Annotated in this window: 47 protein-coding genes, 1 rRNA gene and 1 pseudogene (1 of these 49 only partly in view); 25 read left to right on the forward strand and 24 right to left on the reverse strand. The window is 67.8% G+C overall.

Annotated elements, in window-relative coordinates:
• Positions 1-80, forward strand: a 5S ribosomal RNA gene (gene rrf, locus AB4Y64_RS10165); the annotation flags it as partial.
• A 170-nt stretch (positions 81-250) separates the two neighbouring features.
• Here the strand turns inward: rrf and AB4Y64_RS10170 are convergent.
• The 4 genes from AB4Y64_RS10170 to AB4Y64_RS10185 form a co-directional block, all read right to left on the reverse strand.
• The gene (locus tag AB4Y64_RS10170) at positions 251-982 is read right to left on the reverse strand and encodes a 2OG-Fe dioxygenase family protein (RefSeq protein WP_441816344.1); all 732 of its coding nucleotides are present in this window, start codon (positions 980-982) and stop codon (positions 251-253) included.
• A gap of 92 nt (positions 983-1,074) precedes the next feature.
• Entirely contained in the window at positions 1,075-1,473 is a 399-nt protein-coding gene (locus AB4Y64_RS10175) for an MAPEG family protein (RefSeq protein ID WP_441816345.1), read from the reverse strand.
• A gap of 93 nt (positions 1,474-1,566) precedes the next feature.
• Positions 1,567-3,315 carry a M28 family metallopeptidase gene (locus AB4Y64_RS10180; RefSeq protein WP_441816346.1) on the reverse strand — a complete coding sequence of 583 codons (1,749 nt, stop codon included), beginning with the start codon at positions 3,313-3,315 and terminating at the stop codon, positions 1,567-1,569.
• A 117-nt stretch (positions 3,316-3,432) separates the two neighbouring features.
• A complete protein-coding gene (locus AB4Y64_RS10185; RefSeq protein ID WP_441816669.1) occupies positions 3,433-4,089 on the reverse strand; it encodes a hypothetical protein in 657 nt (218 codons plus the stop codon).
• Positions 4,090-4,295: 206 nt separating this feature from the next.
• Between AB4Y64_RS10185 and gpmI the strand changes: the two genes are divergently transcribed.
• The 3 genes and pseudogenes from gpmI to AB4Y64_RS10200 form a co-directional block, all read left to right on the forward strand.
• On the forward strand, positions 4,296-5,834 hold the full coding sequence (gene gpmI / locus AB4Y64_RS10190; protein WP_441816347.1) for a 2,3-bisphosphoglycerate-independent phosphoglycerate mutase: 1,539 nt from the start codon (positions 4,296-4,298) through the stop codon (positions 5,832-5,834).
• Between the two features lie 8 nt (positions 5,835-5,842).
• The gene (locus AB4Y64_RS10195; protein WP_441816348.1) at positions 5,843-7,093 is read left to right on the forward strand and encodes a murein hydrolase activator EnvC family protein; all 1,251 of its coding nucleotides are present in this window, start codon (positions 5,843-5,845) and stop codon (positions 7,091-7,093) included.
• Between the two features lie 182 nt (positions 7,094-7,275).
• Positions 7,276-8,619, forward strand: a pseudogene (locus tag AB4Y64_RS10200) (S41 family peptidase); the annotation flags it as partial.
• Positions 8,620-8,667: 48 nt separating this feature from the next.
• On the opposite strand, the gene AB4Y64_RS10205 reads toward AB4Y64_RS10200, so the two are convergent.
• Positions 8,668-8,988, reverse strand: coding sequence for a DUF1820 family protein (locus AB4Y64_RS10205; protein WP_441816349.1), 321 nt, complete (start codon positions 8,986-8,988; stop codon positions 8,668-8,670).
• Positions 8,989-9,122: 134 nt separating this feature from the next.
• Complete coding sequence (locus AB4Y64_RS10210) at positions 9,123-9,815, reverse strand: rhomboid family intramembrane serine protease (protein ID WP_441816350.1); 693 nt, start codon at positions 9,813-9,815, stop codon at positions 9,123-9,125.
• A gap of 230 nt (positions 9,816-10,045) precedes the next feature.
• Here AB4Y64_RS10210 and AB4Y64_RS10215 point away from each other — a divergent pair, with 230 nt between their 5' ends.
• Positions 10,046-11,425 (forward strand): OmpP1/FadL family transporter, encoded by a 1,380-nt coding sequence (locus AB4Y64_RS10215; protein ID WP_441816351.1) that lies wholly within the window; start codon positions 10,046-10,048, stop codon positions 11,423-11,425.
• Positions 11,426-11,602: 177 nt separating this feature from the next.
• Here AB4Y64_RS10215 and putA read toward each other — a convergent pair whose 3' ends face one another.
• Complete coding sequence (putA, locus tag AB4Y64_RS10220; protein WP_441816352.1) at positions 11,603-14,857, reverse strand: bifunctional proline dehydrogenase/L-glutamate gamma-semialdehyde dehydrogenase PutA; 3,255 nt, start codon at positions 14,855-14,857, stop codon at positions 11,603-11,605.
• Positions 14,858-15,288: 431 nt separating this feature from the next.
• Between putA and coxB the strand changes: the two genes are divergently transcribed.
• From coxB to AB4Y64_RS10245, 5 genes are read left to right on the forward strand one after another with little or no spacing between them, the layout of a single operon-like run.
• Positions 15,289-16,239 (forward strand): cytochrome c oxidase subunit II, encoded by a 951-nt coding sequence (gene coxB, locus AB4Y64_RS10225; protein ID WP_441816353.1) that lies wholly within the window; start codon positions 15,289-15,291, stop codon positions 16,237-16,239.
• 25 nt (positions 16,240-16,264) lie between these two features.
• Positions 16,265-17,878, forward strand: coding sequence for a cytochrome c oxidase subunit I (gene ctaD, locus AB4Y64_RS10230; RefSeq protein WP_441816354.1), 1,614 nt, complete (start codon positions 16,265-16,267; stop codon positions 17,876-17,878).
• A gap of 15 nt (positions 17,879-17,893) precedes the next feature.
• Positions 17,894-18,025: a hypothetical protein gene (locus tag AB4Y64_RS10235; RefSeq protein ID WP_441816355.1), complete on the forward strand. Its 132-nt coding sequence runs from the start codon at positions 17,894-17,896 to the stop codon at positions 18,023-18,025.
• Positions 18,022-18,612, forward strand: coding sequence for a cytochrome c oxidase assembly protein (locus tag AB4Y64_RS10240; RefSeq protein ID WP_441816356.1), 591 nt, complete (start codon positions 18,022-18,024; stop codon positions 18,610-18,612). Before AB4Y64_RS10235 ends, AB4Y64_RS10240 begins: the two co-directional genes overlap by 4 nt.
• 46 nt (positions 18,613-18,658) lie before the next feature.
• Complete coding sequence (locus AB4Y64_RS10245) at positions 18,659-19,540, forward strand: cytochrome c oxidase subunit 3 (RefSeq protein WP_441816357.1); 882 nt, start codon at positions 18,659-18,661, stop codon at positions 19,538-19,540.
• Positions 19,541-19,667: 127 nt separating this feature from the next.
• Here AB4Y64_RS10245 and AB4Y64_RS10250 read toward each other — a convergent pair whose 3' ends face one another.
• Positions 19,668-19,886: a twin transmembrane helix small protein gene (locus AB4Y64_RS10250; RefSeq protein WP_441816358.1), complete on the reverse strand. Its 219-nt coding sequence runs from the start codon at positions 19,884-19,886 to the stop codon at positions 19,668-19,670.
• 66 nt (positions 19,887-19,952) lie between these two features.
• Between AB4Y64_RS10250 and AB4Y64_RS10255 the strand changes: the two genes are divergently transcribed.
• Genes AB4Y64_RS10255 through AB4Y64_RS10275 form a run of 5 tightly spaced genes read left to right on the forward strand, consistent with a single transcriptional unit; the run spans position 19,953 to position 24,830 of the window.
• The gene (locus AB4Y64_RS10255) at positions 19,953-20,675 is read left to right on the forward strand and encodes an SURF1 family protein (protein ID WP_441816359.1); all 723 of its coding nucleotides are present in this window, start codon (positions 19,953-19,955) and stop codon (positions 20,673-20,675) included.
• A gap of 8 nt (positions 20,676-20,683) precedes the next feature.
• The gene (locus AB4Y64_RS10260; protein ID WP_441816360.1) at positions 20,684-21,295 is read left to right on the forward strand and encodes a hypothetical protein; all 612 of its coding nucleotides are present in this window, start codon (positions 20,684-20,686) and stop codon (positions 21,293-21,295) included.
• Between the two features lie 19 nt (positions 21,296-21,314).
• The gene (locus tag AB4Y64_RS10265) at positions 21,315-22,508 is read left to right on the forward strand and encodes a COX15/CtaA family protein (RefSeq protein WP_441816361.1); all 1,194 of its coding nucleotides are present in this window, start codon (positions 21,315-21,317) and stop codon (positions 22,506-22,508) included.
• 26 nt (positions 22,509-22,534) lie between these two features.
• Positions 22,535-23,458 (forward strand): heme o synthase, encoded by a 924-nt coding sequence (locus AB4Y64_RS10270; protein ID WP_441816362.1) that lies wholly within the window; start codon positions 22,535-22,537, stop codon positions 23,456-23,458.
• Between the two features lie 40 nt (positions 23,459-23,498).
• Positions 23,499-24,830 (forward strand): Xaa-Pro dipeptidase, encoded by a 1,332-nt coding sequence (locus AB4Y64_RS10275; protein ID WP_441816363.1) that lies wholly within the window; start codon positions 23,499-23,501, stop codon positions 24,828-24,830.
• A 54-nt stretch (positions 24,831-24,884) separates the two neighbouring features.
• On the opposite strand, the gene AB4Y64_RS10280 is transcribed toward AB4Y64_RS10275, so the two are convergent.
• The 5 genes from AB4Y64_RS10280 to rpsU all read right to left on the reverse strand — a co-directional run bounded on the left by AB4Y64_RS10280 (position 24,885) and on the right by rpsU (position 30,418).
• Positions 24,885-25,436: a hypothetical protein gene (locus AB4Y64_RS10280; RefSeq protein ID WP_441816364.1), complete on the reverse strand. Its 552-nt coding sequence runs from the start codon at positions 25,434-25,436 to the stop codon at positions 24,885-24,887.
• 111 nt (positions 25,437-25,547) lie between these two features.
• Positions 25,548-27,545 (reverse strand): prolyl oligopeptidase family serine peptidase, encoded by a 1,998-nt coding sequence (locus AB4Y64_RS10285; protein WP_441816365.1) that lies wholly within the window; start codon positions 27,543-27,545, stop codon positions 25,548-25,550.
• Positions 27,546-27,642: 97 nt separating this feature from the next.
• Positions 27,643-29,439 carry a DNA primase gene (gene dnaG / locus AB4Y64_RS10290; RefSeq protein WP_441816366.1) on the reverse strand — a complete coding sequence of 599 codons (1,797 nt, stop codon included), beginning with the start codon at positions 29,437-29,439 and terminating at the stop codon, positions 27,643-27,645.
• Between the two features lie 187 nt (positions 29,440-29,626).
• Positions 29,627-30,073: a GatB/YqeY domain-containing protein gene (locus AB4Y64_RS10295; RefSeq protein ID WP_441816367.1), complete on the reverse strand. Its 447-nt coding sequence runs from the start codon at positions 30,071-30,073 to the stop codon at positions 29,627-29,629.
• Between the two features lie 129 nt (positions 30,074-30,202).
• Entirely contained in the window at positions 30,203-30,418 is a 216-nt protein-coding gene (rpsU, locus tag AB4Y64_RS10300; RefSeq protein WP_031371286.1) for a 30S ribosomal protein S21, read from the reverse strand.
• A gap of 177 nt (positions 30,419-30,595) precedes the next feature.
• Between rpsU and tsaD the strand changes: the two genes are divergently transcribed.
• The 4 genes from tsaD (at position 30,596) to AB4Y64_RS10320 (ending at position 33,480) form a co-directional block, all read left to right on the forward strand.
• A complete protein-coding gene (gene tsaD, locus AB4Y64_RS10305) occupies positions 30,596-31,630 on the forward strand; it encodes a tRNA (adenosine(37)-N6)-threonylcarbamoyltransferase complex transferase subunit TsaD (RefSeq protein WP_441816368.1) in 1,035 nt (344 codons plus the stop codon).
• 53 nt (positions 31,631-31,683) lie between these two features.
• On the forward strand, positions 31,684-32,037 hold the full coding sequence (folB, locus tag AB4Y64_RS10310) for a dihydroneopterin aldolase (protein ID WP_441816369.1): 354 nt from the start codon (positions 31,684-31,686) through the stop codon (positions 32,035-32,037).
• Positions 32,038-32,046: 9 nt separating this feature from the next.
• A complete protein-coding gene (folK, locus tag AB4Y64_RS10315) occupies positions 32,047-32,529 on the forward strand; it encodes a 2-amino-4-hydroxy-6-hydroxymethyldihydropteridine diphosphokinase (protein ID WP_441816370.1) in 483 nt (160 codons plus the stop codon).
• 120 nt (positions 32,530-32,649) lie between these two features.
• Entirely contained in the window at positions 32,650-33,480 is an 831-nt protein-coding gene (locus AB4Y64_RS10320; protein WP_441816371.1) for a DUF6159 family protein, read from the forward strand.
• A gap of 42 nt (positions 33,481-33,522) precedes the next feature.
• On the opposite strand, the gene AB4Y64_RS10325 is transcribed toward AB4Y64_RS10320, so the two are convergent.
• A complete protein-coding gene (locus tag AB4Y64_RS10325) occupies positions 33,523-34,263 on the reverse strand; it encodes a pteridine reductase (protein ID WP_441816372.1) in 741 nt (246 codons plus the stop codon).
• A 48-nt stretch (positions 34,264-34,311) separates the two neighbouring features.
• Between AB4Y64_RS10325 and AB4Y64_RS10330 the strand changes: the two genes are divergently transcribed.
• From AB4Y64_RS10330 to AB4Y64_RS10340, 3 genes are all read left to right on the forward strand, one after another.
• Positions 34,312-35,490, forward strand: coding sequence for a class I SAM-dependent methyltransferase (locus AB4Y64_RS10330; RefSeq protein WP_441816373.1), 1,179 nt, complete (start codon positions 34,312-34,314; stop codon positions 35,488-35,490).
• Entirely contained in the window at positions 35,487-35,885 is a 399-nt protein-coding gene (locus AB4Y64_RS10335; RefSeq protein ID WP_441816374.1) for a VanZ family protein, read from the forward strand. The genes AB4Y64_RS10330 and AB4Y64_RS10335 overlap by 4 nt, the downstream gene beginning before the upstream one ends.
• Positions 35,886-36,032: 147 nt before the next feature.
• A complete protein-coding gene (locus AB4Y64_RS10340; RefSeq protein ID WP_441816375.1) occupies positions 36,033-38,543 on the forward strand; it encodes a TonB-dependent receptor plug domain-containing protein in 2,511 nt (836 codons plus the stop codon).
• 120 nt (positions 38,544-38,663) lie between these two features.
• On the opposite strand, the gene AB4Y64_RS10345 is transcribed toward AB4Y64_RS10340, so the two are convergent.
• The 3 genes from AB4Y64_RS10345 to AB4Y64_RS10355 all read right to left on the reverse strand — a co-directional run bounded on the left by AB4Y64_RS10345 (position 38,664) and on the right by AB4Y64_RS10355 (position 42,918).
• Entirely contained in the window at positions 38,664-39,887 is a 1,224-nt protein-coding gene (locus AB4Y64_RS10345; protein ID WP_441816376.1) for a multifunctional CCA addition/repair protein, read from the reverse strand.
• Positions 39,888-39,949: 62 nt separating this feature from the next.
• Complete coding sequence (locus tag AB4Y64_RS10350) at positions 39,950-40,849, reverse strand: complex I NDUFA9 subunit family protein (RefSeq protein ID WP_441816377.1); 900 nt, start codon at positions 40,847-40,849, stop codon at positions 39,950-39,952.
• Between the two features lie 26 nt (positions 40,850-40,875).
• The gene (locus AB4Y64_RS10355; protein WP_441816670.1) at positions 40,876-42,918 is read right to left on the reverse strand and encodes a transglycosylase SLT domain-containing protein; all 2,043 of its coding nucleotides are present in this window, start codon (positions 42,916-42,918) and stop codon (positions 40,876-40,878) included.
• A gap of 132 nt (positions 42,919-43,050) precedes the next feature.
• Between AB4Y64_RS10355 and AB4Y64_RS10360 the strand changes: the two genes are divergently transcribed.
• Positions 43,051-43,851, forward strand: a complete 801-nt coding sequence (locus tag AB4Y64_RS10360; RefSeq protein WP_441816378.1) for a sulfite exporter TauE/SafE family protein — start codon at positions 43,051-43,053, stop codon at positions 43,849-43,851.
• A 14-nt stretch (positions 43,852-43,865) separates the two neighbouring features.
• On the opposite strand, the gene AB4Y64_RS10365 is transcribed toward AB4Y64_RS10360, so the two are convergent.
• The 5 genes from AB4Y64_RS10365 to AB4Y64_RS10385 form a co-directional block, all read right to left on the reverse strand.
• Entirely contained in the window at positions 43,866-44,537 is a 672-nt protein-coding gene (locus AB4Y64_RS10365) for a phosphatase PAP2 family protein (protein ID WP_441816379.1), read from the reverse strand.
• An 81-nt stretch (positions 44,538-44,618) separates the two neighbouring features.
• A complete protein-coding gene (locus tag AB4Y64_RS10370) occupies positions 44,619-47,663 on the reverse strand; it encodes an efflux RND transporter permease subunit (RefSeq protein ID WP_441816380.1) in 3,045 nt (1,014 codons plus the stop codon).
• Positions 47,663-48,733: an efflux RND transporter periplasmic adaptor subunit gene (locus AB4Y64_RS10375; RefSeq protein WP_441816381.1), complete on the reverse strand. Its 1,071-nt coding sequence runs from the start codon at positions 48,731-48,733 to the stop codon at positions 47,663-47,665. Before AB4Y64_RS10375 ends, AB4Y64_RS10370 begins: the two co-directional genes overlap by 1 nt.
• On the reverse strand, positions 48,730-50,109 hold the full coding sequence (locus AB4Y64_RS10380) for a TolC family protein (RefSeq protein ID WP_441816382.1): 1,380 nt from the start codon (positions 50,107-50,109) through the stop codon (positions 48,730-48,732). The genes AB4Y64_RS10375 and AB4Y64_RS10380 overlap by 4 nt, the downstream gene beginning before the upstream one ends.
• Positions 50,109-51,071: a phosphatase PAP2 family protein gene (locus tag AB4Y64_RS10385; protein ID WP_441816383.1), complete on the reverse strand. Its 963-nt coding sequence runs from the start codon at positions 51,069-51,071 to the stop codon at positions 50,109-50,111. Before AB4Y64_RS10385 ends, AB4Y64_RS10380 begins: the two co-directional genes overlap by 1 nt.
• Before the next feature lie 38 nt (positions 51,072-51,109).
• Here AB4Y64_RS10385 and AB4Y64_RS10390 point away from each other — a divergent pair, with 38 nt between their 5' ends.
• Positions 51,110-52,642 (forward strand): ArnT family glycosyltransferase, encoded by a 1,533-nt coding sequence (locus AB4Y64_RS10390; protein ID WP_441816384.1) that lies wholly within the window; start codon positions 51,110-51,112, stop codon positions 52,640-52,642.
• Between the two features lie 413 nt (positions 52,643-53,055).
• The gene (locus AB4Y64_RS10395; RefSeq protein WP_441816385.1) at positions 53,056-55,959 is read left to right on the forward strand and encodes a TonB-dependent receptor; all 2,904 of its coding nucleotides are present in this window, start codon (positions 53,056-53,058) and stop codon (positions 55,957-55,959) included.
• A gap of 84 nt (positions 55,960-56,043) precedes the next feature.
• Here AB4Y64_RS10395 and AB4Y64_RS10400 read toward each other — a convergent pair whose 3' ends face one another.
• On the reverse strand, positions 56,044-56,817 hold the full coding sequence (locus tag AB4Y64_RS10400; RefSeq protein ID WP_441816386.1) for an endonuclease/exonuclease/phosphatase family protein: 774 nt from the start codon (positions 56,815-56,817) through the stop codon (positions 56,044-56,046).
• Between the two features lie 35 nt (positions 56,818-56,852).
• A protein-coding gene (locus AB4Y64_RS10405) for a thiol:disulfide interchange protein DsbA/DsbL (RefSeq protein WP_441816387.1) crosses the window boundary here: on the reverse strand, positions 56,853-57,081 show its end. The gene runs 626 nt beyond the window's last position; the window shows 229 of its 855 coding nt (coding positions 627-855); the start codon falls outside the window, past its right edge; the stop codon is at positions 56,853-56,855.

Here is a 57,081-nt window from a genome sequence, read left to right on the forward strand (position 1 = left end):
CTTTCCGAACTCGGAAGTGAAACGCACATGCGCCGATGGTAGTGTGGCCTAAGCCATGCAAGAGTAGGTCATCGCCAGGGGCTTTACCCCTAAAACCCCCAGCCGAAAGGTTGGGGGTTTTTCTTTGTGCGCAAGGAAAGTCGATGCCCGCGCAAAGTTAATGCCGCGCAAAGTTGATGCCGCGGCAGTTGATACCGCGGAAGTTAATATCGCGGAATTTAATATCGCCGTCACCTCGCAGGGATTACTTTCAGCCGACGGCCCGAAGCGTCACGACGAGTACGTCGCGGTGCGATGGCTCCTGCGGATCCTGCGCTTCCACCGCGGTAACGCCGTGGAACACGCGCGAATCGTCCACCAGCGCCGCGTCCATTGGATGCGTGAGCGTGAAGCTCCCCAGCTCACGGCCATCGGCGGCATGGATGGTGGTCTTGCCGCTGACGATGTTGTGTCGATCGATCAGCAGGACCAGCACGTAATTGACGCCATCGCGGTGAACGCCCTCCGGTGTCGGTTGCCCGGGTTCGCCGGGGCGTGCCTCGATGCGGAACTGGTGCAGTTCGATGTGCCAGGCCGCCACCTCCGGCGACAGTTCGCCGTAGAAATCGCGGCAGAACTCGACGATCGCGCGCAGGCTGGAACTGGCGACGACCTCCGGCAAGACCGGCTCGAACCAGCGCTCGATGCCGCCCTGGAGGTTGTTGTAGTCACGGCTCTGGTAGTGCGGCTGATGCGGCTGGGGAACGATCCTGCCGGTGCTGCCGGCCGCAAACACGGCATAACGCCGGCTGCGATGGTGGCCGACGGCCGCCAGGTAGGCGTCCGGCGCCAGATCGTCCCAGCTCGCGGCGAACTGTGCCCAGTCATCGAGCGCGTCGCGCTGTTGGAAGAAGCCGCGCATCACGCCGCCGGCGACAAAGCCGAAGCCGTCGCGCCTCAGCGTTTCCTGCAGCGCGGAGAGGGTGTTCCGGGTTGTTTGCATTCGGGGGATGGCAAGCAGGGCGCGGCATCGGGCCGCCGCGCGTGGTCGATCGATGGCGGGCCTGGCCCGTCCGGGCCGGCCTTGCCATGCGATCAGGGAGTGATGTTCAGTGCCGCCTGCACCAGCAGCCACAGCACGCAGACAAAGCCGCCAGCCCAGGCGGCGCTGCGCAGCATGTGGTGCCCGCTGACGTACAGCAGGCCGTGCAGGATGCGGAAGACGACGAAAACGATGGCCAGCGTGCCGATCTGCGTGTGCGGCACGCCAGCCAGCTGGGCCATGATCACGCCCGCGGCGAATGGCGCGAACGCTTCGTAACTGTTGAGCTGGGCGGCGTTGGCGCGCAGCGAGCGCTGGCTCTGCTGGCGCTCCTGCCAGCGGCGCGGGTCGCGGTTGTCGTAGCGCTCGCCGCTCGCCTTGGCGACGGCCACCCACAGGTAGGGCAGGAAGGCGGCAATCAGGACACAGACGTACGCAGTGGCAAGCGTCATGGCATTCCCCGGTTGAGCAGGACGCCAGCGTAGCCGAAATGACAACGGCGCCCCACTGCCGGGGCGCCGTTGTCGTTGTGCAGCAACGCGGGCCTACTTCGCCGTGGGCTTCATCAGTTTGTCGTGGGCGGCGCGGAACGCGTTGCCCTCGTACCAGTTCGGCCACTGTTCGTTGCCCGCCAGGGTCTTGCCGACGCCATACAGCGCGTCGAGGTCCTGGATCACGCCGTCGAGCTTCCACGCCGGGTCGTACTCGTCGCCGGGCTTGTGGTAGCGGTTGTCGCGGTAGTCGACCTGCGCCTTCTGCCCGGCTTCCATGCCGCCCTCGACCAGGTCGTCGCCGCCCTTGGCGTAGAGCGAGGGGACGCCGGCCTTGGCGAAGTTGAAATGATCGGAGCGGAAGTAGAAGCCGTCCTCGGGCGTCGCCTCGGCATGCAGCACACGCTTCTGTCCATCGGCGACGGTCCTGAGGATGTCCTCGAGCTCGGAGCTGCCGAATCCCACCACCGTCATGTCATGGGCCTTGCCGATCACCGGCATGGCATCGAGGTTGATCACCGCCACGGTCTTGTCCAGTGGCGCGGTCGGGTGGGCGACGTAGTACTTCGAACCGAGCAGGCCCGACTCCTCAAGCGTCACGGCCAGGAACAGCAGCGAGCGGTCCGGCGGCGGCTGCTGCTTGCTGAAGGCTTCGGCGATCTCGAGGATGCCGGCCACGCCGGTGGCGTTGTCGACGGCGCCGTTGTAGATGTTGTCGCTGCCGCTCGGGGCCGCTTCGCCGTGACCCTCGTGGCCGTGATTGCCCAGGTGATCCCAGTGCGCCATGTAGACGATGGTTTCGTCCGGCCGGGTGGCACCGGGCAGGCGCGCGATCACGTTGCGCGAGGACTTCTCGCTGATCGTGCTCTTCAGGTCGACCGACAGCTTCGCCTGTAGCGGAATCGCCTTGAAGCCGGGTTTGCCGGCGGCCTTGTAGAGCTCATCGAGATTCTGGCCGAGCGAGGACAGCAGACTGCGCGCGACATCTGCGGTGATCCATCCCTGCGCGGGCAGGCGCGGTTCCGGATCGTCCTTCGCCGGGAGGTCGAACTGCGCGCCCGACCAGGAGTTCTTGACCACGTCCCAACCGTAGGACGCGCCGTCGGTGTCGTGGATGATCAGTGCGGCGGCGGCGCCCTGGCGCGCGGCTTCCTCGAACTTGTAGGTCCAGCGGCCGTAGTAGGTCATCCGCTTGCCCTCGAACAGTTTCGGATCCTGTCCGTGGAAGCCGGGGTCGTTGACGAACATGACCACGGTCTTGCCCTTCACGTCGACGCCGGCGTAGTCGTTCCACTTCTGCTCGGGCGCGTTGACGCCATAGCCGACGAACACCAGTTCGCTGCCGTCGACCTTGACTTCGTTCTTGCCGCTGCGCGTGCCGATCACCATGTCGCTGCCGAACTTCAGTTCGCGCGGCTGGCCCTTGACGTCGAGCTTGAGCACGGTGCCTTCGTCGGCGACGGTCTCGACCATCGGCACGGTCTGCACATAGCTGTCGCCGTTGCCAGGCTGCAGGCCGATCCGCTTGAACTGCGCTTCCAGGTAGGCGACCGTCTTGTCCTCGCCGGGACTGCCGGGAGCGCGGCCTTCGAACTCGTCCGACGCCAGCGTCTTGACGTGTTCGGCGAAGTCGGCGGCGTTGATCGAATCACCGAACGCGTGGCTGCTGCCGACATCGGCAGGGGCAGCGGACGGTGCGGCAGCCAGCGGCGCTTCAGAATCGGGCCTGGAGCAGGCCGTAAGCGCCATCGCGCCGACGAAAGCGCTGGCGATGGCGGCGGTAAGCAGGGGGGTGCGGGACATGGGACCTCCGGAATGGACCAACCGCGCAAGACCGTCAGGCGGCCTTGCGCGGATTTCCATTCTAGGGCCCGGTGCCGGCCGGCAACGTGCCGGTCGCGGCAGTTTGGGTGGCGGACCTTACTCCGGCGGCAGCGCGCCGTCGTAGCGCACCGCGGTGGCGCCGCTGATCGCGCCGGTCTTGGCGGTGCTGTGCACGTACAAGGTGACCTTGCGCTCGAACACCAGCGGGCCGTCGACCACGGCATTGGGTCCGATGATCACCTTCGGGTCGCGGCGGTTGAAGGAGAACCAGCTCTGGCTCGGCTTGGTGTAGCGGATGCGGCCCTTCACATGCGAGTTCACGCCGACGGTGAGGTCGCCGTTGACGGTGGTGATGTCGCCACCGACGTCGGTATCGACCAGGCCGATGGCGCCGTTGACCGTCTCGATGCTGCCGCGGACTTCACCGTCGCGGTCGACGAAGACGCCGCCGTTGACCGTCTGCAGGCCGCCGTCCAGTCGCGACTTTTCGCCGACGCGGATGCTGCCGTTGACCGTTTCCAGGCCACCGACCTGGACGTTCTCGGCGGCGTTGATGCTGCCGTTGACGGTCTCGGCGTCGCCGGCGCGGGCGCCTGCGCCGATCTTGATGCTGCCGTTGACGGTCTCGAGCTTGCCGGCCTGCTGGCCTGGCTCGACGGTGATGCTGCCATTGACCTTTTCGATGTCCTCGGCGGCGAAGGCGGCCGGGGCGGACAGGACCAGGGCGAGAGGGAGTACGAAAGCGGGGCGGATGCGCATCGGTTGGGATTCCGTAATGGGACAGGCTTCAATGCAGGAGATGCGGTCAGGGCGAATTCGGTTTACGCCGCTTCGCTACAATCGCAGCCAGTGCCGGTTCCGGCCCGTGCCCGAAGTCACCTTTCGCCGGTCCGGGCTGTTCCAGCGCCATCCCATCCCATCCAGTTCAGCCAGTTCAGCCAGTTCAGGGAATCCCCGACGTGCCAGCCACCTCCGTGCGCCCCAAACCCGTTGTCCTGCTGATCCTCGACGGCTGGGGCCACCGTGAAGACCCGACCGACAACGCCCTGGCGCAGGCGACCTTGCCGAACTGGCACGCGCTGCTGGCCAGCGCCCCGCACACGCTGATCCACACCGAGGGTCGCCACGTCGGCCTGCCGGACGGGCAGATGGGCAACTCCGAGGTGGGCCACATGAACCTAGGGGCTGGCCGCATCGTCTACCAGGACCTGACCCGGATCGATGCCGCGATCGAGGACGGCAGCTTCTTCGGCAACGAGGAGCTGCGCGCGGCCTGCGCCGCCGCCCAGAACAGCGGCGGCACCCTGCACGTGATGGGTCTGCTCTCGCCCGGCGGCGTCCACAGCCACGAGAACCACATCTTCGCGATGCTCGAACTGGCCCGCCAGGCCGGTGTCGCCAAGGTCGCCGTGCATGCCTTCCTCGACGGCCGCGACATGCCGCCCCGGTCGGCCGAAGCCAGCCTCAAGCGCCTGCACGACGTCTGCCGCAAGCTCGGCAACGCCCGCGTCGCCAGCGTCAGCGGTCGCTACTACGCCATGGACCGCGACCAGCGCTGGGACCGCCTGCGTCGCGCCTGGGACGCGATGGTCGAAGCGCGCAGCGAGCATGTCACCACCGGCCCGATCGAGGCATTGCTGCAGGCCTACGAGCGCGGCGAGAACGACGAGTTCGTCGCGCCGACCGTGATCGAGGGCAGCGCGCCCATGGCCGATGGCGACGCGGTGGTGTTCATGAACTTCCGCGCCGACCGCGCGCGCCAGCTGACCGCCGCGTTCGTCTCGCCGACGTTCGATGGCTTCGCCACGCGCCGGCCGGCGCTGTCGCGTTTCGTCTGCCTCACCGAGTACGACGCGCGCCTGCCGGCGCCGGTCGCGTTCGGCCCGGACGACCTGCGCAACACCCTGGGCGAAGTGCTGGCCGCCAATGGCCTCAAGCAGCTGCGCATCGCCGAGACCGAGAAGTACGCGCACGTCACCTTCTTTTTCAGCGGCGGCCGCGAGGATCCCTACGAGGGCGAGACCCGCATCCTGGTGCCCAGCCCGAAGGTCGCCACGTACGACCTGCAGCCGGAAATGAGCTGCCCGGAAGTCACCGCCCGGCTGGTCGCGGCGATCCACTCCGGCGATGTCGATGTCGCCATCTGCAACATCGCCAATCCGGACATGGTTGGCCATACCGGCGACATAGCCGCTGCGATCAAGGCGGCCGAAGCGGTGGACATTGCCATCGGGGCCATCACCCAGGCCGTGCGCGACACTGGCGGCGCACTGTTGATCACCGCCGACCACGGCAACCTGGAAATGATGCGCGACGCCTCGACCGGTCAGCCGCACACCGCCCACACCGTCGGCCCGGTGCCGTTCGTGTACGTCGGGCCGCGTGCGGCGACGCTGCGCAGCGGCGGCGCCCTGCGCGACGTCGCACCGACCATCCTCGACCTGCTCGGATTGCCGAAGCCGGCCGAGATGAGCGGAACGAGCCTGCTGGCGGGCTGATCCAACCCATGCCCGCCACCACGATGACGCGGCTGCTGCGCGCATTCGCCATCGTTGCCTGCCTCGTCGCCACGATGGCGGCGAGGCCCGTGGTCGCGCAGAGCAGCAGCGAGGCCGAACGCAAGCTGGAGAAGATCCAGCGCGAGTTGAAGTCGGTCGCCGACGAGCGTCGCAAGATCGAGGACCAGCGCGGCGATGCGTCGCGCAAGCTGCGCGCGGCCGATGAGAAGGTCGGCGAATCCAACCGTCGCCTGCGCGACATCGAAACGCGACTGGCCCGCGAGCAGTCATCGCTGGCGCAGTTGCAGCAGCAGCGCACGGACCTGCAAGAGCGGATGGCGGCGCAGCGCAAGGAACTGGCGCAGTTGCTGCGCGGCGCCTACCTGCAGGGCCAGGACGCGCCGCTGAAGCTGTTGCTGGCGCAGGACAGCGTCGCCGAAGGCAGCCGCACCCTGGCCTACTACGGCTACCTGCAGCGCGACCGCACGGCCCGCATCACCGAACTGAGCGCGCAGCTCAAGGAACTCGATGCGGTCGAGGCGGAGATCGTGCAGCGACGCAGCCAGCTTGACAGCACCCGCCAGCAGCAGCGCAGCCAGCTTGGCGAGCTGCAGTCCGATCGCAGCGAGCGTGCGGCGCTGGTCGCCACACTCGACCAGCGCTACAAGGACCGCAGTTCGCGCGAGCGCGCACTCGGGCGCGACGCCAAGGGCCTGGAGCAGTTGTTGAAGAAGTTGCGCGTGGCCGCGGCCCGGGCCGAGGCACAGCGGCGCGCGGCGGCCGAACGCGCCGCGCGCGAAGAGGCTCGACGCAGCAGTGGCAGCGGCGACGCCGCGCCGCGCAAGCCGCCGGTGGTGGTGGCCAGCGCGCCGGCGCCGCAGGTCGGCGGATTGGGGTGGCCGGTGTCGGGCTCACTGCTGGCCGGCTTCGGCGCGACCATGCCCGACGGACGCAGCAGCGACGGCCTGCTGATTGCCGCCGGCGCCGGTACGCCGGTGAAGGCGGTCGCCGACGGCACCGTGGTCTACGCCGAATGGATGACCGGCTACGGCCTGCTGCTGATCGTCGATCACGGCAATGGCTACATGAGCCTGTACGCGCACAACGACGCCCTGCTCAAGGACGTCGGCGCCAGCGTCAAGCGCGGCGACACCGTCGCCAGCGTCGGCAACTCCGGTGGCCAGGGCCGGCCGGCGCTGTACTTCGAGTTGCGTCGCAACGGTGCGCCGGTAAACCCGGGCACCTGGCTGCGGCGCTGACGGCTGAATGCACGTCCGCCGCCCGTCCGGCGGATTAACGAAAGCCTTCCATTGCCCCGTGCCAACGTGTCCATAATCAACACGCGAATGGACCCGCGCACGACTGCTCCCCGGAGCGGTCGCGCCACCGTTCAAAGTCCCTGACGTCCTGCCCCGGAGTTTCGTGCATGTCCCTGCGTCACCTGGTTCTGGCTCCTCTCGCTGGTGCAGCTCTCGCGGCTGCGGTCGCCTTGCCGGCCTTGGCGCAGGACACGCCTCCTGCGAGCACGCCTCCTGCGAGCGCGGCGCCGGAGGCGCCCATCGAGTCGCCCGACGCGGAGACCACCGAGTCCAAGGTTCCGCTGGAGGAAATCCGCCGCTATGTGTCGGTCTACAACGCGGTCAAGCAGGCCTACGTCGAGCCGGTTGGCGACGACAAGCTGATGCATTCGGCGATCCGCGGCCTGCTGTTCGATCTCGATCCGCACAGCGTCTATCTCGACAAGGACGATGCGGAAAGCTTCGAAGAGCAGTCGCGTGGCGCCTATGACGGCGTCGGCGTGGAGCTGATGCGCCAGCCCGATGGCGGCCTGCGCGTGATCGCCCCGATCGACGACACGCCCGCGGCGCGCGCCGGCATCAAGGCCGGCGATGTCATCACCGCCATCGACGGCAAACCGTTCAAGCCCGACGAAGGCGACAACTCCGGTCCGCTGCGTGGCGCGGCCGGCAGCAAGGTCACGCTGACGATCGTGCGCGAGGGCAAGGACAAGCCCTTCGACGTGACCATCCAGCGCGAGACCATCCGCATCGCCAGCGTGCGCAGCAAGATGCTCGAGCCGGGTTACGGCTATATCCGCATCAGCGCGTTCCAGGCCGATACCGCGGCCGATTTCGAAACCAAGGTCGAAGCGCTCAAGGCGCAGGCCGGCGGCAAGCTGCGCGGCCTGGTCATCGACCTGCGCAGCAATCCTGGTGGCCTGCTGACCTCGGCGGTGCAGATCGCCGACGACCTGCTCGACAGCGGCAAGATCGTCAGCACGCGCGGGCGCATCGCCATCAGCGATGCCGAGTTCTCGGCGACGCCGGGCGATCGCCTCGGCGGTGCGCCGCTGGTGGTGCTGGTCGATGCCGGTTCGGCCAGTGCGGCCGAAGTGCTCGCCGGCGCGCTTCGCGACAACGGGCGTGCGCGCATCGTCGGCAGTCGCACGTTCGGCAAGGGCTCGGTGCAGACCGTGCTGCCGCTGGACAACGGCGACTCGGTCAAGCTGACCACAGCGCGCTATTACACCCCCAGTGGCAAGTCGATCCAGGCGCTGGGCATCACGCCCGATGTCGTGCTGCATCCAGGCAAGGGCGAAGACAAGGCCGTGCGCAACCTCAGCGAGGCGAGCCTGCCGGGCCACCTGCGCGGCGATGGGGAAGAAGGCGACGGCCAGCCGGGCGACAACGCCGGCGACGTGCTCGACGGCGATGCGCCGATCACCGCGGCGCTGGTCGAGCTGAAGAAGCCGGTGGCGAGCAACGCCAAGCCGGCGGCGAAACAATAGCCACGCGCGTGCAGGCGCCAGCGCGGCGCCTGCAACGCAATTGCGTCAACGCGGTTTGGCGGGCATCGGGAACGGCGTGACCACCTTTTCGCCGGTGGTCGCGTCACGGATCGCCGACTGGCCTTTGCGCTCGACTTCCTCGACACGCACGATGCTGTGCATCGGCAGGTGCAGCACGCGGGTGTTGCCGAACTCGTCGCGCAGGCGCTCCTCGGTCGGGTCGATCACCACGCCCTCGTGCACATCGAAGACCAGTTCGCCGACCTCGGTGAATCCCCACAGCGAACCGGAACCGACGTGGCGGGCATAGAGCTCGTACACCTTGCCGGCGTTGAGGAAGGTCACCTTGTAGAGGGGCTTGGCCATGCGCGGGGAGTGTCCGGAGTTCGCGATCGGCGACGGCATTGCGTCGCAGTAGCAAACACAATGGGGCGGGCTTGTTGCCTTCTCAAGCTCGGACCACTTCAAGCCCGGACAACTGCCGGCCTGGGCGATGGCGCCTATAAACCGCGTTTGCGGCGCAGGCGCCGGGCAATGCCGGCGCGGGCGATCAGCGCGAACGCGCCGCCGAACGCGAACCCGGCCAGGTGCGCCGACCAGGCGACCGCGCCGAACGCCGGTCCGATGAAGGTGAAGAGCAGCTGCAGCAGGGCCCACACGCCGATCAGCAACGGCGCCGGCACCTTCACGAACTGCAGGAACAGCCCCAGCGGCACGACCACGCCGAGCTTGGCGCTCGGGAACAGCGCCAGGTAGGCGCCGATCAGCGCCGAGACCGCGCCGCTGGCGCCGATGATCAGCCGGTCGGGGGTGCCGATCGCGATCACCGCGGCCAGGTTGGCCACCGCACCGCCCAGCAGGAACAGCATCAACAGCCGCCACGGCCCCATCGCGCGTTCGGCGGGCAGTCCAAAGATCAACAGGAACACCAGGTTGCCCAGCAGGTGGGCCCAGTCGGCGTGCAGGAACAGCGCGCTGAACAGGCGCAGCAGCACGCCGCTGCGCAGCGAGGACCACCATTCCTCGGGCGAGGTCAGGCCGCCGGAGAGCGCGCCCCATTCCAGCAGGAGGCGACGCTGGTCGGAGTCAGGGAGCAGTTCGACGCCGATAAAGCACAGCCATAGAACGCTGAACAGGGCTGGCGTGGCCCAGCGAACCGGCGTGCGCTCGCGAGTCGGGATCGAGACGAACACCGTTCAGGCTCCCCGGTGGCCAACGTCATGGAATTGCCGGCAATTTGGCGTTGTGCAAGTGCGGAGGGGCATGCCGGCTTTTGTTAGCATCGAGTTAACTGCCGCGTTATAGTGCATACGGCGTCGTACGTCGGGAGGGGTTTCCGGCGCGCAACAGGCGCCCGGATTCGGTCGGGTGCCAGGCAATGGCGGCCGCGGAAGACATAAATACTCCAATGGAGACTACACGCATGCAACACGTTCACCGCTTCACCCGCCTGTCGGCGCTGGCTCTGGGCATCACCGGCGTACTGGCAATCGGTCAGGCCGGCGCTACCGGCTTCCAGATTCGCGAGAACAGCGTCAAGAACATGGGCCGCGCCAACTCCGGCACGGCCGTTGCCCAGGACGACGCCTCGGTTGTGTCCAACAACCCGGCGGCGATGGTCAACCTCAAGTCCACCACGGTCCAGGCCGACGTCACCGGCATCGACCTGACCGCCGACTTCACCGGCGGCGGCACCGCAGCCGCAGGCTCCCCGCTCGCCCGTCCGCTGACCGGCGGCAACGGTGGCGACCCGGGCAGCCTCGAGACCGTCCCGGCCCTGGCCGTGGTCGTGCCGCTGAGCGGCTCGCTTGAGTACGTCACCCTGGGCGCCAGCATCAGCGCGCCGTTCGGCCTGAAGACCGAATACGACCGCGACTGGGTCGGCCGCTACAACGCCGTCAAGTCCGACCTCAAGACCGTCGACCTGACGCTGTCGGCCGCGATCGAGCTGAGCGAGCGCTTCTCGGTGGGCGTCGGCTTCATCTACGAGCGTGCCGAAGCCACCCTTTCGAACGCCGTCGACTTCGGTTCGGCGATCTGCCGCGTCAACGTTGCTGCGTGCATCACGCCCAACCCGGTTGCCGCGCCGTTCGGTCCGCAGAAGAACGATGGTTTCGCCGAAGTGACCGGCGACGACACCGGCATCGGCTGGCTGTTCGGCGCCCAGTGGCGTCCGACCGACCAGCTCTCGATCGGCTACTCGCACCGCTCCGAGATCGACCATGACCTGGAAGGCTCGATCGAGTTCACCAAGCCGGCCGCCGTGCAGGCGCTGTTCGGCGCTGCTGGCATCACCCAGTACAACTCCGGTCCGGGTGGCGCAGCGCTGACCACCCCGGCGGTGGACACGTTGAGCGTGCAGTACGACTTCAACGACGACTTCCGCATGATGGCCGACATCCAGCAGACCGGCTGGGAGTCGTTGCAGTCGATCAACATCAAGCGTTCCAACGGCGCCCTGGTTTCTTCCGAGGCGTTCAATTGGGAAGACACGATGCTGTATTCGCTGGGCGCCGAATACGATCTGAACGACAGCTGGGCGCTCCGCGCAGGCGTCGCCAGCGACGAAACGCCGACCAACGACCAGGCCCGTACCCCGCGCTTGCCCGACAATGACCGCATGCTGTACTCGGTTGGCGTGACCTGGCAGGCGACGCCGGCCCTGAGCGTCGATGCGGCCTACATGTACATCTCGATCGACAGCCCGACCATCGACGTGGTTTCCTCGAGCGGCTCCCACCTGGTGGGCGAGTTCAAGGGTCACGCCGACCTGCTGGGCTTCTCGGCACGCTACAAGTTCTGATCCATTGCGTCATTGCTGCATGAAAAAGCCCCGCTTCGGCGGGGCTTTTTTTGTGCGCGGCGCGGGCTGTCCTTCGACTTCGCTGCGCTACGCTCAGGACGAACGGGTCGATGCGGAGCGCTCCGCTCAGGACGAACGGGTTGATGCGGATGGGCGGGTCGGAGCCCGCCCGATGCCTCAGTCGCCCAGCGTCAGCAGCGAGGCATTGCCGCCGGCTGCCGTGGTGTTGACGGTGATCGTCTTCTCGGTGGTGAAGCGCGGCAGGTAGTGCGGGCCGCCGGCCTTGGGGCCGGTGCCGGACAGGTTCTGGCCGCCGAAGGGCTGCACGCCGACGACCGCACCGATCTGGTTGCGGTTGACGTAGCAGTTGCCCACCTTCACTCGCGCGCTGATCTTCTCGATGGTTTCGTCGATGCGCGAGTGGATGCCTAGCGTCAGGCCGTAACCGGTGGCGTTGATCGCGTCGATCACCGCATCGAGCTGGTCGGCCTTCCAGCGGATCACGTGCAGCACCGGGCCGAAGACTTCCTTGTGCAGCTGGTCCAGCGACTTGAGTGCGTACGCGCGCGGGGCGAAGAAGCTGCCGTGCGCGGTGTCGGCGTCCACGGCAACCTCGCCGATCTTTGTGGCCTCCACGTCCATGCGCGCGGCGTGGTCGACCAGCATCTTCAGTGCATCCTCGTCGATCACCGGGCCCACGTCGGTCGACAGCAAGCCCGGGTCGCCGACCTTCAGTTCGGCCATCGCGCCGGCGAGCATCGAGGTCACCTTGTCGGCGATGTCCTCCTGCACGAACAGCACGCGCGCGGCCGAGCAGCGCTGTCCGGCGGAAGTGAAGGCCGAACCGATCGCATCCTTGACCACCTGCTCGGGCAGCGAGGACGAGTCGGCGATCAGCGCGTTCTGGCCGCCGGTCTCGGCGATCAGCACGCCGATGGCGGCATCGCGCGCGGCCAGTGCGCGGTTGATCGCGCGGGCGGTGTCGGTCGAGCCGGTGAAGGCGACGCCGGCGATGCGCGGGTCGCGCGTGAGCGCGGCGCCGACGGTGGCGCCGTCGCCGGGCAGGAACTGCAGCACGGCTTCGGGCACGCCGGCCTCGTGCAGCAGCTTCACAGCGTAATAGCCAATGAGGTTGGTCTGCTCGGCCGGCTTGGCGATGACCGAGTTGCCTGCGGCAAGCGCCGCGGCGATCTGGCCGGCGAAGATCGCCAGCGGAAAGTTCCAGGGGCTGATGCAGACGAACACGCCGCGGCCGGACAGCTGCAGCGTGTTGGACTCGCCGGTCGGGCCCGGCAGCGCTTCGACCTGGAACAGCTTGCGCGCCTGGCCACCGTAGTAGCGCAGGAAGTCGACCGCCTCGCGCACTTCGGCGACGCCGTCGGGCAGGGTCTTGCCGGCTTCCTTGGTGCACAGCGCCAGGTACTGCGGCATGCGCTGCTCGAGCAGGTCGGCGGCGTGTTCGAGGATGGTCGCGCGGCTGGCGGCCGGCAGCGTGTTCCAGGCGTCCTGCGCGGTGACGGCGTTCTTCAACGCCTGCTCGACGGTTGCGGCATCGGCGGCCTGCCACTGGCCGACGGTCTCGCGACGGTCGGCCGGGTTGGTCACGGCAATGCTGGCGCCGCCGATGGTCGTGCCCGGCACGAGCGGGGTGGCGCGCCAGTCGCTGCGGGTGGCCTGGTTGACCTGCTCGGCGAGTGCGCGCAGCTGGTCGTCGTTGGCGAAGTTGATGCCCATGGAATTGGTCCTGTCTGCATGCTGTTTCGAGTCCGCGTAGCTGCGGTACAGATCGACCGGCTGCGGGATGCGCGGATGCGCGATGGAGTCGAAAGAGGAAACGGTGGCGACCGGATCGTGGATGAGGTCATCGATGGCGATGTCCTCGTCGGTGATGCGGTTGACGAAGCTGGAATTGGCGCCGTTCTCGAGCAGGCGGCGCACCAGGTACGGCAGCAGGTCTTCATGGCTGCCGACCGGCGCGTACACGCGGCACGGTACGTCGAGGCGTTCGGCCGGAATCACTTCGGCGTAGAGGTCGTCGCCCATGCCGTGCAGCTTCTGGAACTCGAAGTGCTTTGCGCGACCCATGGTCTTCGCGCGCTGGTGGATCGTGGCGATCGTCTGCGCGTTGTGGGTGGCGAACATCGGATAGATGGCGTCGCCGGCCTCGAGCATGCGGCGTGCATTGGCGAGGTAGCTGACGTCGGTGTTGGGCTTGCGCGTGAACACCGGGTAGCCAGGCTGGCCGTCGACCTGCGCGCGCTTGACCTCGCTGTCCCAGTACGCGCCCTTGACCAGGCGCACCGGGATGCGGCGGCCGTGGCGACGGGCGAGGTCGGCGATGAAGGCGATCACTTCCGGCGCGCGCTTCTGGTACGCCTGGATCGCCAGGCCGTAGCCTTCCCAGCCGTTGAGCGAGGCATCGGCGTAAGCGGCGGCGATGACGTCCAGCGACAACTCGAGACGGTCGGCCTCTTCGGCGTCGATGGTGAAGCCGATGCCGTAGGACTTGGCCAGCTGCGCCAGTTCGAGCACGCGCGGCGTCAGTTCGGCGAACACGCGTTCGCGCTTGGCATGCTCGTAGCGCGGGTGCAGCGCCGAGAGTTTGACCGAGATCGAAGGCGCGGCGAATACGTCGAGCTTGCCGTCGCGATCGCCGCTGGTTGGCCGGACGCTCTTGCCGATCGCGTGGATCGCATCGCGGTACGCCTGCAGGTAGCGCAGCGCATCCTTGGTGGTCAGCGCGCCTTCGCCGAGCATGTCGAACGAGTAGCGGTAGCTTGCATTGGCGCCCTTGACCGAGCGCGCCAGCGCCTCGCCGATGGTCCGGCCCATCACGAACTGGTGGCCCATGATCTTCATCGCCTGGCGTACGGCCAGGCGGATCACCGGCTCGCCGACGCGGCCGAGCAGGCGCTTGAACGCGCCATGGACGTCGCGCTTGGTCTCGTCGTTGAGATCGACCAGGTGCCCGGTCAGCATCAGGCCCCAGGTCGAGGCGTTGACCAGGACCGAGTCGGACTGGCCCATGTGCCGCTTCCAGTCCGCATCGCCGAGCTTGTCGCGGATGAGTTTGTCGGCGGTCTCCTGGTCGGGGATGCGCAGCAGCGCCTCGGCCACGCACATCAGCAGCACGCCTTCCTCGCTGCCCAGGTCGTACTGGCGCATGAAGGCCTCGATCGCGCCCTGGTCCTTTGCCCGGGCACGCACGCGCTGGACGATGCCCGCGGCGGTGGCCTGGGCGGCGTCGCGCTCGGCGTCGGGCAGTCGCGCGAGCTCGAGCAGGGCGCGGACGTGCCCGGCCTCGTCGCGGACCCAGCCGGCGGTGATCGCGGCACGGGGCGCAGCCGGCGCCGGCGGGAGTTCGGGGCTGAGCAGCGCGCGCGTCGGCGGCGGGCCGTCGCTGGCGACGGCGGGGGAAGCGTTGATGGTCATCGGGCCCGGGGAGACTGCCGTGGGGAGCCCACTAGTTTAGAGGCTATGGGCGTCGCTGGCCCGTGCGCCCGTGGCCCCGCCCGGCGGGCAGCGCCCTTCCGAAGTCGGAGCGCGCTGGGGAATTTTTGCCCCGCAAGCCCCTCAAGCGTGGCAAAGAGCCGTTTTTGCAAGGTGCAAGGCCCGCTTACTGCATCGCGCAGGTTGCCGCAGCAGTGGTCGGCGGATACCATTTCCCGGTTATCCGTAGCGCTATGGGGCGATCTGCCCCGGCGTGATGGGCCCCATACCAAGTGTCAGGGGCTCGCCAGCCACCTCCGTCCGGACGGTCCCCGCGTGTTGCGCGGCCGGTGCCGGGAGAGGCAGCCCGCGGAGCACGACATCGCAACCGTATCCAATACGTTACCTAGTTGATATTTCTGGGGCTCGAACAGATGAAAGCCGGTCGTTTCAAGCAGTGGGCAGCGGGTGTCGCCGCAATGGCGCTGCCGGTCCTTGCGTTCGCGCAGGCGGCCGATCCCAAGCCGTGGCAGCTGAACATGGGCAAGGGCGTCACCGCCCAGTCCACCAATGCCTATGACGCCCACATGTTCGCGCTGTGGGTCTGCGTGGTCATCGGCATCCTGGTGTTTGGCGCCATGGCCGTGGCCATGGTCAAGTTCCGCCACTCCAAGGGAGCGGTGCCCGACAAGGACTTCACCCACTCGACCAAGCTCGAGATCGTCTGGACCGTGGTCCCGGTGGTGCTGCTGGTGCTGATGGCGTTCCCCGCCACCAGCAAGCTGATCAAGATGTACGACACCCGCAACGCCGAGATGACCGTCAAGATCACCGGCTACCAGTGGATGTGGAAGTACGAGTACCTCGGCGAGAACGTGGCCTTCACCAGCCGCCTGGACCGCAAGAGCGACGCGATGCGCCAGAGCAAGGCCGTGCCGACCGTCGACCAGCTCCCGCACTACCTGCTCGACGTCGACCACGTCCTGGTCCTGCCGACCGAGACCAAGATCCGCTTCGTCATCACCGCCGACGACGTGATCCATGCCTGGTGGGTGCCGGCGCTGGGCTGGAAGCAGGACGCGATCCCGGGCATCGTCAACGAGGCCTGGACCGACATCTCCAAGCCGGGCATCTACCGCGGCCAGTGCGCCGAGCTGTGCGGCAAGGACCATGGCTTCATGCCGATCGTGGTCAAGGCCGTGCCGAAGGCGGAATACCAGCAGTGGCTGGCTTCCGAGAAGGCCAAGAACGCCCCGGCTCCGGCCCCGGCTCCCGCCGCGCCTGCCGCACCTGCGCAGCCCGCCGCTGCACCGGCTGAACAGCCGGCGCCGGAAGGCACCACCCCGAACACCGAAGCCGTCGCCGCTGTCGCGGCTGCCGGCTGATCGTCACGCAATCCTGAGGTAGGCCATGGCCGTCACGCACGCTGACACCCATCACGATGATCACGCCCACAAGCAGGGCTTCATCGAGCGTTGGTTCTTTTCGACCAACCACAAGGACATCGGCACGCTGTACCTGATTTTCAGCTTCATCATGTTCATCATCGGCGCGTTCATGTCGGTGCTGATCCGGACGGAGCTGGCGCAACCGGGTCTGCAGCACTTCAGCCCCGAGTTCTTCAACCAGATGACGTCGATGCACGCGCTGGTGATGATCTTCGGTGGCGTCATGCCGGCGTTCGTCGGCCTGGCCAACTGGATGATCCCGCTGCAGATCGGCGCGCCGGACATGGCGCTGCCGCGAATGAACAACTGGTCCTTCTGGATCCTGCCGTTCGCCTTCACCCTGCTGCTGATGACGCTGTTCCTGCCGGGCGGTGGTCCCGCCGGTGGCTGGACGCTGTACCCGCCGCTGTCGCTGCAGGGTGGCAACAACGTTGCCTTCACCATCTTCGCCATCCACATGATGGGCATCAGCTCGATCATGGGCGCGATCAACGTCATCGCCACCATCCTCAACATGCGCGCCCCGGGCATCGACCTGTTGAAGATGCCGATCTTCTGCTGGACCTGGCTGATCACCGCCTTCCTGCTGATCGCCGTGATGCCGGTGCTGGCTGGCGCGGTGACGATGCTGCTGACCGACAAGTTCTTCGCCACCTCGTTCTTCAACGCGGCCGGCGGCGGCGACCCGGTGATGTTCCAGCACATCTTCTGGTTCTTCGGTCACCCCGAGGTCTACATCATGATCCTCCCGGCGTTCGGCATCGTGTCGGAGATCATCCCGACCTTCAGCCGCAAGCCGCTGTTCGGCTACCAGGCGATGGTGTACGCAACCGCCTCGATCGCCTTCCTCTCGTTCATCGTGTGGGCGCACCACATGTTCACCGTCGGCATGCCGCTCGGTGGCGAGATCTACTTCATGTTCGCCACCATGCTGATCGCGGTGCCGACGGGCGTGAAGGTGTTCAATTGGGTCACCACGATGTGGCGGGGCTCGATTTCGTTCGAGGCGCCGATGCTGTGGGCGATCTCGTTCGTGGTCCTGTTCACCATCGGCGGTTTCTCCGGCCTGATGCTGGCGATTGTTCCTGCCGACTTCCAGTATCACGACACCTACTTCGTGGTGGCGCACTTCCACTACGTGCTGGTGACCGGCGCGCTGTTCGCGATCATCGCCGCCGTGTACTACTGGTGGCCGAAGTGGTCGGGCCGCATGTACAACGAAGGCATGGCCAAGTTCCACTTCTGGTGGACGATGGTCTTCGTCAACCTGCTGTTCTTCCCGCAGCACTTCCTGGGCCTGGCCGGCATGCCGCGCCGCATCCCGGATTACAACGTGGTGTTCGCGGACTGGAACCTGGTCAGCTCGATTGGCGCGTTCGGCATGTTCGCCACGCCGTTCATGATGGCCTTCATCCTGTTGCGCTCGAAGGCTGCCGGCGTCAAGGCCGAAGCCCGCGCCTGGCCGACCGCGCGTGGCCTGGAGTGGACCGTGCCGAGCCCGGCGCCGCACCACACCTTCACCACGCCGCCGGTCATCCGTGACGGCGACCTCGCCCACGGCGACATCACGCATTAATTGCAGTCGACCGACATGACGCCGATCACCGACCCCACTGACGTTGCAGCGCGCCGCAAGGCGGCGCGTCGCACCGCCGCGTGGGTGGCGGTGGCGGCGGTCGCGATCTACGTGCTGTTCCTTCTCGGCGGAGTGCTCGGCAAATGAGCGACGTCCAGGACAAGAAGAACAGCGCGGGTCTCACCAAGATGGTCGTGGTGGCGATCTTCGCCTTCGGCCTGACCTTCGCGCTGGTGCCGCTGTACCGCATCGCCTGCGAGAAGGTCTTCGGCATCCGCCTGGAGCGCACGGCCGCCGAAGGCGTCGCCGATGCCAAGGCAACGGCAGCCAGGCGCGTGATCACCGTGCAGTTCGACGGTGGCGTCAATTCCAAGCTGCCGTGGGACTTCTCGCCGAACCAGGTCACGATGCAGGTCGTGCCGGGCGAGCAGTACGAGACCACTTACCACGCCCGCAACACCGCCGAACGCACGATCGTGGGTTCGGCCGTGCCCTCGGTCGCGCCGGCGCGCGCCTCGGGTTACTTCAGCAAGACCGAATGCTTCTGCTTCACCGCCCAGACGCTCAAGGCCGGCGAAGTGCGCGAGATGCCGGTGCGCTTCATCGTCGACCCGAACCTGCCGGCCGACGTGAAGACGATCACCCTGTCCTATACCTTCTTCAAGAACGACACGCTCACCGCACAGGCGCAGGGCACGGCGAAGGCCGCCTCCGCACCGTTGTCGGCACCGTGACGCTGCCCTTTTCCTCGTAATCGCACCACTCAGACGGAACGCCGCCATGGCCCAAGCCCATACGCCAGACGCCAGCCACTACTTCGTGCCGCATCACAGCCGCTGGCCGTTCCTCGGTTCGATCGCGCTGTTCATCACCATGATTGGCATTGCCTCCTGGTTCTCGGAACTGGGCACCTGGGGCAAGCCGGCGTTCTTCTTCGGCATCGCGCTGATGGTGGGCGTGCTGTTCGGCTGGTTCAGCGACGTCGTGCGCGAATCGGTCCGCGGCAACTACAACAAGCAGGTCGACACCTCGTTCCGCATGGGGATGATCTGGTTCATCTTCTCGGAAGTGATGTTCTTCGGCGCCTTCTTCGGCGCGCTGTTCTACGCCCGCCAGCTGGCGATGCCGTGGCTCGGCGGCGAAGGCGACGGCGTGATGACCAACGCCCTGCTGTGGCCGCAGTTCAGCGCCGCCTGGCCGAGCAACGGCCCGGGCGCGATCGGTGGCGTCTACCAGACCATTCCGGCCTGGGGCCTGCCGCTGCTCAACACCCTGATCCTGCTGACCTCGGGCACCACCGTCACCGTCGCCCACCATGCGCTGAAGGCGGGTCACCGCAAGCAGCTGCTGGTGTTCCTCGGCCTGACCGTGCTGCTGGGTTCGCTGTTCCTGTACTTCCAGGCCGAGGAGTACATCCACGCCTACAAGGAACTGAACCTGACGCTGGGCTCGGGCATCTACGGCTCGACCTTCTTCATGCTGACCGGCTTCCACGGCGCGCACGTGACCCTGGGCACGATCATGCTGGCGGTGATCTGGTTCCGTTGCCTCAAGGGCCACTTCACCAAGGACAACCACTTCGCATTCGAAGCGGTGGCCTGGTACTGGCACTTCGTCGACGTGGTCTGGCTCGGCCTGTTCCTGTTCGTCTACGTGCTGTAAGCACCCCGGCACGGACCAGGGTTCGCTATCGGCCAACGCTGTCGAAAACCTGGTCCAACAAAAAAGCGACGGCATGCCGTCGCTCTTTTGCTTTATTGGACGCCGGTTTTGAGTCGTTCGCGCGGCGTCAGTTGCTGACGCCGTGGAACTTGATCCAGCCCATGTAGTTGGCCAGCACCACCAGCAGTATCAGCGCGATGGACAGCGCGATGCGGCGGGTCAGCGCATTGACGGTGCGCTTGCTCTCGCCCTTGTCCACGAGCATGTAGTAGAGGCCGGCGCCCAGGTTCCAGAGAATGACGATCAGGAAGGCAATGACCACCAGGGTCTTGAGCGAATCGTTCATGGCGGCCTCCAGTCGGCTCCATGGCAGGGCGAGGCGTTCATTATTGCAGCCGCACGGTGCCAGCGCGTGAGCAGGCGCCGCAACCTCGTTGTCGGCTGGATCCTGGCGGCGCTGGTGATCGCGCTGTTCGTCCGCCTGGGCCTGTGGCAGACCCATCGCGCCGTCGAGAAGGAGGCGATGCTCGACGCCGCCGCGAAGGTGCTGCAGCGCCGCGATCCGCAGTCGCTCGCCGCTGCCGGCGATGCCGCGCGCGCCCACACCTACGACTGGGCCACGGGCAGCGGCCAGTTCGACGCGCGCGACGCGCTGTTGCTCGACAACCAGCAGCGCAACGGCCGCGCCGGCGTTCGCGCCTACCGGGTCTTCGTGCCCGCGCAGGGCGGTCCGTTGCTGGTCGACCTGGGCTGGCTGCCGCTCGGCGGAGATCGCAAGCTGCCGCAGGTTCCGCGGCCGGAAGGCACGCTGCAACTGCGCGGCCTGCTGGCGCCGCCGCCGTCGACCGGGCTGGCGCTGGGGCCGGCACTCGGACGCGATCACGAGGCGTGGCTGATGACCCGCGTCGACCTGGCGGCGATTGCAAAGGCCACGGGCCTCCCGGCGCCGTTGGCGCCGCGTGTGCTGCGCCTGGATCCGGCCATGAAGATCGGATACGAGCGCGACCTGGCACTGCTGGCCAACACCTTGCCGCCGCAGCAACACCGCGGCTACGCCGTCCAGTGGTTCGCGCTGGCCCTGGCCGTGCTGGTCACCGCCCTGATCCTGACTTTCCGCAAGCGCCGCGTGGCCTGAGGCAGAACATGCAAGACACCCCCCACCATCCGCACGACGATCACCAGCGCAAGCGCAACCGCGTGCTGCTCCTGCTGATCTTCGGCCTGTTCTTCGGCACCATGCTGGTGGCGGGACTGCTGCGCTTCTCCGGCTGGCGTCCGCAGGGCAGCAAGAACCACGGCGAGTTGCTGCAGCCGCCGGGCGACCTGCGTGCGCTGTCGCCGCGCCTGCTCGACGGCGGCGAGTACGTATGGAAGAGCGGTGAGCGCACCTGGCGGATCGTGGTCGCGGCGCCCGTCGAGTGCGACGCCAAGTGCCGCAAGGTTGCCCACGACGTCGACACGGTGTGGCAGACATTCGGCAAGGATGCGGACGACGTGCACGTGCTGTGGGCCTGTGCGACGACCACCTGCGCATGGCCCAAGGGCGCGCCGGTGCCGGCCACGCTGAAACTGCTCCAGCCCGATCCGCGCCTGCGCGCGGGCATGCCGCGACTGGACGAGCGCGTGCCCGGCAAGGACGGCGAACTGCCCGTCTACGTCGTCGATCCGTACGGCTTCGTCATTCTGCGTTACCCTCCCGGCTTCGATCCGGCAGGGCTGCGCGCCGATGTCGCCAAGCTGCTCAAGCTGAAGTGATCTCACCTAGACGCCAACCATGAACCAAGCCGTGGACCACAAGCCTGCAGACAACCGCGCTCCGCGAGCGGCGCAGTTTCGACCGGCGACCTACCGACATTTCCATCGCATTGCCTGGCTCGCCGTCGCGCTCGCCCTGGGCGTGATCGTGTTCGGCGCGTTCGTGCGCCTGTCCAATGCCGGCCTGAGCTGCCCGGACTGGCCGACCTGCTACGGCCGAGCCGCGTGGCCGACCGTCGCGCACGAGATCACCGACCACGCCGCCACCGCGATCCGTCCGGTCGAAGTGCACAAGGCCTGGCGCGAACAGTTCCACCGCATGATCGCCGGCGCCCTGGGCCTGCTGGTGCTGACCCTGGCGCTGCTGGCCGCGCGCAAGCGCCGCTACGGCACCGCGCAGGTGCTGGCCGCCGCGGCGCTGGTCGCCATCGGCATTCCGCTTTACATGCACGGCGAACACGTTGCCGCCTCGGTCCTGGCAATCGCCGGCGAGGCGATCCTGCTGTTTGCCGCGCTGCGCTGGAGCAACCTCGACCTCGCCCGCGTCGCCGTGATCACCCTGGCGGTGATCATCTTCCAGGCCCTGCTCGGGATGTGGACGGTGACGTGGCTGCTCAAGCCCATCGTGGTGATGGGACACCTGCTCGGCGGCCTGCTGACGTTCTCGCTGTTGCTGTGGATGGCGTGGCGGGCGACCGACCTGCCGATCCGCCTGGCGGAAGCGGTGACGGTGCGCAGGCTGGTGATCGCCGGCATCGTCCTGCTTGGCGTGCAGATCGCGCTGGGTGGCTGGACCAGCGCGAACTACGCCGCGCTCGCGTGCGGCAATGATTTCCCGAAGTGTGTCGGCCAATGGATGCCGGCACACGACTTCCGCGAAGCGTTCGTGCTCTGGCGCGGGATTGGCGTCGACTACGAGGGCGGCATCCTCGACGGCGAGGCACGCATTGCCATCCAGCTAGCACACCGGACGATGGCGCTGGTCGTGTTCGTCTACCTGATGTGGCTGGCGCTCAAGCTGGTCCGCACACCGGGCATGCGCGGTTGGGCAACGCTGCTGGGCCTGCTGACGCTGGCACAGGTCGCACTGGGCATCGGCAACGTCAAGCTCGGCCTGCCGCTGACCGTGGCCGTGCTGCACAACGCCGGCGCGGTACTACTGCTGTTCGTACTGGTCTCGCTGCTCGCGCGCCTGCGCACGCCGGAGCCGTGATGGCCGCCCCCAAGTCACAAGCTCCCATGCCGCACGGCACCGTCAAGCAGTACTGGGACCTGACCAAGCCGCGCGTGGTCGCGCTGATCGTGTTCACCGCGATCGTCGGCATGTTCCTGGCGGTGCCGGGCCTGCCGCCGCTGAAGGAGTCGGTGCTCGGCTTCCTCGGCATCTGGCTGGCGGCGTCGAGTGCGGCGGCGATCAACCAGCTGCTGGACTCGCGCATCGACGCCAAGATGGCGCGCACCTCGTGGCGCCCGATCGTCGCCGGGCAGATCACACCGACCCAGGCGCTGGTGTTCGCGCTGATCCTGGCCGCGCTGTCGATGACCATCCTGGTGGTGTGGGTCAACACGATCACCGCGCTGCTGACCTTCGCCTCGCTGATCGGCTACGCGGTGGTCTACACCGTGTTCCTCAAGCGCGCCACGCCGCAGAACATCGTGATCGGCGGCATCGCCGGCGCGGCGCCGCCGCTGCTGGGCTGGGCCTCGATCACCGGCATGCGCGGCGAGTGGGACTGGCCGCATGCACTGCTGCTGGTGCTGATCATCTTCGTCTGGACGCCGCCGCACTTCTGGGCGCTGGCGATCTTCCGCCGCGCCGACTACGCCCGCGCGATGGTGCCGATGCTGCCGGTCACCCACGGCGTGGAATACACGCGCTGGCAGATCCTGTTCTACACCGTGCTGCTGGTCGCCGTGACGGTGCTGCCGTGGGTGGCGGGCATGAGCGGGCTGTTCTACCTGGGCGGCGCGCTGGTGCTGGGCTTGGTGTTCCTGGGCTATGCCTGGAAGCTGATGGACCCGCCCGACGAGCTGTACGCGATGAAGGTCTTCAACTACTCCATCGTCTACCTGATGGCGCTGTTCGCCTTCCTGCTGCTCGACCACTGGCTGCTGCCGCTCCTGCAGCCGGCTGCCGCAATGGAGCTGCAGCCGCTAAGCTGAGGGTCCAACCACCCGAACCACCAATCCACTGGACGCGCCCATGCTGAAGCAGCGAGACCGCCTGACCCTGTCGTTGTCCTCGCTGTTTGTTGCATTGGCCTTTGCCGGCGCCGCGCCGGCCCAGCCCGTCACCCCGGGCCAGCCCGCCGAAGGCAAGGGCGACGTGGTGGTGACCGCGCAGCGCCTGTTCGACGCGCGCAGCGGCCACTATGTGGAAAGCCCGCAGGTGCTGATCCACGACGGCCGCGTCGTCTCGGTCGGCCACGCCGGCGACGCCGCGCCGGCCGGGGCGCACCGCATCGACCTGCCGGGCATGACCCTGCTGCCGGGCCTGATCGACATGCATGTGCACCTCGACAGCGACCCGAGCTACGGCGGTTACACCGGCCTGCAGTTCAACGACCGCTTCTGGTCCATCCTGACCGTGCCGCATGCGCAGAGCACGCTGATGGCCGGCTTCACCACCGTGCGCAATGTCGGTTCTGATGCCTGGAACGACGTCGGCCTGCGCCAGGCGATCGAGGAGGGCAAGGTCATCGGCCCGCGCGTGGTCACCGCTGCCTACGCTTTCGGCGCCACCGGCGGCCACTGCGACTCGACCTTCTTCCCGCCGTCGATGGACCAGCACAGCGAATTCAACGCCGACAGCCCGGCCGAGGCGCGCAAGCGCGTGCGCGAACTGCGCAAGTACGGCGCCCAGGTGATCAAGATCTGCGCGACCGGCGGCGTGTTCTCGCGCAACACCGAGCCGGGCCAGCAGCAGATGAGCTTCGATGACATGAAGGCCGTGGCCGACGAGGCGCACCAGTGGGGCCTCAAGGTCGCCGCGCACGCGCACGGCGCGGCCGGCATCAAGGACGCTATCCGCGCCGGCATCGACACCATCGAGCACGCCAGCCTGATCGACGACGAAGGCATCCGCCTCGCCCGCGAGCGCGGCGCCTGGTTGTCGATGGACATCTACAACACCGACTACACCCAGGCCGAAGGCAAGAAAAACGGCGTGCTGGAGGACAACCTGCGCAAGGACCGCGAAGTGGCCGACATCCAGCGCGAGAACTTCCGCAAGGCCAACAAGGCCGGCGTGAAGATGATCTACGGCACCGACGCGGGCGTGTATCCGCACGGTTACAACGGCCGCCAGTTCGCGGTGATGGTGCGCTATGGCATGACGCCGGTGCAGGCGATCCAGGCGGCGACGGTCAATGCGTCGCAGGCGCTGGGTCGCGACGACGTCGGCGTGATCGAGGCCAATCGCTGGGCCGACATGATCGCCGTCTCCGGTGACCCGCTGCAGAACGTGTCGCTGCTGGAGTCGGTGCCGTTCGTGATGAAGGGCGGCGTGGTGGTCAAGGAAGCGCCGGCACCCTGATCCACGGAGCCCGGGCGCGCATTGCGCGCACCGGGCCGGGGACTGACCGCCTGGCTAGTGCGCCGCGACTGCGGCGCCGGGCGCGATGATCAGGGGCTTGGCCGACACCAGTCGCGACGGATCCAGCAGCGCGCCCATGGTCGGGTCGGCCGGATAACGCGTGCCGTCGAACTCCATCGCGACCACGCCGGACTCGCCGTCGCCGCCGACCGTCACCAGCAGGTCGCGCCAGCCGCGATTGCTGCGGTCGGCCACGGCGATCGGGGCGCGAGTCGACGCTGATTCGCCCACCAGCTTGTAGCCGTCGGCGCCGCCGCGGAACACCAGCAGCGTGCAGCCGCCGGCGTCGCACCAGTTCTGGTCATCGAGCAGCATCAACAGGTCGTCTATGCCGTCGCCGTCGAGGTCGGCACTGGCGTCGCGGTGCGCGGGCATCTCGCGGATGCTGCGTGAGGCGAGGAACTTGCCCAGCGCGGTTTCGGCGCGCTGGTGCTCACTTACCGGCGGCGGCGGCGCCAGGGCGACTTCGGTCGTCGTGCCTGAATGCTCTGCGCATGCGGCGACCAGAAGGCTAAACAGGGGAACGGTCAACCAGAGGACGCGCATGGCCACAACTCCATCGGATGTGGCCAGCGTAGGCGCGTGCGTGTCGCGACCGGGTCAACGTCTGGCGACGTCGACCCGGCTTGATGAATCACAACTCGTTCATGAATCCGGTCACTGCCCGCCGATCAGGTTCTGCTGCCAGAACAGGATCGAGGCGGCACCGAAGTAGTCGACGTTGCTCTTCTTCCGGAAGCCATGGCCCTCGTCGTCGAACAGCAGGTACCAGACCGGCTGGCCGTTGCCGCGAACCGCCTTCACGATCTGCTCGGCCTCGCTGTAGGGCACGCGCGGGTCGTTCTTGCCCTGGGCGACGAACAGCTTGGAGCGGATGCGGTCGGCGTGGTTGAGCGGCGAGATCTGCTCGAACACCTGCGCCATCTTCGGGTCGCGCTCGTCGCCGTACTCGGCCCGGCGCAGGTCGCGGCGGTAGCTCTCGGTGTTCTTCAGGAACGTGCCGAAGTGGGAGATGCCGACGACGTCGATACCGGCCTTGATGCGGTCGCTGTAGTGCATCAGCGACGACAGCACCATGTAGCCGCCGTAGCTGCCGCCGAACACGCCCACGCGCTGGGCGTCGAGCTCGGGTTGCTGGCCGACCCAGTCGAGCAGGGCGCCGATGTCCTTGACCGAGTCCTCGCGCTTGTCGGCGTTGTCCAGGTCGAGGTAGGTCTTGCCGTAGCCTTCCGAGCCGCGCACGTTCGGCAACAGCATTGCCACGCCCAGTTCATTGGCAAGGAACTGCGCGGTCGGGTTGAAGGTCGGCAACGACTGGCCTTCCGGGCCGCCGTGAATGTTGATCACCACCGGGATGCGCTTGCCGGCCGGCACGTTGGCCGGGCGGTAGTAGAACGCCGGGATCATGCGCGGCTTGCCGTCGACGGTGTCGAAGGTCTGGTAGTGGACCAGCGTCGGGGCGACGAACTTCGCCGGGTCCAGGCCGCCGACCTCACTCTGCGTCCAGCGCGTGATCGACGCCTTGCCCAGGTCGATCACGTGCACGTCGTTGGGCGAAGCTGCCGAGTTCATCGTCACGGCCAGGCGCTTGCCGTCGGGCGAGAAGCCCAGGTTCACGACCAGCCCGATCGGCAGCTCCGGCAGCTTCACCGGCTTGTGCGAGGGAAGGGCGAGCACGTGCAGCTTGTAGATACCGTCCTCGTTGGTGGTGTAGGCCAGATGGCGGCCGTCATCGGCGATCTCCAGGTCCTCGACGTCCCACGGCGTGTTGGCGGTCAGCACTTCCACCTTGCCGCTTGCAGGATTGTGGAAGCGCAGGCTGTGGAACTCCTGCGCCGTGCCCACGCCTTCATCGGTATGGACGGGCTCGTTGGAGATGAAGTACACCGACTTGCCGTCGGGCGCGAACTTGAAGGCCTTGAACGACGCCTTGCCGCCATCGACCGGGAACATCTCCAGCTTGCCGCTGTCGACATCGACCACGCCGGGATAGGCCTCGGCGGCCGACACATACTTCATCACCAGCAGGCGCTTGCCGTCGGGCGAGAAGTCCATCGCGTTCCACTGGCCGCCTTCAGTGACCAGCGCGCGCGACTTCTTCGTGGCGAAATCCATCACCCACAGGTCGGTGTCCTTGCCGTTGCGCGCGGTGCTGCTCCAGGCGAAGCGGCTGCCGTCATGGGCGAACAGTGGGCCCTGGTTACGCGCCTTGCCGTCGCTGAGCAGCGTGGTGTTGCGCGTCTTCAGGTCGAACCAGTGCAGCTGCCAGAACTCGTTGCCGCCCACGTCCTTGCCGAACACGAAGCCGTCGAGCTTCGACGCCGCCGGCGCGGTTTCGATCTCGGCCAGCGGCTCGGGATAGAACGTCAGCTGCTCGCGCATCCCCAGCGGCTGGCAGACGCGGTGCGCCTGCGCGGTTTCGGCAAAGCGCGTGCTGACCAGCATGCAGCTGCCGCTCCAGCCGGCAAAGACCGCGCCGCGCGTGTTCTGGTAGCGGTTGAGCTGGTCCACCAGCGCCGGCGGAATGGCCGGGATGTTCTCACTGGTGCGGTTGCCGACGTGTTCGCGCGCGGGCGCTGCGGCCGGCGTTGCCGACAGGGCAGGCATGCTGGCGAGCGCAAGGATCGACAACGCAAGGCTGCGGTGCAGTGGCATCTTCTGGACTCCCCGGTGACTTCGGACGATGGTGCCGAGCTTAGCCCGGGTCGCCTTTGCGCGGCCGGGTCGGAAGTCACGCGGTGGGGCGTCGGCGTCAGCCGCGCGGGATCGCCCGCGCCCGGCTGGCGCGCAGGCTCAGCAGTTCGCGCATCTCGTGTTTCTCGGCCTCGTCCAGTTCGGAGGTGCGGCGCGACTGCAATGCCTCGATGCGCTGCTGGATCGCCTGCTCCTCCAGCCGGCCGATCGAGTCCAGGAACGCCTGCTGGCGTTTGTCGGCATTGTCGAGCACGCGGGCATCGAGCGGCGTCGCAGCCGTGGTCTCCACTGCGCGCGCGGTGGCCAGCTTGGTCAGCGCCGGCGCTTCGCTGCGGTCGGCGAAGTGTTCGAGGATCAGGCCGGTCGAAATGTCGGGGCGCTCGTGCACGAGTTCGACCAGTTCCACCAGCAGGCCGACGCCAGGCTGGTCGAGCGAGGCGAAATGCAGCGACGACGGCACCGCCAGCGCGATGGCCGGTTGCTGCAGCAACAACGTGATGGCGCTGCGCACCAGCGACGGCTTGTTGGCTGTCGGCGTGGCCGGTCGCTGCGGACGCTGCGCAGTGGACTCCGGGCTGTTGGCGCGCGCGCCGACGCCGGTGAGCTCGGTCAGGCGCTGCTTCATCAGGTCGCCGAAGGCGCCGTCTGGAATCTGCGCGAGCAGTGGCTTGGCGCGTTCGGCCAGGCGGCCGCGGCCTTCCAGCGTGCCCAGGTTGACGTCGCTGGACAGCGAGTCGAAGAAGAACTGCGACAGCGGCGTGGCCTCGCGCAGGCGCACTTCGAAACCGTCGCGCCCTTCCTTGCGCACCAGCGAATCGGGGTCCTCGCCGTCGGGCAGGAACAGGAAGAACGCCTGGCGGCCGTCCTTCATGCGCGGCAGCACCGACTCCACGGCTTTCCACGCCGCACCGCGGCCGGCGCGGTCGCCGTCGAAGCAGAAGTAAACGTCCGGTGCGTTGCGGAACAGCAGCTCGGCGTGGTCGGGCGTGGTCGCGGTGCCCAGTGTCGCCACGGCGCAATCGACGCCGTGCTCGAACAGCGCGACGACGTCCATGTAGCCTTCGACGACGATCAGCTTGTCGATCTTGTTGTGCGCCTGGCGCACCTGCCACAGGCCGTAGAGCTCGCGTCCCTTGTGGAACAGCGCGGTCTCGGGCGAATTGAGGTACTTGGGGCCGGCGTCCTTGCCGTCACTGGGGGCGTTGAGCACGCGACCGCCGAACGCGATCGTGCGACCGCGCCGGTCGAGGATCGGGAACATCACCCGGTCGCGGAACTTGTCGTAGATGCGGCCGCTGTCGTTCTTCGAGAACAGGCCGGCGCGTTCGAGCAGCGACATCCGCCGCGGATCGGTGCCGAGCGCATCGCGCAGCGCGTTGAAGCCGTCGGGTGCGTAGCCGATACCGAACTGCTCACGGATGGCGGCGCTGACGTTGCGGCCGTCGAGATAGGCCTGCGCCTTGGCGCTGCCGGCGAGCTGCTTCTGGAAAAACTTCGACGCCGCTTCAACTGCGGCGTAAAGGTCGATGCTGTCGGGATTGACGTTGCGTTGCTGCGTATCGCGCGGCACTTCCATGCCGGTGCGCTTGGCCAGCTCTTCGACCGCGTCGAGGAACTCGAGGCGGTCGTAGTTCATCAGGAAGCTGATCGCGGTGCCGTGCGCGCCGCAGCCGAAGCAGTGATAGAACTGCTTGGTCGGCGAGACCGTGAAGCTGGGCGAGCGCTCGTCATGGAACGGGCAGCGCGCCGAGTACTCCTTGCCCTGGCGCTTCAACGGCACGCGCGACCCGATCAGCTCGACGATGTCGGCGCGGGCGAGCAGGTCGTCGATGAATGCGTCGGGGATGCGGGCCATCGGAGCTTTGTACCGCGTCCTGCGCTGGTGCGGGAGGTGGGTAAACCCGTTCGGCCTGAGCGTAGCGCAGCGAAGTCGAAGGGGCTGCCATGTGGGCGGCCCTTCGACTACGCGCCGTCGGCGCTACGCTCAGGGCGAACGGGGTTTTCCGGCCGCCCACCCGCGGGCGGGGGCGGGAGGTGGGTAATCAGCCCGCCAGGCGCTTCTTCACCAGCACCGACACCTGGCCCATGTCGGCCTGGCCGGCCAGCTTGGCCTTCAGCGGACCCATCAGCTTGCCCATGTCGGCCGGGCCCGTCGCGCCGGTCTCGGCGATGGCTGCGTCGATGGCGGCCAGGATCTCGGCCTCGCCCATCTTGGCCGGCACATAGCGCTCGATCACCACGATCTCATCGCGCTCGACCTGGGCCAGGTCCTCGCGGTTGGCCGCCTCGTACTGGCTGACCGAGTCGCGGCGCTGCTTGACCATCTTGTCGAGCACGGCAATCACGGCGATGTCGTCGAGCTCGATGCGCTCGTCGACTTCGCGCTGCTTGATGGCGGCGTTGATCAGGCGGATCACGCCCAGGCTTTGCTTGTCGCCGCTCTTCATCGCGGCCTTCATGTCATCGGTGAGTCGCGTCTTGAGGCTCATCGGGCTGCTCCCTGGCACGGCAAAGTTAAAAACACGGAAACACAAAAAGCCGGCGGCGCATGGGCGCGGCCGGCTTGTGTGATGCGCTCGAGGACGGGTCCGCGCGCTGCGCGGGGCCCGTTGGGGCGATCAGTACAGGCGCTGACGCTTGGTCACATCGCGCGAGGCGCGACGGGCCTGACGCTTCACCGCTGCGGCGGCCTTGCGCTTGCGTTCCTGGGTCGGCTTCTCGTAAAACTCGCGCTTGCGGGTCTCGGCGAGGACGCCGGCCTTCTCACAGGTGCGCTTGAAGCGACGCAGAGCAAACTCAAAAGGCTCGTTTTCGCGGACTTTGACGCTGGGCATACGTAATCTCGTTTCGGGAACCGGCCCGGGCAGGCCGGGGAAGAGCCGCGCATTATAGCGATGGCCGCCTTGAAGGTGCAACATGGTTCCCCCATCAAGGGCACAGGTCCTTGATTCCAGGCCGGAACCGCGTCTATTGGCGCTGCCGGCACGCTCCTCTCCCCCGGAACCCGTCCCTTGAAAGTCCTAGGCATCGAAACCAGCTGCGACGAGACCGGTGTGGCCGTTTATGACACCGACACCGGCCTGCGCGCGCACGCTTTGTACAGCCAGATCGCCCTGCACGCCGAGTACGGCGGGGTGGTGCCCGAGCTGGCCAGCCGCGACCACGTCCGCAAGCTGCTGCCGCTGGTCCGCCAGACCCTGTCGGAGGCCGGCCTGGCCACCTCCGACATCGACGGCGTCGCCTACACCGCCGGTCCCGGCCTGGTCGGGGCCCTGCTGGTCGGCGCCGGTGTGGCCCGCTCGATGGCCTGGGCGCTGGACGTGCCGGCCATCGGCGTCCACCACATGGAAGGCCACCTGCTGGCGCCGCTGCTGGAAGACGACCCCGCGCGCGGTCGGCCGGAGCCGCCGTTCGTGGCGCTATTGGTATCAGGCGGCCATACCCAGCTCATCCACGTCGAGGCGATCGGCCAGTACCGCCTGCTCGGCGAGACCCTGGACGACGCCGCCGGCGAGGCCTTCGACAAGACCGCCAAGCTGATGGGCCTGCCGTACCCGGGTGGGCCGCAGCTGGCCGCACTGGCCGAGCAGGGCCGGCCGGGGGCGTTCAGGTTTTCCCGGCCGATGACCGACCGGCCCGGGCTCGACTTCAGCTTCAGCGGCCTCAAGACCCAGGTGCTGCTGGCCTGGCGCGACAGCGACCAGTCCGACCAGACCCGCGCCGACATCGCCCGCGGCTTCGAGGACGCGGTGGTCGAGACGCTTGCAATCAAATGCGGGCGTGCGCTGGACGCGGCCGATTGCGGGACGCTGGTGGTCGCCGGTGGTGTCGGCGCCAACAAGCGCCTGCGCGCGCGGCTGGAGGAAATGGCGAACAAGCGCGGCGGTCGGGTCAGCTTCCCGCGGCCGGCGTTCTGCACCGACAACGGCGCGATGATCGCCTTCGCCGGCGCCCTGAGGCTGCGGGCCGGGCAGCATGGCGACCTGGCGGTGCGGGTGACGCCGCGGTGGGACATGGCGACCCTGGACGTGGTGGGTTCTCCGTAACCGCCGACAACGCTACATTCCCCACCCCTGACTTCGTACCGGCCATCGCCCCCATGGACCACGTCTTCATCGAAGGCCTCGAGATCGAGGCGCTGATCGGCATCTACGACTGGGAGCGGCGGATCCGCCAGCCGCTGGTGTTCGACATCGAGATGGCCTTCGATAACCGCATCCCCGCGGCCAGCGATGCCATCGAGGACACGCTCAACTACAAGGCGGTCAGCAAGCGCATCGTCGACTACGTGTCGAATTCCGACTTCGGCCTGGTCGAGACGCTGGCCGAGCGCGTCGCGTCGATCATCCTGGAAGAGTTCGGCGTGAAGCAGGTGCGGCTCAAGCTCAGCAAGCCCGGCGCGGTGCGCGGGGCGCGCGCGGTCGGTGTGTCGATCGAACGTTCGGCGGGCTGAACCGCGCGCATGAGCCATGCCTACCTGAGTCTTGGCAGCAACGTCGATGCCATCCGCCACCTGCGCGCGGCCGTGACGGCGCTGCGCGGACGCTTCGGCGACGTCGTGCTGTCGGCGGTGTATCGCACCCGCGCAGTCGGGTTCGACGGGCCCGACTTCTTCAACGCCGCGGCGATCATCGAGACCGATCTGGAGCCGTCGGCGCTCAACACCTGGCTGCACGATCTGGAAGACCGCCACGGCCGCGACCGCAGCGGTCCGCGTTATGGCGACCGCACGCTCGACATCGACATCGTGCTGTTCGACGACCGCGTGCTCGAAGGCGCCGGCAACCTGCGCATTCCGCGGCCTGAGCTGAAGCATGCATTCGTGCTGCGGCCGCTGGCGGAGATCGCGCCGGATGTGGCCGTGCCCGGGACCGGCCAGACGCTCGCGCAACTGTGGGCGGCGCACCCGGAGCATGGGGCGCAATGGGAGTCGGTGGGCATCTAGGGTTCCCGGGTGTCTGGAATGGGTTGGCCGTCAGGGTTTGATCGCCATGCCACTTGCCCTTGCCGCCGCGCGGCCCGAGGATGCGCTCTCGGTCCATGGGGGATCAGCAAGGGGATTGCGATGTTCGAGAAGTTCTCGCGCAGTTGGGAGCTGGTGAAGGCGAGCGCGGCGGTGCTGCGTTCGGACAAGGAACTGATGGTGTTCCCGATCGTGTCGGCGCTGGCCACGCTGGTGGTGCTGGCGACGTTCATGGTGCCGATGCTGGGCTGGCGCATCTTCCAGCATGGATTCGGCGTGACCGGCATGGTCTGGATGTTCATCTTCTACTTCTGCCAGTACACGGTGATCATCTTCTTCAACTGCGCTCTGGTTGGCGCGGCGATGATCCGGCTGGAAGGTGGCGATCCGACGCTGGCCGACGGCATCAACGCCGCCAAGGCGCGCCTGCCGGCGATCCTCGGCTACGCCGCGATCGCAGCGACGGTCGGCATGTTGCTGCAGGCGCTGCGCAACAAGGAAAACAACTTCCTCGTTCGCCTGCTCGGCAGTGGCCTGGGTGCGGCCTGGACGCTGGCGACCTTCCTGGTTGCGCCGGTGCTGGTCAGCGAGGAGATCGGTCCGGTCGAGGCGCTCAAGAAGAGCGCGAGCCTGCTGCGCCACACCTGGGGCGAGAACGCCATCGGCAACGTCGGCATCGGCCTGGCCTTCAGCCTGATCATGGTCGGCGTCGGCCTGGTCGGCGCGCTGATCGCCTTCGTCGCCGCGCAACTGTCGATGTACCTGGCGGTCGCGGTGGTGATCGTGTTCGTGATCGCGTTGCTGCTGCTGGGCGTCTACCAGGCGGCACTGGGTGGCATCTACTCGGCCGCGCTGTACCGCTACGCGACGCAGGGCGAGGCGCCGCCGGAATTCCAGAACCTGCGTCTGGAGCAGGCGTTCGCGACGAAGTAAGTCTCCCCTCTCCCTGGCCACGTTCGTGGCCGGGGAGGGGTGTCAGGCGTTCAGCAGCCTGCCGCCATCCAGGTGCAGCACCTGTCCGGTGCTGTAGCGCGCATCCATCAACAGCCAGCGAACGGCCTCGGCGACTTCGCCCGGCGTGCCGGTGCGGCCCATCGGCGTGCGGCCGAGCATGGCCTCCTGCGCGGCCGCATTGGCCGACTCCTCCGGCCACAGGATCGCACCCGGCGACACCGCGTTGACGCGTACATCCGGCGCAAGCTCGAGCGCCAGCGCCTTCGTCATCATCAGCAGCGCCGCCTTCGCCATGCAGTACAGCGCGTGTCCGCGCAGCGGGCGTTCGCCATAGATGTCGGTGAGGTTGACCACCGCGCCCTGCGCCGCGCGCAGGTGCGGCGCCGCCGCCTGGGCCAGGAAGAACGGCGCGCGCGCATTGCTGGCGAACAACTGCTCCCACTGCTGCGGCGTGGCCGTGCCGATCGGCGTCGGCGTGAAACTGGAGGCATTGTTGACCAGCGCATCGAGGCGGCCGAAGCGGCCGATGGTGTGCGCGACCAGTTCCGGCAGCCGGTCGTACTCACCCAGGTCGGCCTGCAGCAGCACGGTGCTGCCGGCGCGGGCGGCTTCGAGCTCGGCTGCCAGCGCCTGGGCCTGCTCGCGCGAATCGCGGTAGTGCAGGGCGAGGTCGTACCCGGCGTCGTGCAGGGTGCGCGCGATCTGCGCGCCGATGCGCTTGGCGCTGCCGGTGATCAGGGCGACGGGGCGGTGGGCTGGCATGGTGGCGATTCTCACCTATCTCGCGGCCCGGTCGGGGATAATCCCGCCATGTCGTCACTCCCTCCCCCCGATGCGGACGCGCTGGCCCACAGCGCCCGCCTTGATGCGGTCATCCGCGCCCAGATCGCCGACAACGGCGGCGCCATCGCGTTCTCGCGCTTCATGGAGCTGGCGCTGTATGCGCCGGGCCTGGGCTACTACAGCGCGGGCGCCAGCAAGTTCGGCGAAAGCGGCGACTTCGTCACCGCCCCGGAGATCGGCCCGATCTTCGCCGCCTGCGTGGCCGACAGCGTCGCCCCAGTGATGCAGCAGCTCGGCGCCGGCGCGCGCTTCCTCGAGCTGGGCGGCGGCACCGGCGCCTTCGCCGAGGTCGCGCTCAAGCGGTTGATGGAGCTGGACGCGTTGCCCGACCGCTACGCCATCCTCGAACCCAGCGCGGAACTGCGCGAACGCCAGCGCGAGCGGTTGCAGCAGCGGCTCACCCCGCCGCTGTTCGAGCTGGTCGAATGGCTCGATGCGCCGTTCGGCGATGACTGGGACGGGGTGCTGTTCGCCAACGAAGTCATCGATGCCTTGCCGACGCCGCGCTTCGCCATGGAGGCCGGCGAGGTCTACGAGGAGCATGTCGCGATCGAAGCCGGCGAGCTGGTGCGCGTGCTGCGCCCGGCCGATGCCTTCCTCGGCAACGCGGTGCGTCACCTCGAACGCAACCTTGGCCGCGAGTTCGCCCAGGGTTACCGATCCGAGACACTGCCGCAGCTGCCTTACTGGGTGCAGGCGGTATCGGGCGGCATGCGCAGCGGCGCGATGCTGTTCGTCGACTACGGCTACGTCCGCAGCGAGTACTACCAGGCCGACCGCGACGACGGCACCCTGCGCGCGTTCTACCGCCACCGCATGCACAACGAGCCGCTGCTGTGGCCGGGGCTGCAGGACCTGACCGCGTCGGTCGATTTCACCGCCCTGGCCGAGGCCGGCGTCTCGGCCGGTTTCGACTTCGCCGGCTACTGCTCGCAGGCCAGCTTCCTGCTCGGCAACGGCCTGGCCGGCGTGCTCGAACGCATCGAGCGGATCGCCGACGAGGGCGAACGCCTGCGCCGCACCCAGGAGGTCAAGCGCCTGACCCTGCCCAGCGAGATGGGCGAACGGTTCCAGGTGATGGGCTTCGAGAAGGGCGTCGAGTTCGGCGCGGCGTTCCTCGTCGGCGACCTGAGCTTCCGCCTGTGACGCCGCTGCTGAGGGAACTGCGCTGGCCGCGCCTGTGGCTGGGCCTGTGGCTGCTGATGATCGCTGCGGTCATCGTGACCTCGCTGGTGGCGGCCTCCGACCTGCCACCGCCTGCGTTCGACGGCATCGACAAGTTCGAGCACTTCTTCTCCTATCTGATCCTGAGCGCCTACGGGGTGATGCTGATCGAGCGCCGGCGACCGCAGGCGCTGATGGCAGCCGGGCTGATTGCCCTGGGCGTCGGACTGGAGATCGCCCAGGGCGCCCTGACCACTTCGCGCCAGGCCGACTCGGCCGACGCACTGGCCAACTCGCTGGGTGTGCTGGCCGGGCTGATCCTGGCCGCGACCCCGGTTTCGCGGGGTCTGCAATGGCTGGAGGCGCGGTTTCGATAATGTGACCGCCGTCAAATGGCGACAAAATCGCCATCACGGCACACACGGCAAAGCGAGTGCAGGTATTGCGCAAAGGTTAAGAGATGGTTAAAGCTCGGGGTGGGCTCAACAGGGGGAGTCCGCCCACCCTGAGTGAAGGAACCACCGATGCCTGCCATTACCCGCAATCGCTTGGCCCTGGCTGTCACGGCCAGTCTGGCCGCCAGTCTTTTCAGCTCCACCGTACTGGCCCAGGATCCCACCGCGGCCCAGGTCCGCTCCGAGGCCACCACCCTCGACCGCATCCAGGTCACCGGCTCGCGCGTGCGCGGCCGCACCGCCGAGGACACGGCCGCACCGGTCGACATCATCGGCAAGGAAGAGCTCAACGCCACCGGCGCGATGGAGCTCGGCCAGATCCTGCAGATGCTGGAGCCGTCGTTCAATTTCTCCCGCACCTTCGTCAGCGACGGTACCGACATCCTGCGCCCGGCGACGCTGCGCGCGCTGGGTCCGGACCAGGTGCTGGTGCTGGTCAACGGCAAGCGCCGCCACCAGCAGGCGCTGGTCAACGTGCAGCAGACCATCGGCCGCGGTTCGGCCGGCACCGACATCAACTCGATCCCGGTGTCGGCGATCGAGCGCGTCGAAGTGCTGCGTGACGGCGCTGCGGCGCAGTACGGCTCCGACGCCATCTCCGGCGTGATCAACATCATCCTCAAGGAACAGACCGACCACACCGACCTCTCGGTGGAAGGCTCGCAGTACTACGCCGGCGATGGCGAGATGCTGCACGGTTCGGTCAACACCGGCTTCAAGCTCGGCGGCGACGGCTTCCTCAACCTGTCGGCCGAAGCGCGCAACCGCAACGAGACCAACCGCGCCGGCCCCGACAGCCTGCGCGTGGATCCGCCGCGCGTGACCCAGCGCCTGGGCGATGCCGATGCCAAGGACTACTACCTGTGGTTCAACAGCGGCCTGCCGCTGGCCGGCGGCGAGTTGTACGTCTTCGGCGGCTGGTCCAAGCGTGAGGGCGATTCGTCGGGCTTCTTCCGCAGCGCCGGCGACAACCGCACCGTGCCGGACCTCTACCCCGATGGCTTCCTGCCCAACATCCTGACCACGGTCGAGGACGCATCGATCGCGGTCGGCTTCAAGCAGCCCATCAACGACCGCTGGGATTGGGACGTGTCGGTGGTGACCGCGCGCAACAAGTTCGGTTTCGAGGAAGGCAATTCGGTCAACGTCAGCTGGTGGTACGAGCCGATCAACCCGGCCGATCCGAACAGCGCGATCTACGGCGCCTCGCCGACGCGCGCCGACACCGGCGAGCTGCAATCGGACCAGACCACGTTCAACCTCGACTTCAGCGGTTATGTCGATGGCATCGGCGGCACACCGCTGTACCTGTCGACCGGCCTGGAATGGCGCCAGGACGATTACAAGATCCGTCCGGGCGATCCGGTGTCGTACACGTACGGCCGCAACAACGATCGCAGCGTGGTGATCGTCGGCCAGACCGGCGACATCGCGCAGCCGGGCATGCAGGGCTTCCCGGGCTTCTCGCCGACCGAAGCGGTCGATGACGGACGCGACAGCTGGGCGGTCTATCTCGATGCCGAAACCAACCTGAGCGAGAAATTCCTGCTCGGCGCGGCGGTGCGTTTCGAGGACTACTCGGACTTCGGCAACACCACCACCGGCAAGCTGTCGGCGCGCTTCGACGCCACCGAGACCTTCGCCGTGCGCGGCACGCTGTCCACCGGCTTCCGCGCCCCCGGCGTGCAGCAGCTGTTCTACAGCCAGCGTTCGACCAACCTCAACTCCGACGGCATCCTGACCGACACCCTCACCGCGCGCCAGGACAGCGACGTCACCCGCGCGTTCGGCATCGAGCCGCTGCAGGAAGAGACCTCGACCAGCGGCACGCTGGGCTTCGTCTGGCAGCCCAGCGATCGCCTGTCGGTGAGCCTGGACATCTTCCAGATCGACATCGACGACCGCATCATCTTCTCCAGCAACATCGCGCCCGAGTCGGTCGGCACCGACGGCAACGCGTGCGCGGCCGACAACAGCAACTGCCCGATCCACGCCATCCTCGATCCGATCGGCGTCGGCCAGGTGCTGTTCTTCACCAACGCCATCGACACGCGCACCCAGGGCGTCGACCTGACGGTCAACCACAACACCACCTTCGCCGGCGGCAGCACGCTCAACCTGACCGCGCTGGTCCACTTCAACGACACCGAGGTGCGTGCACGCCGCTCGCAGTCGCCGATCCTGTCGCCGACGCAGCTGTTCGACGACACCCAGGTGACGCTGCTCGAAGAGGGGCAGCCCGGTGCGCACCATGTGTTCCAGGGCATCTGGGAGAACGGTGCATGGCAGTGGACCGGTCGTGCCAACTACTACGGCTCGGTCGCCGGTGAAGGCTTCACGCCGGGCATCAAGCAGACCTGGGGCGGCAAGTGGCTGTTCGACGCGCAGGTCCGCTACGCCATCAACGACGCCATGGCGGTCACCGTCGGCGGCAACAACATCTTCGACCAGTACCCGGACAAGTGGGATCCTGTGACCGGTGCACCGTTCCCGCAGCTCGGGTTCAAGTACGGTTGGGAAACGATGCCGTTCGGAATGAACGGTGGCAGCTACTACGTCCGCTTCGACTATCGCTTCTAGGCGGTAGCGGCGCGCCGGCCCTGTCCCGCAGGGCCGGCAGCGCACGCGGACGAGACCGGACCGAAAGGGGAGAGAAACGCCGGGCGACGGGGAGGTCGTCCGGCGTTGCTTTTTGTGGCCTCAGCGCTTTCCGGTTACCTGCGCGATCGCCTCGATCCGCGCCTTCTGCATCGCCTCGCCCACGGCCGGACCGCTCAACCCTGCGGCCACCTCGTCGGCGCGGATTTTCATCGCCGCCGCATGGGCTGCGCACAGCGCCCGCCCTTGCGGGTAGTCATCGTCCTCGTGCCCGGTACGGCCGCGCTTGTCGGCCTCGCAGGCAGTGGCGATCTGGGCGATGCGCGCGGGCTTGCGGAAGCCATCGCATCGCGCGATCAGCTCGTACACGGTCTTCGCCTTCAGTTCGTCGAAGCGGTGCACGTTGAGGTGTTCGCGGCACACGGCTTCGGCCAGCTGGCGGTGCTCGGTTGGAACCTTGAGGCGCTCGCACAGGACCTTCAGCGGTGTGAGACCGGCGTGCTCATGGCCGACGTGCCTGGGCAGCACATCGGCTGGCGTCAGCGCCTTGCCCAGGTCATGGGTAAGCGCGGCGAAGCCGATCAGCTCGTCACCCGGTGCGAGCCGCGCGGCCATGTCGCAGACCAGTTCGGCATGGACGCCGGTGTCGACTTCGGGGTGGAACTGCGCGCGCTGTGGCACGCCATACAGCGCGTCGACTTCCGGCAACACCGCGGCGAGCGCGCCGGCGTCATGCAGGGTGCGCAGGAAGGCCGAAGGCGCCGGGCAGGTGATGGCGCGGCGCAGTTCCTTCCACACACGCTCGGGAACCAGCGCCGACAGCTCGCCGGACGCCACCATCGTCCGCATCAGCGCCATCGTCTCCGGCGCAATGGCAAAGCCCATCGGCGCGAAACGGGCCATGAAGCGTCCCGCGCGCAACACCCGCAACGGATCCTCGGCGAAGGCCGGGCCGACATGGCGCAAGACGCGCGCCTCGATGTCGCGCACGCCGCCATAGGGGTCCACCAGGTGTCCTTGCTCGTCCTCGGCAATGGCGTTGATGGTGAAGTCGCGCCGTTGCAGATCCTGCTCCAGCGTCACCGACGGGTCGGCATCGACGACGAAGCCGCGGTAACCGCGGCCGCTCTTGCGCTCGGTGCGGGCGAGCGCGTACTCCTCGCCGGTGTCGGGGTGCAGGAACACCGGAAAGTCGAGGCCGACCGCGCGGAACCCTGCCGCCTCCATCGACGCCTGCGTTTCACCGACCACGACCCAGTCGCGGTCGCCAGGCGGCAGGCCAAGCAGGCGGTCGCGGACGGCGCCGCCGACGAGATAGGTCTTCATGCGGGGGATCTTACATGCGGGAATCTTGGGGGAATTGCGCCCGCGCGCGCGGGGCGACGGCCTCAGCAACCCGCCAGGATTTCCGGCAGCCGGGGCTCGATCGTCGTCGGCGTGATGCCGAGCCTGCGCAAGCCATCCTCGAAGCTCACCGAGTCGAGCTGCAGCGAGCGCCAGTTGTCGCGGCTAATGGGCTTGCCGGGAATGAACTCGCCGATGCCGGCCTGCATCCGGCCCAGCGTCTGCGGCAGGCCAAGCACCACGCGGTAGCGGCCGCGCCCGCGCGCTGCCAGGTGGACGATGCGACGCAGCGACATCACGTCCGGGCCGACCAGGTCGTAGCTGTCGCCGATGCTGCGGCGGTCGTCGAGCGCGCGCGCAAACGCCTCGACCACGTCGCCCACCCAGACCGGCTGGAAACGGGCGTCGGCGCGGCCGATCGGAAGCACGGGAGTCAGCCGCAGCAGGGCGTCGAAGCGGCAGAACAGGCCGTCGCCAGGACCGGCGATGACCGAGGGCCGGAACAGCGTCCAGTCCAGGCCGGACGCACGCACGCGCTGTTCGGCGCGGCCGCGCGACTGCAGGTAATGGCTTTCGCCGTGGCCGGCGTTGAGCGCGCTCATCTGCAGCAGGCGGCGCACGCCCATGTCCTTCATCGCGGCGATCAGCGATTCGGTGATGCCGACGAAAACGTGTTCGAAACCGTCGCCGCGGTCGCCCTTCTCGTTGAGGATGCCGATCAGGTTGACCACCGCGTCGGCGTCGTCGAGCACCGCGGAGAGGAATGCGCGGTCGCCGACATCGCCCTCGATCAGGCTCGCGCCCTGCGGGCGCATGGCGCGCTTGCCGGGATCGACGCCGCGACTGAGCACGGTGACGCGATCGCCACCCTGCAACAGGCGCGCGACGAGATGCCGGCCGACAAAACCGGACCCACCCAGGACGACGACATGACGTTGTGCCATGCCGCGAGTTTAAGGTCCTGGCGCTTTCAGCGCTGTGATGGGCGCCTGGGTTGGGCGGCGCGTGGCGCGGGCACATCCGCGGCAGGTGTTGCCGGCTGTGGGCAGACGAACTGCGTGCGTGCGCCGTCGACGCGTCCGCGCATGCGGTCGCTGACCCGGGCCGCGTCGCCGTTGAGGCGCCAGTCGTAGAACACGCTGAAGGCAAGCACGCGGGCGACGTACTCGCGGGTTTCCTTGTAGCTGATCGTCTCGATCCAGAAGTCCGGGTCCATGCCCGGCCGCTGCGACTGCCAGCGCGACAGCGGCGACGGACCGGCGTTGTATCCGGCGATGACCTGGTAGGGCTGGCCGCCGTACTTGTCGAGCAGTTCGCGAAGGTAGGCGGTGCCGAGAATGATGTTGGTGTCCGGGTCGTACAGGCTTTCGGCGCCGCTCCACGGCTGGCCGATGCGGCTGGCGACGCCGGCGCCGGTGCCCGGCAGGATCTGCATCAGGCCCATGGCATTGGCGCTGGAACGCGCGCGTGGGTAGAACACGCTCTCGGCACGGATCTCGGCCGCGACCCAGGCCGGATCGAGACGGTTGCTCTGGGCCTCGCGCCGGATCGTGGCTTCGTGGTGCAGCGGGAAGCGCAGGCCGTACAGGCGCAGTTCGTCCGGCTTGCCCTTGCCGAGCGCGAACACCGCGCGGTCGAACCAGCCGTTGCCCTGCGCCACCTCCACCGCGATGCGGCGCTGCTCGTCATTGAAGCGCGACAGCGCATCGTCCCATTCGCGCACGGCCCAGCCGACGCGGTCGATCTGGAACAGCGCCATCGCCCGCACGATCGCCGGATCGCGCGCGATCGCCGCCTGCGCCGAGGCGCTGTCGTTGGGCAGCCAGGGGCAGACCGCATACGGCAGGTCGAGCTTGTCGGCGGCGAGGAAACCATGGAAGTCGGGCTTCTTCGCTGCTTCGCGAAACAGGCGGTCGGCGCTGGACTTGTTGCCGGCGCGTTCGTTCAGGCGCGCCTCGAAATACATCCAGCGCGTGTCGCTGCGCTGCTTGGCGCCCATCTTGTTGATCGCCGCCAGCGCCGCCGACCAGTCCGAGCGCGCCATGGCCTCGCGTACTCGCCACTCGTGCAGGCGCTCGTCATAGGCCGCCTCGGGCACGGCGTTGAGGCGCCGCGCCGAGTCCGGTTCGTAGGAGGCCACCGACCACAGCGCGATCTGGTACAGCGCGCGGCCACGCTCTTCGTCGCTCAGGCCCAGCGCATCGGCATAGCGCGGCAGCACGGCTTCGGCCGACGCCGGCGAAGCCTTGCCGAACTTCGCCAGCCCTTGCGAGGCGATGGCGCGGCTGCGCGCGGTCTTCGGCCAGGTCAGGGCACGCTCGTGCGGTGCGTCGAGGAAGGCGGCGTAGTCGTTGGCCAGCGCCAGCTGGTCGGCAGGCAGGCCGCGCGCAGCCGCGCGCATGACGCCGGGCTGCCATTCGCCAGCGGCGAGGTCGATCCGTTCCCAGCGCAGCTCCGGGGTCAGTCCGCCCTGTGCAGACAACGCCGCCATCGGTGCATCGCATTCGTCCGGGAGCGATTTGCCGGTGCTGCGCCAGATCGCCTGTGCGTCGCTGGTCCATCCGGCGTCGCTGCGGCCCTGCGCCAGGCGCGCGCTCAGTTCGCCGCAGCGCAATGCCGGGTTCTTGATCTTCGCGTCCCACGCGGCCAGGAATGAACTCCAGTCCTGGCGGCGCGCGGCCGCCGCCAGCCAACCTTCGCGGAACGTATCGGCGACGGCCTGGCCGCTATAGCGCGTCAGGAACGACTGCGCCTGGCTGGCGGAAAGATTGTCGATATCGCGGCGCAGGTTCGCGTACTCGACCCAGCCGTAGAGCGGATGGCGGGCGATGTCGCTGTACTGGCCGGCATCGAAGCGGCCGAGTTCGGCTGCTTCCAGCGCCGCACGCACGCGCGGCAGTTGCGGGTCGACGCTGGCCTTGGGCAGCGCCGGCAACTGCACCGGCGGCGCAGCTGCGGTGCTTTGTGCGCAGGCCGTCGCGGCGAGCGCCACGGTGCACGCAACGAGTACGATTGTGAATGGGCGGGGGAGCATCGTGGGACTATAGCCCAGCGTTGTGAAGCGTCCGTGGCCGTCGCGCGCGATGCAGTCAGGCTGTGTTGTTGTTGCAGATCGCTTCGGCGCACCGGAATTCCAGGGAGTCACATGATCACGGCATTGTTCATCTTCCTTTCGCTCGGCTGCGTCGCCGGTGTTCTCGCTGGATTGCTCGGCGTTGGCGGCGGTCTGGTGCTGGTGGCGGCACTGGCATGGTTGCTGCCTGGAATGGGCGTTCCGAAAGAGGCCGCCATGCATGCCGCGCTGGCCAGCTCGCTGGCGAGCATCGTCCTGACCGCGGCCGCATCGGCGCGCGCGCATGCAGCGCGCGGCAGCGTGTTGTGGCCGACGGTGGCGTGGATGGTGCCGGGCCTGCTGCTCGGCGGCTGGATCGGCAGTGGCCTGGCCGTGCGCATCGACGACAGCGTGCTGCGCTGGGTCGTCGCCGGCTACTGCTTCCTCGCCGCCGCGCAGCTCACGTTCGGACGAGCCCGCGGCAACGGCAGCGGCGATGTGCCGGCGCCGACCGGCGCAACGATGTCGGCGGCCGGGCTCGGCATCGGCGCCGTGTCGGCGGTGGTGGGCATCGGTGGCGGTAGCATGACGGTGCCGCTGCTGGTCTGGCGTGGCGTCGCGCCCGTGCGTGCGGTCGGCACGTCGTCCGCTTGCGGCGTCGCGATCGGTCTTGCCAGCGCGGTCGGCTATGCGCTGCATGCGCCGCCCGGTGCACTGCCGGCGCACGCGGTCGGTTACGTCTACCTGCCAGCCGCGATCGGCGTGGCCGCCGCTTCGGTGCTGGCCGCGCCGTACGGCACGCGGCTGGCGCATCGTCTCAACGGAGACACGCTCAAACGGGTATTCGCCGCCTTCCTCGCCCTGGTCGGCACGAGCCTGCTGCTCGGCGGCTGAGCGCTGCCCCGCGCCTAGAACTTCTTGCTGTAGGTGACCATCGGGCCGCTGCCGTCGGGCAGCAGGCCCATGATCAGCGGGGTCTGGCGGCCATGCGCATAGAAGCCGAAGCCGACTCCGACGGCCGCGCCGACGAGTACATCGCTCTGCCAGTGCGCGTGCACCTTGACCCGGGCCACCGCGTCGTAGGCCGGCAACAGCGCCAGCAGGTACACGCTGGGATGGTCGTGGTGGTATTCGATGATGAAGGGCGTCACCACCGCGCTGATTTCGGCGACCTCGCCACTGGGAAAACTCTGGTGTGGGGCGCCGTCGAAGAAATCGCCTGGATCGGAATTCTCCCTTGGCCGTTCGCGCGAGAACACATACTTCATCGCCGTCGTCGTCACCGCCGTCAGCACGATCGAATCCATCGTCTGATCGAAGGTCCTGCCCATGCGGCTGTCGCTGTCGACGAAGAACGCGCCACCGACGACCGTCACCGCCGCGCCAACTGCAAGCGCCTGCTGGTACTTGCGATCCCAGATGCCGGAGTCGTCGTAGGTGACCATGTGGTCGATCAGCAGCGGCCCGCCGGCCAGCGCCGGCGCCGGTACGAGCACGACGGCAAGGATCATCGTCGCGCGAATGGCGCTGCGATCACCTGACGACAGCACCGCATGCACCTTCGTGCCGAACCTGGTCATCCGCCCGATCTCCGTCAAAGGCGCCAGCGTGTCGCGAGGGTGGATGCTCTTCCTGCAGCTGTCGCAAAAAGGTAGGAGCTGTTAGTCCGGTCGAGGTGAGCGCTCGAGCATACGGTCGAGCAGCAGGAAGGTGGCCGGCATCAGCAGCAGCACCGCCGGCACCGCAACGAGCAGGCCGCAGATGATGGTGATCGCCAGCGGGCGCTGCATCTCCGACGAGCCCAGTCCCAACGCCAGCGGCAGCAGCGCCAGGATCGCGATGGAGGAGGTCATCAGGATCGGTCGCAGGCGCATGGCCGCGGCGCGGTGCAGGTCGGCGGGCGTGATGCGGCGCGTGGTATCGAGCTCGGCGAAGAAGAAGATCGCGACCTCCGTCGCAATGCCCAGCACCATCGTCATGCCGATCATCGACGACAGGTTGAGCTCACTGCCGGTCAGCCACAGTCCGGCGAACACACCCGGCAACGTTGCCAGCACCGTCAGCACGATCGCCATCACGACGCTCGCCCGCTCGTAGAGGAACATCAGCAACGTGGCGACCAGCAGCAGCGCGGAAACGAAGACGACGACCAGCTGCCGGAACGACTGCCGCTGCTCCTCGTACAGCCCGCCGTAGGCGACGCCGACGCCCGGAGCGAGCTTGATCGAGGCCACGCGCTGGCGGACATCGCGCATCGCCGAGCCGAGGTCGCGGCCTTCCAGTCGCGCGGTGACGGCGACTATCCCGCGCAGATCTTCGCGGTCTTCCTGCGCCTGGCCGGATACGACACTGATCGCGGCCACGCGCGAGACCGGCAGGTAATGGCCATCGGGTGAGCGCAGCTGCAGATGGGATACCTGTTCGACGCGGCTGCGGATGTCCTCGGGCGACCAGACGCGGATCCCGATCATCTTCTCGCCGGCCTGGATCTGGCTGGTGACCGTGCCGGCGAGCAGCTGTTCAATCTGTGCGGTGGCGTCGTCCGGGGCCAGACCTTCGAGCGAGGAACGGACGCGATCGACGCGGATGTCGATCGCGTCACCGGCAATGCGGGTGCCGTTGAGGACCTCCACCACGCCGGGGATGCGCGCGATGGCGTCGGCGACGGTGTCTGCGTCCTTGCGCAGGCGTCCGTTGTCGGCGCCGAACAGTTTGATCTCGATCGGTTGCGGCGTGGCGATGAGATCGCCGATCACGTCCTCCATCAACTGCGCCGTCTCGATCTGCAGGCCCGGGACTTCGCTCTCGACCCGCTGCCGCAGCTCGCTCATCACGTCGTCGATGCCGCGACGTGGCCCGGACTTGAGCTTGATGAACATGTCGCCCTCGTTGGCTTCGGTCAGGCCACCGCCCAGTTGCAGGCCGGTACGACGCGAGTAGCTTTCAACCTCCGGCAGCGAACGCACGATCGATTCGACCTGGCGCATCAACCGGTCGGTTTCGCTGAGCGAAGTGCCTGGCGCGGCGCGGTAGTCGAATATGAAACCGCCTTCGTCCATTCGCGGCATGAATCCGCTGCCGATCCGCAGGAACGCCACGACGCCGACCAGGACCAGGACCAGCACCGGCACGATCAGACGCACTGGCCGCTGCATGGCGCGTTCGACGGCATCGACGCCGCGAGATTGCAGCTGGCGCTGCCACGGGCCAGGGTGTTCCAGCGTGGCCGCGTCGCTCGGCCGCAGCAGGGCGCGGGTCAGCAGTGGCACCACCAGCAACGAGACGACGAAGGAAACGGCCAGGGTCGAGGCCATCGTCAGCGCCAGCGGGCGGAAGAAGGCGCCGGCGACGCCGCCGAGGAAGGCCAGCGGCAGGAACACGGTCATCGTGGCCGCCGACGAGCCCGCCAGCGGCCGCAGCATCTGCGCGGCGTAGTCCAGCACCGGTGGCGGGCCGGTGCGGTCGCGGTCCTCGAACAGCCGCCGCGCCATGTGCTCGATCATGACCACCGCGTCGTCCACCACCAGGCCCACGGCGGCGGCCATGCCGCCAAGCGTCATGATGTTGAAGCTCTGGCCGAACGCCAGCAGCAACGCGCAGGTGATCAGCAGCACGACCGGCAGCACCAGGCTTACCACCAGGGTCATGCGCCAGTTGCGCAGGAACAGCAGCAGGATCGCGCCAGCCAGCACCGCGCCGGCGGCGATGGCCTCGACCACGCCACCGGCCGAGGCGACCACCAGCTCGGACTGGTCGTAGTAGGGAACGATGCGGACGTCACGCGGGAACGATGGCAGCAGGCGCTGCAACTGCGCGCGTACGTCGCCCGACAACGCCACCGTGCTGGCGCCGCGCTGCTGCATGACGTTGATCAGGACCGCATCGGTGCCATCGGCATTGACGCGCGTCCATTCGGGCATCTCCCCCAGGCGCACGTCGCCGACGTCCTCCAGTTCGATCACGCCATCGGCACTGCTGCGCAGGACCGTGCGGCGGATGTCCTCGATGCTGCGCAGGCGCGTGTCAGACAGGGCCAGGTAGAGGCGGTAGCGATCCTCGAGCCTGCCGACCGCGGTGACGACGTTGGCCGCGCTAAGTGCCTGCGCGACGTCCACCGGCGAGAGCCCCAGCGACTGCAGGCGCACGGGTTCGAGCAGCACCTGGTACTCGGCTTCGCGCCCGCCGAGCACTTCCACCTGGGCCACGCCCGATACCGACGACAGCGCCGGGGCGAGCTTGAAGTTGGCCAGGTCGCGCAGCTCGGTCAGCGCGCGGTGCGGCGAGGTGACGCTGAAGCCGAGCACCGGAAATACGGTCGGGTCCATGCGCCGGATGGTGAAACTGCTGCCGGCCGGCAGCGCGGCGACCATGCGCGCGACCACGGCGTCGGCCTGCAGCAGGGCCACCATCATGTTGGTGTTCCAGTCGAACGAGAGCGAGATGTCGGCCTCTCCCCGGCTGCTGGTGGAGCGGATGCGGGTGACGTTGGGAACGGCGCGCAGCGCCTGTTCCAGTGGTCGCGTCACCTCCACCACCATGCGGTCGACGGGACGGTCGCCGGCATCGACGGCGACGACGATGCGCGGGAAGCTGGCCAGCGGAAACAGGCCGACCGGGATCAGGCGGATGCTCAACGCGCCCAGCGCCGCGAACAGCACAAAGGCCAGCAACACCGATCCGCGATGATTCCAGAGCCAGCGCGACATCAGCGATGTCCTGGCGTCTCGACGACGACCTTCATGCCGTCCTGGAGTTCGTAATTGCCCTGCACCACCACGACGTCGCCAGCCTTGACGCCGGAGGTGACCGCGACCCGCTCGCCATCGTCATCGTCGACGGCCACGTTGACCTTGTGCGCGGCCGCTGCGCGCACGAGAAAAACGTGCGGCGTGCCGGCGTCCAGCAGCACCGCCGATCGCGGCAGGCTGAGCACGGCGCGGGGACGGGTGGTGTCGATCTCGGCGCGCACCGTGGTGCCGGGCAGCAGGTCCTGCGTTGGCGGCACGCGCACCAGCGCCTGGCTCAGGCGCGACTGCGGATCGACCTGGCGCAGGATCCGCATGATGTTGCCGGCAACGCCGGTGTCGGGCGCGTAGCTGGGATGCAGCGTCACCGGTTGGCCCAGTGCGATCTGGGCCAGGTCGGCCGGCTCCACGCCCAGGCGCACCTCCAGGTCGGCGCTGTTGCCAAGGTGCACGAGCGCGGCGCCGGCCGCGGCGATGTCGCCGCGGTTCACATCCACCGTCGTCACTGCCAGCTCGCGCGGCGCGGTGATCAGGTGCGCGCCCGGGGCAGCACCGCGGGCGACGGCGTCCTTCCACGCGGCCTGGGCATTGAGTGCGCCCTGGCGCGCAGTGGCCATGTCGGCATTGGTGGCCAGGTGCTGGGCGAACATGCGCTCGGCGCGCTGCAGCTCGCGCGCCGCAGCGTCCTGGTCGGCCCGCGCACGTTCCCATTCGAGTACCGAATCGGGCGTCGCGCGTACCCGCAGCAATGGCTGGCCGGCATGGACGTCCTGGCCGGCCACGACCATCACCTCTTCGATCGCAACCTGCGCGCCGGTCGTCACGATCTGCTGCGACTGCGGCGCGAAGGCGACCGTGCCGTAGGCCGTGAGCGTGCGGTGCATCGGCCGGATGGCGGCGACTTCCACCTGCACCCGGGCCGTGCCGGCAGGGCCTGCGTCATCGGCGGCATCGGCGCCCGGGGCGCCGTCATGGCACGCCGCGAGCAGCAGCGGCAGCAGCACCGGGAGGAGAGATTTCAGGCGAATCATTGCGCATCCCATAACAATCGTCCGGCGGCGGTTTCGAGCGCGACTTCGCCTTCCGAGCGGGCCTGTTCAAGCCCCATCAAGGCGAGCCGCTTGTCGAGCAAGGCCGAGCGCACCGTTTCGTAGGCCGTCACTGCGACATCGCCCTTCGCACTGGCCTGGGCGAGCACGTCGGCAGCCTGTTGCAGCGTCGGCAGCTCGGCGGCCAGCGCATGCTGCTGGGCATCGAGCTGCCTGAGGTCGTCGAGCTGGGCGGCAAGATCCGAGCGCATCTGCAGCAACCGGGCGACGTACTCGTCGGCCAGCTGTGTGCGCGTGGCGCCGGCCACCGAGATCCCGCCGCGGTTGCGGTTCCACAGAGGCAAGCTGAAATCCACGCCAAGCCCGGTCGTCCACACGTCGCCGGTGTCGCGCGCGCGGTTGATGCTCAGCTGCGGTAACGGCAGTGCACGGCGGGTTTGCAGGTGCAATCCCAGCTCTGCCGCGGCGTAACCCTCCTGCAGCGCCAGCACGTCCAGGCGCTGGTGAGCTGCGTCGTTGGCAAGCGCGGCCACGTCAGTCGCCAGCACAGGGCGAGGCGGCGGCAAGGGCGCCAAGGCAAAGCGACTGTCCGCTGGCACGCCAAGGGCGGCATTGAGTTCATGACGTGCCGCGAGCGCCTGCCGTTCGAGCTCGAGCGTGCGCGTCTGCGCGTCGACGAAGCCGACCTGGTAGACGCTGACATCGTCCAGGCGCGCATCGCCGCGCCGCATGCTGTCGCGATTCAGGTGGTACAGCGCCATCGCGGCGTCGCGCGCCTGCGCGGCGATGGCCGCCTGCTGTTCCAGCGAAGCGATCCTGCGCGCGAGGATGCGGACGTGGTTGAGCGCGAGCCACTCGTTCCAGGCGACGTCCAAGTGCACCTGCCCGGTGGCGTGCTGCTGCCCGGCAACCTGCAGATGGCGGGTGAACAGCGAGGCCAGGTCGAACACCAGGCCGGCAGCCAGCGCGGTCGTCACGTCGGGCCCACTGGTCGGGCGATCGACTGCAAGTGACAGCTGTGGATCGGGCACCAGCCCCGCGGCGAACAACTGCGCATCGGCGACGCCGGCCTGCGCCCGCAGCGCCACCAGGTCCGGGCTGGCGAGCAGTGCCAGCCGCGCCACATCGAGGTCGCTCAACGGACGGTCCAAGTCGATCTCGTGCGGCGGCAGGCGCGGATGGATGACCGCAGGTGTGGAGACGTCCGGTACGCCGCGCGCCAGGATCGCCTCTGGCGACGGCAACGGTGCCGCTCGATAGGTGGCGCAACCGGGCAGCGCGGCCAGCATCGCGAGGGCGAGCAGCGCGAGCGCCGGCAGCGCGGGGGTCTGCAGTGCGAGGCGAATGGTCGGGCGCATCAATCCGGTCGCGCAGGCGATGGCGGCCTCGCTGCCTTGTCTACTGCGGCGCGATGCGCGCGCGACGGGCGGTCCATCCGCATCCCCAGGTATACCGCCAGCACGCAGATCCAGCACACGGCGGCCGACCACAGGTCATGCGAGAGGAAGTGGGCGCCACGAAGCTGTTGAGTGGTGCCGAACAGCAGGCCGAAACCAAGGGCGGTGGCAAGTCCGAGCCAGCGCAGCCGCGGATGCGTCGTCAGGAAGAAAAAGTACAGCGACAACCAGCAGTATCCGGCGCTGGCATGCGCGGCCGGAAAGCACGCGCCCTGGTGGCCGGCGATGCGTGGGCCGAACAGGCTGTGGTAGTGCTGCAGGCCGCCAAGGCCGATCACGTTCCAGGGGCAATCCATGTTCGTCCAGGTCTTCATCCACGCCACGGTGGCGGCGGCCACTGCGGTCGCCATCAGCAGGTACGCAAGCGGCCTGCGCAGCAACGCAAGTGGTGCGCGCAACAGCGTGACGATCCACAGCACCAGCACGCACAGCCACGCCAGCACGCTGAGCAGGCGCCCACCGGTGTGGATCACGGTCTCGGCGATGAAGGAATCCTTCAGCGCCCACGCATTGCCTTCCCACGCGTAGAGCACACGGGCAAGCTTCTGGTCGATCCCGAGCGCAAGCATCGCGACCGCCACGGCGACGAACACGAGCAAAGGCCATAGCAGGTGCATGGCCAGGAAGCGTGAGCGACCCATTGCGATGCGAGGCAGACCGAGCCGGCCGCTGTTGCTTAGCTCTGCACTGGAAGGCATTGGGCATGGCTCACGCCACCGATACGCGAGCCATCCTCTGCGGCGCGATGTCGTAATGGTGTCGGAAGCGTGCGAGCGCCATTCGCGTTCGTGCGCGCTGGCATTTGCCCCGTGCAATTTCGATTGCATGCGCGTGCGCAGCGTTGGATGATCGGCGGCGCTCAACGTCCACGTCCACGACCAGGCTCCGGCTCGAGGCAGCGATGACAGCGATGACAGTGTCCGCAGGGAAATTGTCGAATGCATGGATCGCGATCCTCGCGCTCGTGCTGGCATTCACGTTCCTCGGCTCACGAGGTCTCTGGGATCCGGACGAAGGCCGCTACACCAATGTCGCGCTGACCATGCTCGACAGCGGCAACTGGCTCGATCCGATGCGCAACGAGGACACCGGGCACTGGTCCAAGCCGCCGGTCACCTACTGGCTGGTCGCGGCAAGCGTGTCGGTGTTCGGTCGCAACGAGTTCGCGGCGCGATTGCCCAGTGCGCTGGCGTACCTGCTTTGCATCGCACTGGCATGGCGTTGCGCACGGCGGCTGGCACCGGGCGCGGAAGCAGAGGCGGCGCTGATCTACGCGACGATGATCCTGCCTTACTGCGCCGGACAACTGGTCACCACCGACTTTCCGATGACCGCGGCGCAGACGCTGGCGGTGTATGCATTCGTTGAGCACCGCTTCGGAACGCCGGGCACGCGATGGGTGCTGCTGATGTGGGCGGCATTCGCGCTTGCGTTCATGACCAAGGGGCCGCCGGCGCTGCTTCCGCTGGCCCCGATCATGGCCTTGCAGTGGCTGGCGCCTTCCGGGCAGCGGCGGAACTGGCTGGCACACGCTGCCGGTGTCCTGGTTTTCCTGGCGCTGGTGCTGCCGTGGTTCATCGCGGTGTCGCTGCGCCATCAAGGGTTGCTCGGCTACTTCCTCGGCGCGGAGGTGGTGGATCGCGTCAGCAGCGACCGCTTCCGGCGAAACGGCCAGTGGTATGGCTGGGCGGTCGTGTACGTGCCAACCCTGGCCGTGGGCGCGCTACCCTGGCTGGCTCCGGCAGGGCGCTGGGCGTGGCAGTTACCGTCGCAGTTGCGTGCATGGAGCACGCGGGTGGCGCGGCAGGCGCAGGCGCGCGGCCTCTTCGTCGCGCTGTGGCTGCTGCTGCCGTTGCTGGCCTTCTGCATTGCCCGATCGCGACTGCCGCTGTATCTGCTGCCCGTCTTCGTACCGCTGGCGCTGGCCATTGCCGCACAGCGCCAGCACGAACAGCGGCAGATTCTGCGACTGGCGTGGCTGCTGGCCTGGCTGGTGCTGATGGTGTTGTTGCGGGTGGTGGCCGCGCAGGTGCCCTCGCGCCAGGACGAGTCGGCCTGGGCAGAGGCGATCCGGTCCCGCGTCAGCACGCCGATTTCAGAGGTCGTGTTCGTCGAGGACTCGCCCCGCTACGGCCTGCATCTGTACCTGGACACGGAGATCGAGTCGCTGTCGCTGGCGCCGCTGCCGCAATCTCGATTCAACCCGAAGTACGACGAGCCGCTGATCCGCGAACTCGAGGAGGCCGGCGAGGAGTCCGGGCTGGTCTACGTGGCCAGGCAGGAACTGTGGCCTGAACTGCAGCGCCGGATCGCCGGCTATGGCTATTCGTCCAGGCAGTTCGGCGCGCCGTACCGGGGCAGGGTGATCTTCGAGGTGAATCTGCCTGCGAACCGGCGACCGGCGGAAGCCGCAGCACCCAGGGAAAGCCGTTGATCCGCGCCGAATCGCGCCGATCAGGCGAAAAAGGGGCGCCGAGCTGTCGCCCTCGACCATAGGCCGCGGCAATCGAGGCCTGATCACTGTCCATAAATTGGCCTGACGGCCCCGGGGCGGCCTTGAACGGCAGTCGGTGTTGGTCGCGTTCGAACGCTTGGCAGCAACCCATTCTTCAAAGAACTGCAGTGTATTCAACTGCTTGCATGCTGCTGCGGGCTGCGTTTGCTGGCCGGGCAGGGTCGGATCGGACCCCGGGGATCGGGTCCAAGGCCCACTGTGCCGAAAGTGACGCTGACTCTTTGCCGCTTGTGGCGGCTTTACGAATTGTTTACAACTCTGGGACGCCGCCTGGAGGGGGAGGGCGCGTCCAGCTGTTCAGCCAGATTTTTTTCTTTTTGGAGAGAGTCGCGATGAAAGCACTACGCCGTCAGACCCTGACGAAAGCCATACAGCTGTCGCTGCTGCTGAGCCTGCCCGGGCTCGCCGCGGCGCAAACCGCGCAGACGCCTGCACAGCCCGGCTCGGCCACCACCCTGGACACGGTCACCGTCACCGGCAGCCGCATCAAGCAGACCAATGTGGTCACCGCCCAGCCGGTCTACGTGCTCGACCGTACCAAGATCGAAGCCACCGGCCTGCAGAGCGTCGGCGACCTGCTGCAGCAGCTCAGCTCGAGCGGCAAGGCGCTCAACGCCAAGTTCAACTCTTCCGGCAACTTCGGCTATCCGCCGGACGGCGGCGGCATCGGCGCCGGTTCGGCCCAGGTCGACCTGCGCAACCTCGGCTCGCAGCGCACCCTGGTGCTCGTCGACGGCGTGCGTTGGGTCAATGAATCCTCCGCCTCGGGTGTCAGCGGCAGCGCCGACCTCAACACCATCCCGCTGGCGATCGTCGAGCGCATCGAAGTGCTGGAAGACGGCGCCTCGGCGATCTACGGCTCCGACGCCATCGCCGGCGTGGTCAACATCATCACCCGCCGCAAGTTCGACGGCGCCGAAGTGCATGCCTATTACGGCGAGTACGAGGACGGCGGCGAGACCACCGAAGCCAGCCTGACGATCGGCGGCAGCGGCGAACGCTGGTCGGGCATCTTCACCGCCAGCTACTTCGAGCAGCAGGAAATCAGCTCGGGCAGCTGGCAGCAGTCGGCCTTCCCGACGCCGGGCGTCGGTGTCGAAGGCGGCAGCTCGGGCATCCCGCAGGGTCGCTTCTTCTTCTGCAACCCGGCCTTCGCCACCACCGCCGTCGGCGGTTGCGATGGAGATACCGCGAACTGGTACGACATCACGCTCAACAACGGCACCACCACGCCGGTGTTCGACCCGAACAACCCCAACGGCGGCACCTACAACCAGTTCGACGGTTCGGACCGCTTCAACTTCGCGCCGTACAACTTCCTGCTCACGCCGAGCAAGCGCAAGTCGATCTTCGCCAGCGCCACCTACGACCTGAGCGATGAAGTCCGCCTGCATGTCAAGGGCCTGTACAACAACCGCACCTCGACCAACCAGGCCGCGCCCGAGCCGATCTTCGTCGGTCCTGGCGCCGGCACCGGCGGCATCGCCGACACGATCAGCATCCACCAGGACAACCCGTTCAATCCGTTCGGCTATACGCTCGACGCGGCTTCGAACCTGCTGGTGGTGACGCGTCGTCCGATCGAAGTCGGTCCGCGCATCTTCAACCAGGATGTGGACACCACCTACTTCAACATCGGCCTCGACGGCACCTTCGGCATGGGTGATCGCACCCTCGGCTGGGACGTCAACTACGCCCACTCCGAGAACAAGGCCACGCAGGAGTTCCTCAACGGCTACAACGTGGCCAAGATGAAGCTCGCGCTGGGCGATCCGGCGATCTGCGCGCTGGTCGCCGGCTGCACGCCGCTCGACCTGTTCGGCGGCCAGGGTCGTCCGATGACGCAGGACCAGATCGATTACATCCGTACCCGCCAGATCGATTCGAGCAAGCAGGTGCTGGACCTGTTCCAGGGCAACATCACCGGCGACCTGTTCGACATCGGCGACCGCACCGCCGGCTTTGCCGCAGGCGTCGAGCACCGCCGTTACCGCGGCGACTTCAACCCCGATCCGCTGCGCCAGACCGGCGAATCGCAGGACTCGTTCGCTGCGCCGGTGTCGTCCTCGTATGAAGTGGACGAGGTCTACACCGAGTTCAGCTTCCCGGTCCTGTCGTCGCTGGATATCAGCGCCGCGGTCCGCTACTCCGACTACTCGACCTTCGGCAACGAAACCACCGGCAAGCTCGGCTTCCGCTGGCAGCCGATCGAGGACATCGTCGTCCGCGGTACCTATTCGACCGGCTTCCGCGCGCCGAACCTGGGCGAGCTGTACGGCCTGACCCAGTTCGGTGCGACGCTGGTCGATCCTTGCGGTTCGACGGGTCGTCCGGGTCCGGCATCGCCTGATCTGGCTGCCGGTTGCGCGGCGCAGGGTGCGCCGCCGAACTTCGTCCAGGCCAACACGCAGATCACCACCTTCACCGGTGGCAATCCGGATCTGCAGCCGGAGACGTCGGACAACTGGACCTTCGGTGTGGTGTACGCGCCGAGCTGGGGTGCCGGCCAGTCGTGGTCCGATCGCCTCGACTTCGAAGTGGGCTACTACAACGTCGAGATCAAGGACGCGATCCAGGCGCGCGATCTGCAGGCGCTGCTGGAGACCTGCCTGCGCGAAGGCGGCGTCAACACCGTCAATTGCACGGCGTTCAGCCGTGGCGCCGGCGGCAATCTCAACCCGCCCAACAACTTCCTCGACAACCTGGGTTCGATCAAGACCGACGGCGTCGACATCAAGGCCAACTGGGCCGGTCCGGAATGGAGCTGGGGCCGTCTGAACGCCTCGATGCAGTCGACCTACGTCAACGACTACGAGGCCATCGACGTCGACGGCAACCGTTCGCAGCGCGAGGTCGGCATCGAGGTCGACAACAGTGCGATCCCGGAGTGGCAGACCAACGTGCAGCTGGGTTGGACGAAGGGCGACTTCAACGCGGGCTGGACGCTGCGTTACATCGCTTCGGTCAAGGAGGATTGCGGCAACGTGCCGGTCGGCGGTGCGCCGGGTTGCCTGGGTGGCGCCGAGTTCAACGAACTGGGTTCGACGACCTACAACGATGCGCAGTTCAACTGGGGCAATGCGTTCACCGAAGGCCTGAAGTTGACGGTCGGCGTGAACAACATCTTCGGCAAGGATCCGCCGGTGTGCCTGACCTGCTCGCTGAACGGTTACGACGCCGGTACGTATGACCTGCCGGGTGCGTTCTGGTACGTCAGCGCGGACTATCGCTTCTGATGACTGTCATGACTGCGTGATCGCAAGCGCTTGAAACAGGAACGGCCGGTGCTTGCACCGGCCGTTCTCTTTTTTGCGCCCGGGTCAGCGCAATGCGCTGCTGGGCACGTCGAGTTGCACGGACAGCGCGAGATGGTCCGATTGCGCCGCCGGCATTGCGCGCGCGTTCGAGGTGCGCAGGCCGTCGCCGACCAGGATGTGGTCGATCGCGCGCTGCGGGCGCCAACTCGGAAACGTCGGCACGTCGCCCTCGGGTGGCTGCAGGCGCGTGTTGCGGAACAGGGCCTGCATCTCGGGGCGGTCGATCGAGCAGTTGAAGTCGCCCATCAGCACGGCGTGTGGGTGGTCGTGCAGCAGCTCGGAGATGAAGCCCAGCTGCGCTGCCCGCGAGGTCGCGCCCAGTGACAGGTGCGCCACCGCGATCAGCAGGGCGTCGTCGCCCTCGCCGTAGCGGGCCAGCAGAACGCCGCGGCCGGAGATGCGGCCGGGCAGTGGATGATCGATGACCTCGCGCGGTTCCAGCCGGCTCAGCAGCCCGTTGGCGCTGGAGGCGACGCCGCCGACGCGGCGGTTGGGCTGATGGCTCCAGTAGTCGAAGCCACCGCGCTGGGCGAGGTAATGGGTCTGGTTGGTGAAGCCCGAGCGCAGGCTGCCGGGATCGCTTTCGTTGAGGCCGACGATGTCGTGTTCGCCGGCCAGCTGCGCGATCGTGTCGAGGCTGCCGCGCTTGTTGCCGGCCGGCAACACGTGCGACCAGCTGCGCGCGACATAGTCGTGGTAGCCGCGCGTGCTCGATCCCGCCTGGATGTTGGCGCTCAGCAGGCGCAGCCGGCGCGTTTCCATCTCAGGCGGGGTCATCGTGTGCCAGGACCGTCAGTGGTGCGTCGCGGCGATCAGCCGCCGGCCGGTGCCGGCGCGGCGGACTTGGCGCGTTCCGCGGCGACCAGGTGGTCGGTGATGCGCAGGCTGTCTTCGAAGCTCTTGCCGACAACCTTGTACTTGCCGTTGATCACCAGCGAGGGCGTGGAGTCGACGCCGCTGCGGGAGATGAAGCTGCCGGCGCGCTTGAGCTTGGCATCGACCGCGAAGCTGCTCATGGTGCTTTCGAACTGCTTGGCGTCG

This window comes from Lysobacter sp. TAF61, from assembly GCF_052113485.1.
GTDB lineage: Bacteria > Pseudomonadota > Gammaproteobacteria > Xanthomonadales > Xanthomonadaceae > Lysobacter_J.

Excerpts from the sequence above, each read along its gene's own strand:
- AB4Y64_RS10170 (WP_441816344.1), bottom strand. The coding sequence starts at position 982 with ATGCAAACAACCCGGAACACCCTCTCCGCGCTGCAGGAAACGCTGAGG.
- AB4Y64_RS10175 (WP_441816345.1), bottom strand. The coding sequence starts at position 1,473 with ATGACGCTTGCCACTGCGTACGTCTGTGTCCTGATTGCCGCCTTCCTG.
- AB4Y64_RS10180 (WP_441816346.1), bottom strand. The coding sequence starts at position 3,315 with ATGTCCCGCACCCCCCTGCTTACCGCCGCCATCGCCAGCGCTTTCGTC.
- AB4Y64_RS10195 (WP_441816348.1), top strand. The coding sequence starts at position 5,843 with ATGCCCGCCACCACGATGACGCGGCTGCTGCGCGCATTCGCCATCGTT.
- AB4Y64_RS10205 (WP_441816349.1), bottom strand. The coding sequence starts at position 8,988 with ATGGCCAAGCCCCTCTACAAGGTGACCTTCCTCAACGCCGGCAAGGTG.
- AB4Y64_RS10215 (WP_441816351.1), top strand. The coding sequence starts at position 10,046 with ATGCAACACGTTCACCGCTTCACCCGCCTGTCGGCGCTGGCTCTGGGC.
- putA (WP_441816352.1), bottom strand. The coding sequence starts at position 14,857 with ATGACCATCAACGCTTCCCCCGCCGTCGCCAGCGACGGCCCGCCGCCG.
- coxB (WP_441816353.1), top strand. The coding sequence starts at position 15,289 with ATGAAAGCCGGTCGTTTCAAGCAGTGGGCAGCGGGTGTCGCCGCAATG.
- ctaD (WP_441816354.1), top strand. The coding sequence starts at position 16,265 with ATGGCCGTCACGCACGCTGACACCCATCACGATGATCACGCCCACAAG.
- AB4Y64_RS10235 (WP_441816355.1), top strand. The coding sequence starts at position 17,894 with ATGACGCCGATCACCGACCCCACTGACGTTGCAGCGCGCCGCAAGGCG.
- AB4Y64_RS10240 (WP_441816356.1), top strand. The coding sequence starts at position 18,022 with ATGAGCGACGTCCAGGACAAGAAGAACAGCGCGGGTCTCACCAAGATG.
- AB4Y64_RS10245 (WP_441816357.1), top strand. The coding sequence starts at position 18,659 with ATGGCCCAAGCCCATACGCCAGACGCCAGCCACTACTTCGTGCCGCAT.
- AB4Y64_RS10250 (WP_441816358.1), bottom strand. The coding sequence starts at position 19,886 with ATGAACGATTCGCTCAAGACCCTGGTGGTCATTGCCTTCCTGATCGTC.
- AB4Y64_RS10260 (WP_441816360.1), top strand. The coding sequence starts at position 20,684 with ATGCAAGACACCCCCCACCATCCGCACGACGATCACCAGCGCAAGCGC.
- AB4Y64_RS10265 (WP_441816361.1), top strand. The coding sequence starts at position 21,315 with ATGAACCAAGCCGTGGACCACAAGCCTGCAGACAACCGCGCTCCGCGA.
- AB4Y64_RS10270 (WP_441816362.1), top strand. The coding sequence starts at position 22,535 with ATGCCGCACGGCACCGTCAAGCAGTACTGGGACCTGACCAAGCCGCGC.
- AB4Y64_RS10275 (WP_441816363.1), top strand. The coding sequence starts at position 23,499 with ATGCTGAAGCAGCGAGACCGCCTGACCCTGTCGTTGTCCTCGCTGTTT.
- AB4Y64_RS10280 (WP_441816364.1), bottom strand. The coding sequence starts at position 25,436 with ATGCGCGTCCTCTGGTTGACCGTTCCCCTGTTTAGCCTTCTGGTCGCC.
- AB4Y64_RS10285 (WP_441816365.1), bottom strand. The coding sequence starts at position 27,545 with ATGCCACTGCACCGCAGCCTTGCGTTGTCGATCCTTGCGCTCGCCAGC.
- dnaG (WP_441816366.1), bottom strand. The coding sequence starts at position 29,439 with ATGGCCCGCATCCCCGACGCATTCATCGACGACCTGCTCGCCCGCGCC.
- AB4Y64_RS10295 (WP_441816367.1), bottom strand. The coding sequence starts at position 30,073 with ATGAGCCTCAAGACGCGACTCACCGATGACATGAAGGCCGCGATGAAG.
- rpsU (WP_031371286.1), bottom strand. The coding sequence starts at position 30,418 with ATGCCCAGCGTCAAAGTCCGCGAAAACGAGCCTTTTGAGTTTGCTCTG.
- folB (WP_441816369.1), top strand. The coding sequence starts at position 31,684 with ATGGACCACGTCTTCATCGAAGGCCTCGAGATCGAGGCGCTGATCGGC.
- folK (WP_441816370.1), top strand. The coding sequence starts at position 32,047 with ATGAGCCATGCCTACCTGAGTCTTGGCAGCAACGTCGATGCCATCCGC.
- AB4Y64_RS10320 (WP_441816371.1), top strand. The coding sequence starts at position 32,650 with ATGTTCGAGAAGTTCTCGCGCAGTTGGGAGCTGGTGAAGGCGAGCGCG.
- AB4Y64_RS10325 (WP_441816372.1), bottom strand. The coding sequence starts at position 34,263 with ATGCCAGCCCACCGCCCCGTCGCCCTGATCACCGGCAGCGCCAAGCGC.
- AB4Y64_RS10330 (WP_441816373.1), top strand. The coding sequence starts at position 34,312 with ATGTCGTCACTCCCTCCCCCCGATGCGGACGCGCTGGCCCACAGCGCC.
- AB4Y64_RS10340 (WP_441816375.1), top strand. The coding sequence starts at position 36,033 with ATGCCTGCCATTACCCGCAATCGCTTGGCCCTGGCTGTCACGGCCAGT.
- AB4Y64_RS10345 (WP_441816376.1), bottom strand. The coding sequence starts at position 39,887 with ATGAAGACCTATCTCGTCGGCGGCGCCGTCCGCGACCGCCTGCTTGGC.
- AB4Y64_RS10350 (WP_441816377.1), bottom strand. The coding sequence starts at position 40,849 with ATGGCACAACGTCATGTCGTCGTCCTGGGTGGGTCCGGTTTTGTCGGC.
- AB4Y64_RS10360 (WP_441816378.1), top strand. The coding sequence starts at position 43,051 with ATGATCACGGCATTGTTCATCTTCCTTTCGCTCGGCTGCGTCGCCGGT.
- AB4Y64_RS10365 (WP_441816379.1), bottom strand. The coding sequence starts at position 44,537 with ATGACCAGGTTCGGCACGAAGGTGCATGCGGTGCTGTCGTCAGGTGAT.
- AB4Y64_RS10370 (WP_441816380.1), bottom strand. The coding sequence starts at position 47,663 with ATGTCGCGCTGGCTCTGGAATCATCGCGGATCGGTGTTGCTGGCCTTT.
- AB4Y64_RS10375 (WP_441816381.1), bottom strand. The coding sequence starts at position 48,733 with ATGATTCGCCTGAAATCTCTCCTCCCGGTGCTGCTGCCGCTGCTGCTC.
- AB4Y64_RS10380 (WP_441816382.1), bottom strand. The coding sequence starts at position 50,109 with ATGCGCCCGACCATTCGCCTCGCACTGCAGACCCCCGCGCTGCCGGCG.
- AB4Y64_RS10390 (WP_441816384.1), top strand. The coding sequence starts at position 51,110 with ATGACAGCGATGACAGTGTCCGCAGGGAAATTGTCGAATGCATGGATC.
- AB4Y64_RS10395 (WP_441816385.1), top strand. The coding sequence starts at position 53,056 with ATGAAAGCACTACGCCGTCAGACCCTGACGAAAGCCATACAGCTGTCG.
- AB4Y64_RS10400 (WP_441816386.1), bottom strand. The coding sequence starts at position 56,817 with ATGACCCCGCCTGAGATGGAAACGCGCCGGCTGCGCCTGCTGAGCGCC.